This window comes from Nonomuraea sp. NPDC003201 (genome assembly GCF_053590415.1).
Window position 1 is genome coordinate 1 of sequence record NZ_JBSFTC010000056.1, and the last position, 49,821, is coordinate 49,821.

The 49,821-nt window shown below is 71.0% G+C and carries 43 protein-coding genes and 2 pseudogenes; 19 read left to right on the plus strand and 26 right to left on the minus strand.

What is annotated here, in order from left to right; all coding sequences use genetic code 11:
- Both ACWDX9_RS21445 and ACWDX9_RS21450 read right to left on the minus strand, forming a co-directional pair.
- Window positions 1-222: imidazolonepropionase-like domain-containing protein (locus ACWDX9_RS21445; RefSeq protein ID WP_449956552.1), on the minus strand; the 222-nt coding region annotated here is incomplete at its 3' end.
- A 109-nt stretch (window positions 223-331) separates the two neighbouring features.
- Complete coding sequence (locus ACWDX9_RS21450) at window positions 332-1,489, minus strand: PucR family transcriptional regulator (protein ID WP_449956555.1); 1,158 nt, start codon at window positions 1,487-1,489, stop codon at window positions 332-334.
- Between the two features lie 106 nt (window positions 1,490-1,595).
- Between ACWDX9_RS21450 and ACWDX9_RS21455 the strand changes: the two genes are divergently transcribed.
- Both ACWDX9_RS21455 and ACWDX9_RS21460 read left to right on the plus strand, forming a co-directional pair.
- Entirely contained in the window at window positions 1,596-3,698 is a 2,103-nt protein-coding gene (locus ACWDX9_RS21455) for a M6 family metalloprotease domain-containing protein (protein WP_449956558.1), read from the plus strand.
- Between the two features lie 117 nt (window positions 3,699-3,815).
- On the plus strand, window positions 3,816-6,296 hold the full coding sequence (locus ACWDX9_RS21460; RefSeq protein WP_449956561.1) for an ATP-binding protein: 2,481 nt from the start codon (window positions 3,816-3,818) through the stop codon (window positions 6,294-6,296).
- Window positions 6,297-6,299: 3 nt separating this feature from the next.
- Here ACWDX9_RS21460 and ACWDX9_RS21465 read toward each other — a convergent pair whose 3' ends face one another.
- Complete coding sequence (locus tag ACWDX9_RS21465; RefSeq protein ID WP_449956564.1) at window positions 6,300-7,172, minus strand: hypothetical protein; 873 nt, start codon at window positions 7,170-7,172, stop codon at window positions 6,300-6,302.
- A gap of 73 nt (window positions 7,173-7,245) precedes the next feature.
- Here ACWDX9_RS21465 and ACWDX9_RS21470 point away from each other — a divergent pair, with 73 nt between their 5' ends.
- Complete coding sequence (locus ACWDX9_RS21470; protein WP_355194224.1) at window positions 7,246-8,028, plus strand: tyrosine-protein phosphatase; 783 nt, start codon at window positions 7,246-7,248, stop codon at window positions 8,026-8,028.
- A gap of 13 nt (window positions 8,029-8,041) precedes the next feature.
- On the opposite strand, the gene ACWDX9_RS21475 is transcribed toward ACWDX9_RS21470, so the two are convergent.
- Both ACWDX9_RS21475 and ACWDX9_RS21480 read right to left on the minus strand, forming a co-directional pair.
- Entirely contained in the window at window positions 8,042-9,082 is a 1,041-nt protein-coding gene (locus ACWDX9_RS21475) for a Gfo/Idh/MocA family oxidoreductase (RefSeq protein ID WP_449956567.1), read from the minus strand.
- 259 nt (window positions 9,083-9,341) lie between these two features.
- Window positions 9,342-10,241, minus strand: a complete 900-nt coding sequence (locus tag ACWDX9_RS21480) for a proteasome assembly chaperone family protein (RefSeq protein WP_355194230.1) — start codon at window positions 10,239-10,241, stop codon at window positions 9,342-9,344.
- A 633-nt stretch (window positions 10,242-10,874) separates the two neighbouring features.
- On the opposite strand from ACWDX9_RS21480, the gene ACWDX9_RS21485 reads away from it, so the two are divergent.
- A complete protein-coding gene (locus ACWDX9_RS21485) occupies window positions 10,875-11,795 on the plus strand; it encodes a terpene synthase family protein (protein WP_449956571.1) in 921 nt (306 codons plus the stop codon).
- An 8-nt stretch (window positions 11,796-11,803) separates the two neighbouring features.
- Here ACWDX9_RS21485 and ACWDX9_RS21490 read toward each other — a convergent pair whose 3' ends face one another.
- Window positions 11,804-13,909: an ATP-binding protein gene (locus tag ACWDX9_RS21490; protein WP_449956574.1), complete on the minus strand. Its 2,106-nt coding sequence runs from the start codon at window positions 13,907-13,909 to the stop codon at window positions 11,804-11,806.
- An 823-nt stretch (window positions 13,910-14,732) separates the two neighbouring features.
- Here ACWDX9_RS21490 and ACWDX9_RS21495 point away from each other — a divergent pair.
- From ACWDX9_RS21495 to ACWDX9_RS21505, 3 genes and pseudogenes are all read left to right on the plus strand, one after another.
- Window positions 14,733-14,879: pseudogene (locus ACWDX9_RS21495) on the plus strand (helix-turn-helix domain-containing protein); the annotation flags it as partial.
- Between the two features lie 186 nt (window positions 14,880-15,065).
- Window positions 15,066-16,970 (plus strand): WD40 repeat domain-containing protein, encoded by a 1,905-nt coding sequence (locus tag ACWDX9_RS21500; RefSeq protein WP_449956662.1) that lies wholly within the window; start codon window positions 15,066-15,068, stop codon window positions 16,968-16,970.
- Between the two features lie 306 nt (window positions 16,971-17,276).
- On the plus strand, window positions 17,277-19,037 hold the full coding sequence (locus ACWDX9_RS21505; protein WP_449956577.1) for a hypothetical protein: 1,761 nt from the start codon (window positions 17,277-17,279) through the stop codon (window positions 19,035-19,037).
- A gap of 133 nt (window positions 19,038-19,170) precedes the next feature.
- On the opposite strand, the gene ACWDX9_RS21510 is transcribed toward ACWDX9_RS21505, so the two are convergent.
- From ACWDX9_RS21510 to ACWDX9_RS21530, 5 genes are all read right to left on the minus strand, one after another.
- Entirely contained in the window at window positions 19,171-19,527 is a 357-nt protein-coding gene (locus ACWDX9_RS21510; protein ID WP_449956580.1) for a DoxX family protein, read from the minus strand.
- 29 nt (window positions 19,528-19,556) lie between these two features.
- A complete protein-coding gene (locus ACWDX9_RS21515; RefSeq protein WP_449956582.1) occupies window positions 19,557-20,354 on the minus strand; it encodes an ABC transporter permease in 798 nt (265 codons plus the stop codon).
- Window positions 20,351-21,121 (minus strand): ABC transporter permease, encoded by a 771-nt coding sequence (locus tag ACWDX9_RS21520; RefSeq protein ID WP_449956585.1) that lies wholly within the window; start codon window positions 21,119-21,121, stop codon window positions 20,351-20,353. The genes ACWDX9_RS21515 and ACWDX9_RS21520 overlap by 4 nt, the downstream gene beginning before the upstream one ends.
- Window positions 21,111-22,028, minus strand: coding sequence for an ATP-binding cassette domain-containing protein (locus tag ACWDX9_RS21525; RefSeq protein ID WP_449956588.1), 918 nt, complete (start codon window positions 22,026-22,028; stop codon window positions 21,111-21,113). The genes ACWDX9_RS21520 and ACWDX9_RS21525 overlap by 11 nt, the downstream gene beginning before the upstream one ends.
- 64 nt (window positions 22,029-22,092) lie before the next feature.
- Window positions 22,093-22,383, minus strand: a complete 291-nt coding sequence (locus tag ACWDX9_RS21530; RefSeq protein ID WP_449956591.1) for an antibiotic biosynthesis monooxygenase — start codon at window positions 22,381-22,383, stop codon at window positions 22,093-22,095.
- Window positions 22,384-22,443: 60 nt separating this feature from the next.
- Here ACWDX9_RS21530 and ACWDX9_RS21535 point away from each other — a divergent pair, with 60 nt between their 5' ends.
- The gene (locus ACWDX9_RS21535; RefSeq protein WP_449956594.1) at window positions 22,444-23,088 is read left to right on the plus strand and encodes a TetR/AcrR family transcriptional regulator; all 645 of its coding nucleotides are present in this window, start codon (window positions 22,444-22,446) and stop codon (window positions 23,086-23,088) included.
- 165 nt (window positions 23,089-23,253) lie between these two features.
- Here ACWDX9_RS21535 and ACWDX9_RS21540 read toward each other — a convergent pair whose 3' ends face one another.
- Together ACWDX9_RS21540 and ACWDX9_RS21545 are read right to left on the minus strand one after the other, a co-directional pair.
- Complete coding sequence (locus ACWDX9_RS21540; protein WP_449956597.1) at window positions 23,254-24,615, minus strand: MFS transporter; 1,362 nt, start codon at window positions 24,613-24,615, stop codon at window positions 23,254-23,256.
- Between the two features lie 70 nt (window positions 24,616-24,685).
- A complete protein-coding gene (locus ACWDX9_RS21545) occupies window positions 24,686-25,528 on the minus strand; it encodes an NAD(P)H-binding protein (protein ID WP_449956600.1) in 843 nt (280 codons plus the stop codon).
- Between the two features lie 105 nt (window positions 25,529-25,633).
- Here ACWDX9_RS21545 and ACWDX9_RS21550 point away from each other — a divergent pair, with 105 nt between their 5' ends.
- The 3 genes from ACWDX9_RS21550 to ACWDX9_RS21560 all read left to right on the plus strand — a co-directional run bounded on the left by ACWDX9_RS21550 (window position 25,634) and on the right by ACWDX9_RS21560 (window position 27,193).
- Complete coding sequence (locus ACWDX9_RS21550; protein WP_449956603.1) at window positions 25,634-26,107, plus strand: MarR family winged helix-turn-helix transcriptional regulator; 474 nt, start codon at window positions 25,634-25,636, stop codon at window positions 26,105-26,107.
- Between the two features lie 79 nt (window positions 26,108-26,186).
- Window positions 26,187-26,720 carry a chloramphenicol phosphotransferase CPT gene (gene cpt, locus ACWDX9_RS21555; RefSeq protein WP_449956606.1) on the plus strand — a complete coding sequence of 178 codons (534 nt, stop codon included), beginning with the start codon at window positions 26,187-26,189 and terminating at the stop codon, window positions 26,718-26,720.
- An 8-nt stretch (window positions 26,721-26,728) separates the two neighbouring features.
- The gene (locus ACWDX9_RS21560; protein WP_449956609.1) at window positions 26,729-27,193 is read left to right on the plus strand and encodes an N-acetyltransferase family protein; all 465 of its coding nucleotides are present in this window, start codon (window positions 26,729-26,731) and stop codon (window positions 27,191-27,193) included.
- Here the strand turns inward: ACWDX9_RS21560 and ACWDX9_RS21565 are convergent.
- Window positions 27,190-27,342 (minus strand): hypothetical protein, encoded by a 153-nt coding sequence (locus ACWDX9_RS21565; protein WP_449956612.1) that lies wholly within the window; start codon window positions 27,340-27,342, stop codon window positions 27,190-27,192. The two genes, ACWDX9_RS21560 and ACWDX9_RS21565, sit on opposite strands and share 4 nt — an antisense overlap.
- 229 nt (window positions 27,343-27,571) lie before the next feature.
- On the opposite strand from ACWDX9_RS21565, the gene ACWDX9_RS21570 reads away from it, so the two are divergent.
- Complete coding sequence (locus ACWDX9_RS21570; protein ID WP_449956615.1) at window positions 27,572-28,381, plus strand: MIP/aquaporin family protein; 810 nt, start codon at window positions 27,572-27,574, stop codon at window positions 28,379-28,381.
- Window positions 28,382-28,406: 25 nt separating this feature from the next.
- On the plus strand, window positions 28,407-29,915 hold the full coding sequence (gene glpK, locus ACWDX9_RS21575) for a glycerol kinase GlpK (RefSeq protein WP_449956618.1): 1,509 nt from the start codon (window positions 28,407-28,409) through the stop codon (window positions 29,913-29,915).
- Here glpK and ACWDX9_RS21580 read toward each other — a convergent pair.
- From ACWDX9_RS21580 to ACWDX9_RS21590, 3 genes are read right to left on the minus strand one after another with little or no spacing between them, the layout of a single operon-like run.
- Window positions 29,912-30,763 (minus strand): ABC transporter permease, encoded by an 852-nt coding sequence (locus tag ACWDX9_RS21580; protein WP_449956621.1) that lies wholly within the window; start codon window positions 30,761-30,763, stop codon window positions 29,912-29,914. The two genes, glpK and ACWDX9_RS21580, sit on opposite strands and share 4 nt — an antisense overlap.
- Window positions 30,760-33,354, minus strand: coding sequence for an alpha/beta fold hydrolase (locus tag ACWDX9_RS21585; RefSeq protein ID WP_449956624.1), 2,595 nt, complete (start codon window positions 33,352-33,354; stop codon window positions 30,760-30,762). Before ACWDX9_RS21585 ends, ACWDX9_RS21580 begins: the two co-directional genes overlap by 4 nt.
- 60 nt (window positions 33,355-33,414) lie before the next feature.
- On the minus strand, window positions 33,415-33,822 hold the full coding sequence (locus ACWDX9_RS21590; protein WP_364252899.1) for a PaaI family thioesterase: 408 nt from the start codon (window positions 33,820-33,822) through the stop codon (window positions 33,415-33,417).
- Between the two features lie 112 nt (window positions 33,823-33,934).
- Here ACWDX9_RS21590 and ACWDX9_RS21595 point away from each other — a divergent pair, with 112 nt between their 5' ends.
- Both ACWDX9_RS21595 and ACWDX9_RS21600 read left to right on the plus strand, forming a co-directional pair.
- Window positions 33,935-35,218, plus strand: a complete 1,284-nt coding sequence (locus tag ACWDX9_RS21595; RefSeq protein WP_449956628.1) for a cytochrome P450 — start codon at window positions 33,935-33,937, stop codon at window positions 35,216-35,218.
- Window positions 35,219-35,279: 61 nt separating this feature from the next.
- The gene (locus tag ACWDX9_RS21600) at window positions 35,280-37,109 is read left to right on the plus strand and encodes a class I SAM-dependent methyltransferase (protein WP_449956631.1); all 1,830 of its coding nucleotides are present in this window, start codon (window positions 35,280-35,282) and stop codon (window positions 37,107-37,109) included.
- Here the strand turns inward: ACWDX9_RS21600 and ACWDX9_RS21605 are convergent.
- Window positions 37,067-38,098 carry a copper resistance D family protein gene (locus ACWDX9_RS21605; protein WP_449956634.1) on the minus strand — a complete coding sequence of 344 codons (1,032 nt, stop codon included), beginning with the start codon at window positions 38,096-38,098 and terminating at the stop codon, window positions 37,067-37,069. The genes ACWDX9_RS21600 and ACWDX9_RS21605 overlap by 43 nt on opposite strands.
- Window positions 38,095-38,724 carry a copper resistance CopC family protein gene (locus ACWDX9_RS21610; protein WP_449956637.1) on the minus strand — a complete coding sequence of 210 codons (630 nt, stop codon included), beginning with the start codon at window positions 38,722-38,724 and terminating at the stop codon, window positions 38,095-38,097. The genes ACWDX9_RS21605 and ACWDX9_RS21610 overlap by 4 nt, the downstream gene beginning before the upstream one ends.
- A gap of 51 nt (window positions 38,725-38,775) precedes the next feature.
- Here ACWDX9_RS21610 and ACWDX9_RS21615 point away from each other — a divergent pair, with 51 nt between their 5' ends.
- On the plus strand, window positions 38,776-39,540 hold the full coding sequence (locus tag ACWDX9_RS21615) for a class I SAM-dependent methyltransferase (protein ID WP_449956640.1): 765 nt from the start codon (window positions 38,776-38,778) through the stop codon (window positions 39,538-39,540).
- On the opposite strand, the gene ACWDX9_RS21620 is transcribed toward ACWDX9_RS21615, so the two are convergent.
- The 3 genes from ACWDX9_RS21620 to ACWDX9_RS21630 form a co-directional block, all read right to left on the minus strand.
- Window positions 39,537-40,496 carry an AurF N-oxygenase family protein gene (locus ACWDX9_RS21620; RefSeq protein ID WP_449956643.1) on the minus strand — a complete coding sequence of 320 codons (960 nt, stop codon included), beginning with the start codon at window positions 40,494-40,496 and terminating at the stop codon, window positions 39,537-39,539. The two genes, ACWDX9_RS21615 and ACWDX9_RS21620, sit on opposite strands and share 4 nt — an antisense overlap.
- A 63-nt stretch (window positions 40,497-40,559) precedes the next feature.
- A complete protein-coding gene (locus tag ACWDX9_RS21625; RefSeq protein ID WP_350722968.1) occupies window positions 40,560-41,159 on the minus strand; it encodes a TetR/AcrR family transcriptional regulator in 600 nt (199 codons plus the stop codon).
- An 82-nt stretch (window positions 41,160-41,241) separates the two neighbouring features.
- Window positions 41,242-42,579 (minus strand): sensor histidine kinase, encoded by a 1,338-nt coding sequence (locus tag ACWDX9_RS21630; RefSeq protein ID WP_449956647.1) that lies wholly within the window; start codon window positions 42,577-42,579, stop codon window positions 41,242-41,244.
- Window positions 42,580-42,738: 159 nt separating this feature from the next.
- Between ACWDX9_RS21630 and ACWDX9_RS21635 the strand changes: the two genes are divergently transcribed.
- From ACWDX9_RS21635 to ACWDX9_RS21645, 3 genes are all read left to right on the plus strand, one after another.
- On the plus strand, window positions 42,739-43,905 hold the full coding sequence (locus ACWDX9_RS21635; RefSeq protein WP_449956650.1) for an acyl-CoA dehydrogenase family protein: 1,167 nt from the start codon (window positions 42,739-42,741) through the stop codon (window positions 43,903-43,905).
- The gene (locus ACWDX9_RS21640) at window positions 43,902-44,918 is read left to right on the plus strand and encodes an acyl-CoA dehydrogenase family protein (RefSeq protein WP_449956652.1); all 1,017 of its coding nucleotides are present in this window, start codon (window positions 43,902-43,904) and stop codon (window positions 44,916-44,918) included. Before ACWDX9_RS21635 ends, ACWDX9_RS21640 begins: the two co-directional genes overlap by 4 nt.
- A gap of 65 nt (window positions 44,919-44,983) precedes the next feature.
- Window positions 44,984-46,471 carry an AMP-binding protein gene (locus ACWDX9_RS21645; RefSeq protein ID WP_449956655.1) on the plus strand — a complete coding sequence of 496 codons (1,488 nt, stop codon included), beginning with the start codon at window positions 44,984-44,986 and terminating at the stop codon, window positions 46,469-46,471.
- Here ACWDX9_RS21645 and ACWDX9_RS21650 read toward each other — a convergent pair.
- The 4 genes and pseudogenes from ACWDX9_RS21650 to ACWDX9_RS21665 all read right to left on the minus strand — a co-directional run.
- Complete coding sequence (locus tag ACWDX9_RS21650; RefSeq protein ID WP_449956657.1) at window positions 46,453-47,574, minus strand: C45 family autoproteolytic acyltransferase/hydolase; 1,122 nt, start codon at window positions 47,572-47,574, stop codon at window positions 46,453-46,455. The genes ACWDX9_RS21645 and ACWDX9_RS21650 overlap by 19 nt on opposite strands.
- 35 nt (window positions 47,575-47,609) lie before the next feature.
- Entirely contained in the window at window positions 47,610-48,578 is a 969-nt protein-coding gene (locus ACWDX9_RS21655) for a helix-turn-helix transcriptional regulator (RefSeq protein WP_449956659.1), read from the minus strand.
- Between the two features lie 18 nt (window positions 48,579-48,596).
- Complete coding sequence (locus ACWDX9_RS21660; protein WP_449956665.1) at window positions 48,597-49,490, minus strand: NADP-dependent oxidoreductase; 894 nt, start codon at window positions 49,488-49,490, stop codon at window positions 48,597-48,599.
- Window positions 49,491-49,550: 60 nt separating this feature from the next.
- Window positions 49,551-49,793: pseudogene (locus ACWDX9_RS21665) on the minus strand (hypothetical protein); the annotation flags it as partial.
- Between the last annotated feature and the right edge of the window lie 28 nt (window positions 49,794-49,821).

A 49,821-nucleotide genomic window follows, 5' to 3' on the forward strand; every position in this document is an offset into this window, starting at 1 on the left:
GGCGGCCGGCCCGGAGGCGGACCCCGCGGCGCGGGCGTCGACCAGCCCGGCCACGATCATGCCGGTCCACCGCAGCTCCTCGGCGGCGGGGAAGGACGTGGTCACCGAGGCCCGCGTGCCCACCTCGACCACCCGGTCGCCCTTGAGTGCCACGGCCCCGTCGCGAATGGGATCGGCGCAGACGGGCAGGACGAGCGGGCCGGAATGGACCACGACGGGCATGGGCGCGCGCCTGTTCAGGACCGGACCGGCACGTTTCGCAGACGGCATCGGCACTCCCGTCGGATCATCCCTGTCAGGGCATTAAACGTGAGCCCTTTCAGGTTCGCAATTAGGACAAATTATGCGATTCTCTCGGTAAATATCGACCGGAGAGGCGGGCGAGTTTCAGGCTCAGGTGCAGCGCGAGCCGCTCGCCCCCGTCCTTCAGGTCGGTACGGGCCAGCTCCTCCACCCGCTGCAGCCGGTAGTACAGGGACGTCCGGTGCAGCCGCAGCGCCCGAGAGGTGGCGACCGCGCTCCCGGCCAGGTCCAGGTAGGTCTCCAGGGTCTCCAGCAGCGGCAGGTACTGGGCGTCGGCCAGCAGTCCTTCCAGCCCCGGGTGCAGCTCCTGGTCGGGCAGCTGGGTGAGCATCCGGTAGACGCCGAGCCGCGCCCACTCGGCCGTACGCCCGAGCCCGGGCACCCGCGAGGTCACCTCCGCCGCGTGCCTGGCCTCCCGGTACGACTCCGCCGCCTCCGCCAGCGCCGGCCTGGTCCGCCCCACCCCGACCACCACCGGCACCGGCATGGCCGCGTGCAGCTCGTCGGGGGAGACCGGCGGCCCGGCGGTCAGCAGCACGGCGTGGTCGTAGCGGACCAGGTGCAGCGGATGGTGACCGTTCAGCCGCCGCCGCAACGCCAGCAGCCCCTGCTCCAGCCCCAGCCTGAGCGCCTCGTCCGGCTCGGCCCCGCGCGGCTTGGCCACCAGTACGGTCACCGGCTGCGCCTGCGGGAACGCGCCCGCCTCGATGAGCTGCCTGGCCGCGTCCCGCTCGCCCGCCAGCAGCCCGGTGACCGCCTCCAGCTCCCGGTGGGAGGCCAGCCCGCTGGCCAGGCTCTCGTGGAACAGGGCCAGCGCGAGCGCCGGGGCGGCGGCCACGGCCTCGGCGACCTCGGCGTCGGCCATGGCCGGCCCCGCGTCGACGAACCACAGGAAGCCGAGCAGCGCGTCCGCGTGCCGTACCGGGACGCACACCCGTGGCAGCAGGCCGAAGTGCGGCGCGCCCGGGGTGCGCACGGGCCCGGTCGCCTCGTGCACGCCGGCCGCCCGGAACCACTGCCGCACCTCGGGAGTGGTGCTGCGGCGCAGGATCGAGTCGCGGCGGATGTCGTCCATGGCGCCGTTCTGCTCGCTGTAGGCCACGACGCGCTGCACGCGGTCCTCGAGCAGCAGGGGGCGGCCGAGACGCGCGGCGAGCTCGTCCACGGTCCGCTGGAGATCCGCCACACCAACACCTTTACGTGGATATTTCAACAATTGTCGGAAAGACCACTACGGTTCTTCCCTACAACTGATCGGTGATCTCCGTCAATATCGTCTATACCGTCAATCCGTGATTGCCCCGAAGAAGCTGCTGAAGGGTTTGCTGGCGGCCATCGTGCTGATCCCGGTGAGCCTGATGGCGACCCCTGCTTCCGCAGCACCCCCCACCGAACCCGAGTATCCGTGGCGGCAGAACCACTGGCCGCAAACGCAGCCCTGGCAGCTCGACGAACCCGCCGACGCCCAGGCCCTGCGCTCCGGCCCAGCCGGCGGCATCAAGCCGATTGATCCGCAGAACTGGGAGAATCCCGACAACATGACGTGGGCGGACTACAAACGGCCGCCCGGCACCAAGTGGAACGACCCCGCCGTCAAGGGGTCGAAGCGCACGTTCAAGGGCGCGCTCGTGCTGCTCGACTACCCGAACCAGTCGTTCGTGGTGACGCAGCCCAAGGGCTCGACGATCTACGCGAACCCGAGCGCCGAGGCCCACGACGTCCCGCGCGACCAGGTGGCCAAGTTCTACCAGGACTTCCTCAACACCCCGAACGACCTCAACAAGGGTCACACCATCCACGAGTACTGGATGGAGGACTCGGGCGGCAGGTACGGGGTGGAGCTGACCGGGTTCGGGCCCTACACGCTGTCGGGCAAGGACCACGAGTACGCGATGGAGTTCCAGGGCGGCACCGGCTGCCCGGCGGGTGACACCTGCAACAAGAACCTGCGTACCGAGGGCAACGCCGCCTGGATCGCCTCCGTGGGCGAGGAGGTGGCCAAGCAGTTCGACTTCGTCTTCTACCTGAGCGCCGGTCAGGACGAGTCGGCCACCTGGCAGGAGTTCGGGATGATGAAGTTCCCGACCAAGGAGGACGTGCCGGACGAGTGGGGCCCGCCGGACCCCGCGCTGCCCAACTGGGTGGCCACCCGCTACGTCGACTGGACCTCGTGGCAGGCCGGCTCCAACTTCTGGCCGAACGCCCGCTTCGGCATCGACTCGGTCCAGGCCGAGAGCTCGGGCATGGCCGTCTACGCCCACGAGCTGAGCCACATCATGGGCATCGCCGACAACTACAACAACCCGTACGGCGTGCCGGCGCGCAGGGCGTACACGGGCGTCTGGGAGATGCTCAGCCGCGGCAGCTTCAACGGCCCCGGCGGCCCGCACTCCCGCTGGCTGATCCCGCCGACCGCCGGCGCGTCCATGGGCGCGCAGCACATGCTGCGCAACAAGATCAAGCTGGAGATGGTGGACGAGCAGAACGTCTTACGCCTCTCGCGTGAGGCGCTCGACGAGTCGGGCCTGGTCACCGCCCGGGTCGTGGCCCGCGCCGTCCAGCCGGGCAAGAACGAGCTGTCCGGCGTCAACATCTCCTTCGACACCGGCGACAAGAGCCCCGCCTGCGACGTCACGACGAACCCGCTGTGTGACGGCGGCGGCTACGAGAACTACACGGTCGAGGTCGTGGACCGCGTGGGCACCGACTCCTTCACGCCCGACTCCGGCGTCCTGCTGGCCAAGACCAAGAACCAGGACCGGTCCCCGTTCGAGTGGGTGATCGACGCGAACCCGCAGGACATCGGCATGACCGACTACGTGCTGCCCGACGGGACGAAGGTGCCGATCACGGTCGGCGACTACCGCCAGCTCGCCGACGCCCTCTTCCACGCCGGCACGGACTCCGGCAGCGAGTACGAGTACGTCGACCAGGCCAACCGCCTGCACTTCTACGTCACCGACGTCAAACGCGACCGCGACGGCGAGCTGTCCTACACGGTCGCCATCCGCTCGCTCGACGGCGCGGGCCCGCAGAAGCGCGGCGTCAAGCTGCTCCCCTCGGCCGGCCTGCCCACCGCCAAGAACATCTCCACCTGCAAGTTCCCGCTGTTCAACACCGGCAAGGCGGCCCCGGCGCAGGGGCAGCACCCGGAGGACGTCGGCGCCTACCTGAACTCCGACGTCTACCGGCTCAAGGCCGAGATCCAGGGCAAGGGCTGGACCGCCCAGCTCCCGAACGCGCTGGACTCCGTCGCGTTCGGCAAGCAGGACCTCGTCACCGTGAACGCCGTGCGCGGGACCGGCGGCGACCGCCTGGCCAGGGTCAAGCTCACCGCCACCTCGGAGAGCGACCCGAGCAAGACGGCCACGGCCACCTGTCATGTGATCGGCTAACAGATGAACGATGGGGTACGGCTGGCGCAAGCCGTACCCCATTGGCTTGAATTACCCCATAGGGGGTGTTCGTTGACAGGGGACCTACCTGACAAACCGCGTAAAAGACGCAGAAAGGTGCCATGGGCCGCGCCCATCTCCGCGGGCCTCGCGGCCGCCGCCGCGAGCGTGCTGACCGCCTCCGTGGACTGGGAGATCCCGCCGCTGGCCAAGATCGCCGTGACCGGCGCGGCGGCCGTCCTCGTCGGGCTGACCACCTGGGCCACCACAGAGACGCGCGAGCCCCGGCAGCAGGCGCTCCCCGCGCCCGGCCCGCACCCGCCCGACCAGTGGCCGCCGGTCCCCGAGCACTTCACCGGCCGCGCCGAGGCGCTGGCCGAGCTGCACGAGGTCTTCACCGAGCGCAGGAAGACCCCCGGCCTCTCACCGCCCCTCGTGGTCTCCCTGTACGGCCGGGGCGGCGTCGGCAAGTCGGCGCTGATGACCAGGTTCGCGCACGAGACGGCCGGCTGGTTCCCCGACGGCAGGCTCTACGCCGACCTGCGCGGCGGCGTGGACGCACCGGTGCGCCCCGACGAGGTGCTGATCGGGTTCCTGCGCGCGCTGGACGTGCGCCTGACCACCGACCCCGGCGGCCTGGACGAGTTACGCAAGCTCTGGCTGACCTGGACCAAGGGCCGCAGGATCCTCATCGGCCTCGACAACGCCCACGACGCCGAACAGGTCAAGGCGCTGATCCCGGCCGAGCCCGGCTGCGCGGTGCTGGTCACCTCGCGCGCGCCGCTGTTCCTGAACGGCACCCATGACACGCGGCTGGGCGTGTTCAGCGAGGCGCACGGAGTGGAGCTGCTGGCCAGGCTGGCCGGCGGCGACCGGGTCGTCGACGACCTGGAGGCCGCCAAGGAGGTCGTGCGGCTGTGCGACTACCTGCCGCTGGCGATCAACATCTGCGGTGCCCGGCTGGCCACCCGCGAGCAGTGGAGCATGCGCGAGATGTCCGCCCGGCTGGCCGACACGCGCCGCCGTCTCGACCAGCTCGAAGTGGCCCCGACGGTGGACAAGAGCGTGCGCGCCTCCGTGCAGCTCAGCTACGACGACTGCACGGGCATGCAGCGCCGCCTGCTGCGCCTGCTCAGCGCGCTCACCGCGCCCGACGTGCCCGGCTGGGTGGCCGGCGAGCTGCTCGACAGCTCCGGGCTCGACGGCGCCGACCAGCTCGAAGCCCTCATCGACGCCCAGCTCGCCGAGTGCTCGGGCACCGACCAGACCGGCACGATGCGTTACCGGCTGCACGACCTGGTCAGGGTGTTCGCCGCGGAGCTGGCCGAGCAGGACGAGGCCGAGCGGCGCAGGGCGGCCGTCGAGCGCGTGCTCTACGGCTACCGCCGCCGCGCCGAGGAGGCCGCGCAGAACCGCTGGCCGCAGGACTGGAGCAAGGGTGGACGCCGCTCCGACGCCGACGGGCAGGTCCGGGCCGGCGACTGGCTCAACGCCGAGCGGCTGACGCTGCTCGCCATGATCCACCTGGCCCGCCAGCTCCGGCTGTGGGAGCTGACCTGGGGGCTGGCCAGGGCGTTCTGCTCCCTGTGCCACTCGCTGCGCGCGTACTGGGCCGACTGGGTGGCCGTCGCCGAGCTCGGCTGCGAGGCCGCCGCGCAGGTCGGCGACCGGCGCGCGCTGGCCATCGCGCTGCTCGACAGCGCCTCCGTGCACGGCGGCCTGGGCCTGCGGGAGCGGGCGCTGGAGGAGGCCAGGCGGGCGCTGGAGACGTTCGAGGAGCTGGGGGAGACCTGGTGGGCGGCCAGGGCCATGCGCACGATCGGCATGACGCTGTTCAGCGACGGCCACCTGGACCGGGCGCAGGACTATCTCATCGGGGCCATCACCGCGTTCAAGGGCGAGGACGACCTGTGGTGGATGGCCCGCACCCAGCGCAACCTCGCCGAGATGCGCATGTCGGAACGCCGTCCCGACGAGGCCAGGGAGCTGCTGGAAGACGCCCTGGAGATCTTCAAGCGGGACGGCAACCGCTACTCCGAGGCCCAGACCCTGCGCGTCTACGGCGAGGTGCTGGCCGCGCAGGCGCGCGCCGAGCACCGCGCGGGCGACCTCCGGCCGGCGGCCAACCTGTTCACCAGGGCCGGGTTCAGCCTCGACCGGGCCTCCGAGATGTTCAAGCAGCGCGGGGAGCTGTGGGAGGAGGCCCGCTGCCTGCGGGCCGCGGGGGAGGTCGGCGACCCCGACAACGGGCTGCGCGAGCTGGACTTCGTCCGGCGGGCCGAGAAGATCCTGGCCGCGCTGGGCGACTCGTGGGGGGTGGCCAGGACCGCCGTGTCGGCCGGGCGGGCCCTGGCGCGGCTGGGCCGGATCGAGGAGTCGGAGCGGGAGCTGCGGCGGGCGGTGCGGGGGTTCGAGGAGCTCGAGGACCGGTGGTGGATGGCCAGGAGCCTGCGCTACCTGGGGGAGGCGCACCTCGACGCGGGCGGCCGCGGGGCCGCGGTGGAGCCGCTGGAGCAGGCCAGGGACATCTACCGCAGCCTCGGCAACGAGGCCGGCATGCGCCGTACCCTGGAGCTCCTCAGACGCGCCGGCCCCTGACCCTCAGGTCAGGGGCGTCCTGATCAGCTCGCCCGCCGCGAGCCTGGCCTGGGCGATGCTCTCCTCGAACAGCTTGCGCACGTGCGCCGCCTGGTCGGCCAGCTCCCTGATGCGCTCGTGGGCCAGCTCGTCCCGCACGGTGTCGGCGATCAGCTGCTGGTACTCGGGGGTCTTGGCGGCCAGCGCCTCGAGCCGCCGGTGCGCGTGGTAGACCTTGTCCGCCTTGACCACCTGCTTGGCGTACTTCTCCAGGTGGCGGACCCGGTGCGACAGCGACGTCCAGGCGGCGTCCAGCGCGGTGGTGTAGGGCTTGAACGCGTCCTCCATGCCGGGCGGCAGCTCGCGCGGGACGATCTTGCCGTGCTCGGCGTGCATGGACGACAGCTTCCGCAGCCGCTGGGCGATCTGCCAGACCTCCTCGGGCAGTGAGACCCGGTTGTCGATGGTGTCGATCAGGCCGTCCCGGTGGACGCGGGAGGCCATGATCGCCTCGACCGCGTTCTGCGCCCTGCGCAGCAGCCTCTGGCAGGGGTAGTCCAGGTCCTCGGGGAGGATGAAGCGGTTGGCGTGGACCTGGGCGGCGCGGATCCGCCGCCGGGTCGATCGATAGGTGCCGTCCAACGCCATCCACCTGAACAGGACCAGCAGCCCGAGCCCCACACCGGGGACCAGCAGGGCCGGCGTGTCGGTCGCCACGGCGACCACCATCAGGAGGGCCGGGATCACGAAGAGGAGGGCAGGGTTCTTCGTGGTGTCCACGCGCACACCGGATCGAGCCAGGCGGAGGATGTGCGGGCTGGACCGCAGCTCGACCGAGATCTCCGGGTGCAGCGTTGGATCGATCACCAGCCGGGGCGGCAGAGCTCGTGGATCCATACGTTCATGCTGCGTTATGAACCTCGGATTCGCTCATATTTGGCGGACATATAGGGTCGCAATAATGGATGAGATGACGAGGTGGATAGACCTGGAAGGCGCGGTCAACGCGCGTGACCTGGGCGGATTGCCGACTCGCGACGGCGGCCGCATCCGGCGCGGGCGGATCTTCCGCGCCGACAACCTGCAGGGCCTCACGCCGGGTGACGTGGCGGTGCTGGTGGGTGAGCTGAAACTGCGGCACGTCGTGGATCTGCGCTCGAACGCCGAGGTCGCGATGGAGGGCCCGGGGCCGCTGACCCTGGTGCCCGAGGTGCGCCACCACCACTTGACGCTGTTCGCGGAGGGCGGCACGCACACCGACGTCGAGGCCGACACCATCGACGGCGACCGGGTGCTGCCCTGGGCCGAGCGCGGGCTGGACGAGGAACTGCGGGTGACCGGCTTCTACTTCGGCTACCTGCGCGACCGCCCGGACGCGGTGGTGGCGGCGCTGCGCGCGATGTCGCTGGACGACGGGGCGGCGCTGGTGCACTGCGCGGCGGGCAAGGACCGCACCGGAGTGCTGTCGGCGCTGGCGCTGGACGTGGCGGGGGCGACCCGCGAGGCGATCGTCGAGGACTACGTGGCGACGGGGGAGCGGCTGGAGCTGATCCTCAAGCGGCTGCGGAGCAGTGCGACGTACCGGGGCGATCTGGACTCGCGGCCGGCGGACGACCACATGCCGCGGGCCCGGTACATCGAGCAGTTCTTCCAGGTGCTGGACGAGCGGTTCGGCGGTGCGATGGGCTGGCTGACCCGGCACGGCTGGACCGACGCCGACACGACCGCCCTCCACACCCGCCTCCGCGACTGAGCGGGTGGGTGGGTCAGCCCAGGTGGGTGACGATGCGCTGGGTGGCCGACAGGCGGGCGGCCTCGATGACGGTCAGCGTGTCGATCACGCTCTCCGGGTCCACGGGTGGTGGCGCCCCCTCGCGCAGCGTCGCCACCACCCCGCGATAGAAGTCCAGGTACGCCCCCGGCTCCGTCCGCTCGGCACGATGGGCCTCCTCCGTGCCGAGCAGCCCCCAGCTCCCCTCGTCATCCTCCCCGAACTCCGGCGAACCGGGCGACATCCCCGCCCGCAGCCGCTCCTCCTGCACGTCCATCCCGTACTTCACGAACCCGGCCGCCGAGCCCAGCACCCGGAACCGAGGCCCCCGCCAGGCCGCCACCGAGCTCATCCACAGATGCGACCGGGCCCCGCCCGCGTGCGTCAGCGCGATGAACGTGTCGTCGTCGGAGGCCACCCCCTCGCGCCGCACGTCGCTCTCGCAGTAGACCTCGCGCGCCGGGCCGAGCAGCTGCAGGGCCTGGTCCACCAGGTGGCTGCCCAGGTCGTAGAGGAGCCCGCCGATCTCCTCCGCGCCCCCGCTCTCCCGCCAGCCGCCCTTCGGCATCGGCCGCCACCGCTCGAACCTCGACTCGAAGCGCAGCACGTCACCCAGCCGCCCCTCCTCGACCAGCCTGCGGACGGTGCGGAAGTCGCCGTCCCAGCGCCGGTTCTGGAACACGGTCAGCATGAGCCCGCGCTCCTTGGCCAGCCGCACCACCTCCCGGCCCTCCGCAGCGGTCCTGGCCAGGGGTTTGTCCACGACGACGGGCAGGCCGGCGGTGAGCGCGGAGGCGGCGGTGGCCACGTGGGTCCTGTTGGGGGAGGCGACCACGACGAGATCGCACCGGCCCCACAGCTCCTCCACGTCGGGCACCGGGACCGCGCCGTACTTCTCGGCCACCTCGGCCTGGCGGGCGGGGTTGCCGGTCACGACGGCGGCCAGGGACAGGCCGGGGGTGGCGTGGATGAGAGGGGCGTGGAAATACGCTCCGGCGGTGCCGTAGCCGACCAGTCCGACCCGGATGTCAGTCATTTCCTCAGGCTATCCGGCACGCCCGTCAAGACCCCTCAGGCGGTGCCCGGCCACGGCCCTGGTTCCGGGGTCATGAAGGCATCGCTGTTTCCGGGGGTATGAAGGCGCCTGGTTCCGGGGTCACGGAGGCGCCACCCAGACGGCCCACGGGGCGGCGTGACGGCGGCCCGCCACGCACACCTGGTGAGCGTCACCCTGGACAGGCCCCGGCCACGTGCGGCGGGTGGGGCCGGCTCGGGCCACCGTAAAATATGGGGTTTTACTCGTCGTCGCGCTCGGCGAGGAAGCGTTCGAACTGGGCGGCCAGTTCGTCGCCCGTGGGCATCGGGGTCGTCTCGGCCATCAGGTTCTCGCGCTCGGCGCCGCCCGCGAACGCGTCGTACTGCTGCTCCAGCCCCGTGATCGCGGTGGAGAGCTCGGTGGAGGCCTGGATCTGCTCCTCGATCTCCGTCGTCGTACGGCGGGCCGCGTCGCGCAGCCCGTCCAGCGGGAACACCAGCCCCGTGCCCCGCGTCACCGCCTCCAGGCCGGTGACGGCGGCGGTCGGGTACTCGGCCTGCGAGAGGTAGTGCGGTACGTGGATCGCGTACCCCAGCGCGTCGTGCCCCTGCGCCCCCAGCCGGAACTCCAGCAGCGCCGCCACGCTCCCCGGCACCTGGACCCGTCCGAACGCGCTCGTCTGGGAGTTGATCAACTCGGGCCGGCTGGCGTGCATCGTGAGGCCGAGCGGGCGGGTGTGGGGGACCGCCATGGGGATGCCGTGGAGCGTCACGATCTTGCTCACCTTCAAGCGCTCCACCAGGTCCGACACGGCCTTGGTGAACAGCTCCCACTCCCGGTCGGGCTCGGGCCCGCTCATCACCAGGAACTGCGTTCCCGTCGCGTCCTTGGCGACATGAACGGCCAATTCCGGGCTCTCGCACTCCACCCATCGGTCAGTGTCGAAGGTCATGATGGGCCGGCGAGACCGGTAGTCGAGCAGCCGGTCCACGTCGAACGTCGCCACGACCCGGTGCTCCAGCTCGGCCAGCAGGTGGCCCAGTGCGAGGCGTCCGGCGGAGCCCGCGTCGACAAAGCCGTCGAAGTGGTACAGCAACACCGGATCGGGCAGCTCGGGCGCGTCGTCTGCGAGCTCGTAGAGATCCTTCGGGTCGAACACGGTTGGACAGCCTTTCCCTAGGTACTCTTCACCAGAACCTACGGCGAGTCGGAACGATTCCGCGCACGGCACCCTATCGAGGGTCAATAGGACACATCGCCACGGACCCGAAGATCGGGGGTTCGCAACCGGGATGTTCGCCCTGGCCAGGACGGGTGCCGCCGGGATGCCGAGGGTATAGGGCGAGGTCGGGGCGCCGGTCGATGTGACCGACGGCAAAGGTGACACTTTGCTGGTGCTCGCGGCTCATTACGGTCACGCCGGGACGGTTTCGCCTGCGCGTAACAGCGGGGCGCCGATTCCCGCCGGGTCCGCGACCTCAATCTGACGCCGCTCACCACGAAAAGGTGTCTGTCGTGGTCAGAGCGTTACCGAAGGAGAGCGACGATCGCCGCACGGGTCCGCCGCCGGCGTTGCGTGCGACGCGAATGTGGTAAATGACCAGTTTATCCAATGGTTCACGCAAAGCGATTCATAGTATGAAATAAGCACTAAAGGCCTCGAAGTTGCCGACTGTGGCCTTTCGTTCACCGCCTCGTCATGCTGGATGACGTGGCTACTTCTGCGCAAACATTTGGTAGGCGACCACTCCACATCCCTCCGTTGCCATGTCCGTTCCCGAGCGAGATCCACGTGCACGCCGCGGAGGTCGACGCGGAGAGTCACGCATGGCTGGCCGCCACGAACATGCTCACCGGCGCCGAGGCGATCGAGCACTTCCGGCGCTCCAAAATCGGACTGCTCGCGGCCCGGACCAACCCGACCGTGCCGCGTGACAGCCTCCGGTTGATCAACGACTGGTACAACTGGCTCTTCGCGTTCGACGACGCGTTCTGCGAGGGCGAGCTGATGGGACACCGGGCCTCTGCTCTGGCCCGCGCCCTGCCGCCGCTCCTCGAGATCCTCGACGGACGCAGGAAGCCGGACTTCGACGACCCGTTCGGCCTCGCCCTCAACGAGCTCCTGCACCGGATCTCCGAAGCCGCCACCCCCGCCCAGGTGGACCGGTGGCGGATCACGGTGAAGGAGTACCTGTTCGCCCAGATCTGGGAGGCGGCCAACCGCGAGGTCGACCTGATCCCCACCCCTGACGACTACGTGCTGATGCGCCGCATCACGGGGGCCACGTACACCTGCCTAGCGCTCATCGACGCCGGTGGCGGTTACCGGCTCGAGGCGGAGGAATGGCATCATCCCGACGTCCGCGCGCTCTCCGACCTGGCGTGCGACCTCATCGGCTGGGACAACGACCTGCTCTCGTACGCCAAGGAACGGGGGAACGACAAGGCCCGGCACAACCTCGTCACCGTGCTGGCCACGCACAAGTCCCTCTCCCTCCAGGACGCGTTGCGCGAGGTCGCGGAGATGCACAACAACGCGATCGCCGCGTTCGTCGAGCGGCGCGCGATGCTGGAGCACTGGGCGTCACTGCCGGTCCGCAAGTACGTACGGGGGCTCGAACACTGGGTGCGGGGGCACATCGAGTTCTCCCTCGGCAGCGCACGTTACGTGCACGCCTGGCCCGACGGCACCCGCTGGCCCCAGGCGGTCTGAGGCCGGCGCTACTCAGAGGCGTCCGGCTCGCCACCGAGCGCGAGTTCGGACGCCTCGTCCAGGTCGAGCCTGGCGCCCTCCTCGAACGTGTTCTTGTAGGCCTGCTCGCCCATCCGCCGCACACACTCGCGTACGCACACGTTGTGGTCGTCGGTCAGGAACGGCGCGCCCATCTGCGGCAGACCGGCCGACTTCCAGTTCTGCTGCAACGCGCCGAGCAGCTTGGCGGCCAGCGCCAGCTCGTCGTGCAGGACGAAGATGCGCGCGCAGGTCTCCAGCGCCAGCAGGGTGCCGAGCGTGTCGTGGAAGTGCCGCTTGATCCGCAGCCCCTCCCTGGCGCTCTGCAGCGCCTCCACCGCCCTGCCGGTCGCGAGCCTGGTGAAGGCCAGCGCCCACTGCGCGTACGAGCTGACCCAGAGCTCGCCGCGCTCCCTGCACACCTGCAGGCAGTCCAGCAGCAGCGACTCCGCCTCGTAGAACTCACCCTGCGACGACAGCACCAGCGACAGCTCGACGATGGCGGGCAGCAGGCCGGGGTTGAGCTCCTTGTTGTCGGTGTTGAACTCGATCGCCACGCCCAGCAGCGCGCTGGCCTTCTGCAGGTCGCCCTGGAGCAGCGCGGCCGTGCCCTGCATCTTGGAGGCCAGGATCACGGACCTGGAGTCGCCGACCCTGACGGCCTCGGTGCTGCACTGCTCGGCCGCCTTCAGCGCGCCCGCGCTGTCACCCTGGGCGCTGCGCACGTACGAGAGCACCCACAGCGCCTTGCAGCGCTCCTTGCTCGCGGTGGGGTTGGCCTGGAGCGCCTTCTCCAGGTAGAGCCGCCCCTCACGGACGAATCCACAGCAGATCCACATGAACCACAACGACGACAGCAGCGTCAGCGCCAGCACCGACTTGCCCGGCGACTTGAGCGCGTGGTCGAGCGCCACCCGTACGTTGTCGTGCTCCTGCCGCATGCGGACGAACCAGTAGATCTGCCGCGGCCCGGACCAGGCGTCCTCGCTGCGCTGGGCCAGGCTCAGGTAGTACTCCAGGTGCCGCTGCTGCATCTGCTCCTTCTGGCCGAGCTTGTCGAGCCACTCCTCGCCGTACTCCGCGAGGGTGTCGATGAGCTTGTAGCGGACCCCGGCGTGGTTGCTCCTGATCAGCAGGATGGACTTCTCGACCAGCCCCGTGACCAGATCGGTGATGTCCTCGGACGGCAGCCGCCCGTCGGAGCAGACGAACCTGGCCGCGTCCAGCTCGAAGTCCTTCGCGAACACCGACAGCCGCGCCCACAGCAGCCGCTCCGCGGGCTCGCACAGCTCGTGGCTCCACCCGATGGCCGCCCGCAGCGTCTGGTGCCGCGGCAGCGCCGTCCGGCTCGCGCCCGCCAGCAGGCTGAACCGGTCGGCCAGCAGCCCGAGGATCTGCTCCACCGACAGCGCCCGCAGCCGTACGGCCGCCAGCTCGATCGCGAGCGGGATCCCGTCGAGCCTGCGGCACAGCTCGGCCACGGCGCCGATGTTGTCCTCGTCGAGCACGAAGTCGGGCACGCTCGCCCCGGCGCGTTCGGCGAAGAGCTGCACGGACTCGTTCGTGAACAGGCTCTCGCCCGGATCCTCGAACGGCACCTGCAGCGGCGGCACGGGAACCACGTGCTCGTACGGCAGGTTCAGCGACTGGCGGCTGGTGGCCAGCACCTTCAGATTGGGCGCCGCCTCCAGCAACTCGTGCACCAGATCGGCGCACCCGTGCACCAGGTGTTCGCAGGTGTCGATGATGAGCAGCATGTCGCGCTCGCCCACCCACTCCGACAGCGACTCGGACTCGGCCCGCGAGGACTGGTCGGCGATGCCCAGCGCGGAGGCGATGGTGTGCTTGACCATGCCCGCGTCCTGCAACCGCCCGAGATCCGCGAACCACACGCCGTCCGGATACTGCGACCGGACGAGATGCGCGAGCCTCAGCACCGTACGGGACTTGCCCACGCCCCCGATGCCCGTCACGGTCACCAGGCGCGACTCGCCGAGGTGCCGTTTGAGGTTGGCGAGGAGCCGCGTCCTGCCGATGAAGCTGGTGAGCTCCGCCGGTAGATTGCCGTCTCGCTGCCAGCCTGTCGGGGTTGCCATGAGCAGCCTCACGGGGGGATAGGCGACACCTGCTCTCGCATCGTACCGCCGCCGCCCCCGCCTGTCCCTGGACCTGCGGACACGTCGGGCGCTTTGTATGCCCGAGTAGCATGTCCGGCGTGAACGATTTTCTACCGGAGCAGACAGCGGACGACACGGACGAGGGCTGGGGCGACTGGCCCGAGACCGACCCGGACGCCTTCTACCTGGACAACAAGCCTCCACACTGGGCCTAGAAGCAAGGCCTTCCACAAGGGGGCGCTTCGCGCTCGGAGTTCCAGGCTGCGCCTCCCAAGAGGGCTCCGCCCCCTTTCGATCCCCTCAACCCCCGCTCGCTGCGCTCGCCAGCGCCCACCCGTCGCCTGGTTGCCGGGTTGGCCTGCTGGAGCCCGCCCCGAAACAAGGGCCCTCGCTCCCCTCGGACCGTCCCTCCAGAGGCGCGCCTGGCGGCGCCATCGAGCCCACCCACTGACCGGCGAAGCGGTGGGCCATCTGATGCCCGTCCAGGACCGGGTGCCTTCCGGGTCGCGTTGCCCGATCGCGCATGGCGCAATTGACGGCCGGTTGCATACCCAAGCCTGGAGAAGCGGAAGTAGAACCTGAGGCGGACGAGTGGTTCGACGCACTCGGCCAGGACGACCAGGAGACGGCCGTCTTCCTACTGGATCGCCCAGGCAGGCGCATTATCCTGCTGACAGTGTTCAGCCGAGATCGAACGGGCCGTGCGGGCCTTGAAGCGATGCGTCGCCGAGGCCCACACCGCAGATGAGGGGTGAGCGGCATGGCTGAGCGCAAGGCCTGGTCCGACAAGCGCGCTGAGATCATGAGCCGCCCTGGCGCCGGAGCCGCCTACGAGGCCGCCCGTATTCGATTCGAACTCGGTGAGACCGTACGGCGCCGCCGCGAGGAACTTGGGCTCACCCAGGCCGAACTCGCTGAGCGAGCAGGACTCAAGCAACCGGCGGTGGCTCGCTTCCTGTCGGTGTCGTACCCCGGCTGTACTGTGCCTGCCATGTCAGAGCGTGAGACGTCCGTGGGGTCAGCGCCGTTTGGCGACGCGAAGGAGTGGGGCCTGCGATGGGCTTGGCGGTCGACCGGGGAGTTGGCGTCCATGCCGCCCCTCGGGCAGCGACCGCCTGCCGCTGATGGAAGCTCGGTGTTCGCGGTCGCCACCGCAGTCCTCGACGGTCGGCCCGTCGTCGTCTCCGCCTCCGGGGACGGCTCGCTCCGGCTGTGGGACCTCGCCACCCAGCAGCAGATCGGCAGCCCACTCACCGGGCATACGGCCGCGGTGTACGGACTTGCCACCGCAGTCCTCGACGGTCGGCCGGTCGCCGTCTCCGCCGGCAACGACAAGTCGGCACGGGTGTGGGATCTCACCACGGGCCGGCAGATCGGCAGGCCGTTCACGGCGCACGCGGCGATCGTGCGGGGGGTCACGACGACCACGCTCCACGGTCGGCCGGTGGCGGTCACCGGCGGCTTCGACGGGGCGGTGCGGGTGTGGGACCTGGCCACCGGCGAACAACTCGGCGAACCGTTCACCGGTCACCCGTACATGGCGACGCATGTGGCCACGGCCGAGCTCGACGGCAGGACGGTGGTGGTGTCGAGCGGCTCCCTCGGGGAGGTTCGGGTATCGGATCTGGTAACCGGTGAACAGCTCGGTGAACCGTTCACCACTCACAAGGACACCGTGTCCACCCTGACCACCACCACGCTCCACGGCCGGCCGGTGGCCGTCACCGGAGGCCACTACGACGGCACGGTGCGGGTGTGGGACCTGTCCACCCACCAGATGATCGGAGAACCCTGGGTGGGTCACGAGCGGGGAGTCGACGATGTCGCCTTCACCACGCTCGACGGCCGGTCGGTGGCGCTCACCGCCGGCACCGACCGCACCGTGCGGCTCTGGGACCTCACCACCGGGCAGCAGCTACACGTCTTCACCGGGCACAACGACTTCGTGTGGTCGGCCGACCTGGCCGTGCTCGACGGTCGGCCGGTCGCCGTCACGGGCAGCAGCGACGGCACGGTGCGGCTCTGGGACCTGCGGTTCGGGCTGGAGGCCGCGGAGTCCCCCGTCGGCTACCGCCGGCAGGTGCGGGCGGTGACCACCGCCGTGGTCGACGGACAGCCCGTGGTGGTCACCGGCGGCGACGACCACAGCGTCCGCCTGTGGGACCTGACCTTGGGCAAGCCGTTCGGGCAACCGCTCATGGGGCACGACGGACCGGTGCGGGCGCTGGCCACGGCCGTCGTCGACGACCGCGCCGTTGCCGTCACCGGCGGCGACGACTGCACCGTCCGGATCTGGGACCTGGCCGCGGGCAAGCAACTCGGCGCTCCGCTGAGCGGCCACACCGCCGCCGTCGGCTCGGTCGCGGTCGCCACCACTTCGGCCACCGGGCAGCCCCTGGCCGTGACCGCCGGCACCGACAGGACCGTGCGGGTGTGGAACGTCGCCACCGGCGAGCAGATCGGCGCGCCCGGCGTCAGCCACCGCCGCTGGGTCCGCGCCGTCGACACCGCGGTGGTCGACGGCACACCCGTCTCCGTGGCCGGGTCCTTCCACGGCGGCCTCCGGGTACGGGAGCTGGCCGCCAACCGGGAGATCAGCACTTCTTCCCTTCGACGCCACGGCCCGCCCGTGCAGCGGCTCGTCACCACCGTGGTCGGCGGTCAGCCGGTCGCCCTCACCGCGAGCGATGTGAACTGGTACCGGGAAGAGGACCTGCCGGTGAGGTTGTGGGAGGTGGCCACCGGCCGGCACCTCGGCGATCTGCCTGCCGTCAACGTGCAGGCACTCGCGGCGGCGTCGGTGTGCGGTCATCCCGTTGCCGTCACCGCCAGGGGCCCTGTGGTGGAGGTGTGGGACCTCACCACTCACCGGCGGATCGGTCGCCGCCTTCACCTCCCCGACGCCGTGACAGCCGTCGCCGTGGACGAGGCCGGGCACATCGTCGTCTGCTTCCGCAGCGGCATCGCCGTGTTCGGGGGCGAGTACGAGACGCGTACCGAACCCGAACTGCACTACGTCGCACTCGACGACCAGCCGTGACTCGCACAGCGCGGCGACACAGCAGGGCAGCCCGCCCGATGAGCTTCGTGAGCCGCCCGGCCCGTTGCGGCGTCATCGAGCCCACCCGCCGACCGGCGAAGCGATGGGACATCGATGCCCGCCCCGGACCGGGTGCTTCCGGGCCGCGTCGGCCGATCGCGCATGGCGCGGTGTTCGCCAGTAACGGCTCGATCAGCTCCTCCTGCGCGCCGGTCAGGCCCGCGGGGTAGCGATCAGCGGCCATCCGGCCACCTGACGCCACAAGCGCTCATCAACCTCTGGCAGGCGCGGTGGGAGCGCAAGCCCTTGTTGGGTCCGCATGTCAGTGGCGATCTCTATCATGCTGCCCCAGAGATCATCCGTGCCGATTGGGGTCCCACCATGGAGCGTCCGTTCGTGAGGATTGTCGATGGCCCGTTCGCCGGCCTCGATGCGGAGCTCGTCTCTGTGGACGGTCAAAGGTTGACCGCGCGTGTGACGATCTTCGGTCGGGAAACAGCGGTCGAACTCCATCGGGACCAGGTGGAGCATCCCGAGGACATACCCGCGCTGTGGTACGGCGAGGTGGAGGACGACGGGCAGGTCCTTGCCGGGCTGCGGGAGCAGATAGCGGCGCAGTACGACGACCTCAGGTATGGGAGAAGGTTCGAGTTCTTTCTCGAGCGTGCCGACCTTCCCGAGGAGGACCTGGCCCAGGAGTGGGACGCTTACAACGCGTTGTGCACCGAGCTTGACGCCGATGTGCAACGGCGCAAGGCGGTGGCGTTGCAGGCGTTCGATCAGGAGATCGCTCCGCTACCGGCCGGTGAGGCGAGAAGGCGAGTGGCTGCCGACCCCGGCCGCTGGCTGCCGGCTGCGGCCGCCCGGGAAGAGCGCCGGTCGCGGTATCCGGGCATCGACCGCTCCAATACCGAAGAACGGTTGCGGGCGGCGATATTCGGGGAGCCCGATCCGCCGCTGACGCTGTGGGAACGGGCCGACCGTCGGCGGGCCGCATCGCGTTCCGCCGCCGAGCTGCGGGACCACGCGGTGTGGAAGGCGGCGAACCGACCGCACGAGCAGGTGAGGTCGGCCGCTGAGGCCCAGGTCGAGCGCGAACGCGCCGCGATCGAGGAACGCCTTGCCCGCGACTGGGGATTCCAGCTGCCCGACTCGATCTTCCGGTTTCGGGCCTTCCTGCTGTCCTTGGGCCCGGCCGGAAAGCAGGCCCTCGACGACCTGGAACTGTGCCCGTTCGGGATCATGGACCTGTTCGACGATCCCGAACGCGGTTCCCGGGCCGGCATCGATGTGCGAGTACACGGCCGCTACTACCGCGACCCGCCCGAGTTCCTCACGTTCATGCACGGCGGCACCGACGGGCTGCATTTCGGGCTCTGGTACGACGACGGCCGCACCTGCACCGGAGTCGCCTCCTACTACAACAACGACGGTGGCGGCGTGGGCCTCCCGTCGCGTACCCCTCTCGAGGCCGTCCGGTACACGCTCGAATGGGGATGGCGCCACCTCGGAGATCAGGATGATGAGCCGGCCGATCCCATGGACCCCGAGGTGGTCGCACGACGGCACCGGTTGCGGCTCCTGCGCGAGATCCTGATGACCTTCGAGACCGGCGACCGCGACGAACAGGGCGAGGACTACCACAACGCCTACGGACACTCCCCAGAACTGCTCGAGCACGGAGATCCGGATCGAATCGAAACCCTGGACGGCGGCGGCGCGCTCGTCGACGGTGACACCGCGATCAAGCGCGGCCGACAGAGGCCATGGGACGACTACGACTTCTGCACAGCCCTGCACAAGGAGCTGACCGACGACCCGGCCGTCCGGGAAGCCCGCCTCACCGAGGCACGGCGCCGCTGCGCCGCCGGACACCCCGCCGACGCTCTCACCCTCGGCCGTGACCTGCACTGGATCAGCGCAGGAGACCCCGAACTCGAACACCATGCGAACGAGCTGCTCACCATGGCCTACCGCGCTCTGGGACGCGACAACCTCGCCGCGATAGCCCAAGCCCACCACCGCCACCGCGATCTCCCCCAGGTGCACGTCCTCGAAGAGACCTGACGCGCTCACCACCATCGCACTGCGGACCTGGACAGCGGAGCGACGCTACGAAGCCGGTTGATCTTGAGCATCGTGGGCGAACAGCGCCGAAGCCCCGGCGAAAGACGTTCACGATCTCGAGTGGGATGGACGGTCAGAAGCGGCCCCAGGCGATCAAGGCGGTCAGCGCGAGCAGGACGACGTTGACGGCGACGGCCGCAGGTTCTTTGCGGCGAACGTGGGTGGCGGCGGCGCCGAGCATGGTGATGGCCAGGCCGGCGGCAGCCAGCGGGGTGAGGATCGGGGCGATGCCGGTGGCGGCGGGCAGGATCAGGCCGAGGGCGCCGAGAAGTTCGGCCACGCCGATCAGGCGGAGCTGGGTGGGAGTGAAGTCCTCCACCCAGGGCAGCATGGGGCGCAGCCTCTCCTTGGGCAGGGTGCAATGCATGACCCCCGCCAGGCCGAAGACGGCGGCCAGGACGGCCTGCAGTACCCACAAGAACACGTTCACGTCAGTTGCTCCTTTCGCAGGTTCTCGGCCTAGTAGCGGCCGAGGGTGCCGCGGCGTCGGGCGAGGTGCTCGAGCCGGTTGAACAGGACCACCCCGGCGACGGTGATGAGCAGCGGCTGGGCCAGCAGCCATCCAAGACCCCAGCCGGTCGGGAGGGTGGTCAGGGAATGACCGCCGAGCAGGATGTCCCGCATCGCCTCGATGCCGGGCGCGATGGGAACCGCGAGCCGGCTGAGGAAGGCGACCGGGTCGGGCATGGCGGCCAGGGGGACGAGGGTGCCGCCGGCGATGGCGTAGACGGCCACGGACAGCTGGGTGATGATCTCGATACGTTTGAACACCAGGGTCAGCCCGCACAGGATGAGGGCCAGGCCGCAGGTGCCCAGCGCGATGGCGGCCAGCGGCACGATCACCTGTGCGTCGAAGGGCAGTCGCCCGCCCTGGAGGGTGATGGTGACCGCGCCGGTGGCCAGGACGGCCAGTGCGGTGGGCAGGGCGGAGATCACGGCGGCGACCTGGCGGCCGAGGATGAGCGCGGCCGAGGGCAGCGGGGTCAGGTAGGTCTGTTCCAGCACGCCGGACTGGATGTCGCCCAGGTAGCTCCAGAACAGGCGGTTGACCTGCTCGTGGATGAAGGTCAGCGCCACCATGCCGAGCAGGACCGGTGGCAGGAGGTCCGCGCGCAGCTGCCCACGTCCCATGAACAGCACGATGAGCAGGTAGAACAGCGGGAAAGTGGCCATCTGGATGAGGACTTCGCGCCATCCGGCGACGAGGTTCAGCAGGCCCTTGCGTACTTCCGCGGCGAATCCGCGAGCGAAGATCATGCCGTCTCCTGGAGGGCACGGCGGTGGTTGCGGACGAACAGCAGCCCGCCGGCGGCGGTGAGCGCGACCGTATGGGCGAGCAGCCAGGGCAGGGTGCCTCCGTTCCACACGTCGGCCAGGGTCCGCTCCTGGAACAGCGTCCGGACGAGAGCCTCGATGCCCAGCGTGGTGGGCAGGACCCTGGCCAGGACCGCCAGCCAGTCCGGATAGAAGGCCAGCGGCAGGAACGACCCGTTGAGCAGCAGCACCAGTGCGGTGAACAGCGACTGCAGCGCCCCGATCATCGGGGAGACCAGTGCGAGGGCCGCCAGCAGGAACGTGAAGGCCAGCACGTTCGCTCCGAGCAGCAGGGCCGGCACCAGCGCCGCCCAGCGCATCGGGATCGCGATCCCGGTCACCAGCATGGGGACGAGCGCGGCGACCGCGGCCACGGCCAGGCCGAACACCGAGGCGGTGAGCAGCCGGCCGAGCATCGGCAGCCAGGGCGGCGCCGGGGTCATCTGCGCCTGGGCGAAGGTGCCGGCGCGTTTCTCCTCGATGAGGTCGGCCACCATCACCAAAGCGGCGTACTGCAGGAACCAGTAGGCGCCGATCGCGACCAGGGTCTGTGGCAGGAGCTCCTGGCGCAGCTCGCCCTGGCCGAGCACGAACTGCAGGCCGAGGTACATGGTGGTGCTGATCAGCAGGGTGATGACGTGGCCGATCGGGTGGGCCAGCTGTACGCGCAGGCCCTTGCCGATCTCCGCGCGCAGGACGTCAAGCAGCATGGGACGCCTCGTTCACCAGCGCGAGGAACACATCCTCCAGGTCGGGCTGGACCTGGGTCAGCGACTCCAGGACGGCACCCTGGCCGCGCAGGCGCTCGACCACGTCGTACACCTCGTGCGGGTGGCTCACCCGCACGCTGATCGTGGTGACGCCGTCTCGGGTGACGGCGTCGAACCCGGGTGGCGCCGCGCCTTCGACGCGGATCTCGTATCTGTCCCGTTCGCGGAAGCTCGCCAGCAGCTGGTACGTGGGCAGGTCGGCGATGAGCCGGCCGTTGCGCATGACGGCCACCCGGTCGCACAGTTCCTGGGCCACGTCGAGCTGGTGCGTGGTGATCAGGATGGTGGTGCCGAGCTCGCGGGCCTGCTCGGTGATCCAGTTCTTGACGGTGCGGGTGGCCTCGACGTCGAGGCCGACGGTCGGCTCGTCGAGCAGCACGATCGGCGGGCCGGCGATGAGAGCGACGGCGATCGCGACCTTCTGCTGCATGCCGCGCGAGAAGCCGCCGACCTTGTCGTCGCGGCGCTCCCACAGCTCCAGCTCGGTCAGCAGGTCACGGGCGCGCTCGGCGACCTGGGCCTTGCGCAGGCCTTTGAGCCGGCCGAAGTACATGAGGTTCTGCCAGGCCGACAGGCTCCAGTAGACGTTGCGCGAGCCTTCCAGCACGGCGCCGAACTGTGCCATCGCGGCCGAACGCTGCCGGGCCACGTCGAAGCCGCCCAGCCGGACCCGGCCGGAGGTGGGGGTCAGCAGGCCGGCCAGCATCTTGATGGTGGTGGTCTTGCCGGCGCCGTTGGGGCCCAGGAAGCCGAAGACCGACCCGGCGGGGATGTGCAGGGACACCTCGTCGACCGCTCTGACCTGCGCCGAGCCGTAGACCTTGGTCAACGCGTCGATTTCGATCATGTCATCTCCTTGGTTCGAGGAACCCCGGCCCCGGGCTGCGGGGCCGGAGGGGTGGGGCCGGCGGTCAGAGCTCGGCCAGAACCTCGATGTCCTCCGCCATGACGTCGCGGGCGACCGCGAACGCCGCGACGGCAGCGGGGGTGCCGGGCGCGGCCTGGCGGGCGGCCTGGAGGCTGGCGGCCGAATCCCAGCGCCAGACGCCGACCCACGTCTCGTCGTTCAGCCGGCCGAGGCGCGCTTCGGTGAGGCCGGGCTGAGTGGCTCTGATGGCGGTGACCAGGGCGGCGTGCCGGGCCTGGACCTGCTCGGCGTCCGCGGGATCGGCCTGGAAGCGGGTGACGCTGATGATCGTCATGGCTGTACCTGCTCTCTAGAGTTGACTTCTAGTTACTGAATCTAGAGATAGACTCTAGCCATGAGCGATGTCAAGCGGACGAACAAGCGGGCTGAGAAGGCGAAGGAGACGCGCCGGCGCATCCTCGCGGCGGCGTTGGAGCTGTTCGTGCAGGACGGATACGGCGCGACAAACCTGCAGGACGTCGCCGAGAAGGCCGGGGTCGCGGTGCAGACGATCTACTTCGTCTTCGGCAACAAGCGCGCCCTGCTCAAGGAGCTGGTCGACGTCACGATCGCGGGCGATGACGAGCCGGTGGCCACGATGGACCGGCCGTGGTACGTGGCGGCGCTGGCCGCCGGCACCGCCCAGGACATGCTGCGCGCCTACGTCGCCGGCACGACCTCGGTCCTGGAACGCGTCGCGCCGATCGGCCGGGTCCTGGAGGCGGCGGTCGCGAGCGACCCCGAGGTTGCCTCGCTGTGGTCGCATGACGTCGATCCCCGGCATGTCGTCCAGCAGGGCGCGGCCAGGGCACTTGTCGGCAAACCCGGGGCGCGGGCCGAGGTGTCGGTGGAGGAGGCCGCCGACCTGCTGTACGGCCTGCTCAGCCCCGAGCTGTACCTGCTGTTCGTGCGCGAGCGCGGCTGGACGCGCGAGCGCTGGGAACGGTGGGTCGGCGAGACCCTGCGCGCCCAGCTCTGCACCATGGGCGGGAACGGGTGATCGTCCGTCCCGTCGCTCACGTCCTCGGCGGGTGTCTTCCGGTTCGACCGGATCGGCGAGGCGGCCGTGCGGCGCTCAGGCGGCCCGCTCCAGGACGGCCGCGGGGACGATTGGCCGCCGCGGGCGCCGCCGTCCTGTGGGTAGGGCGGTGTGCCCCGTGCCGGGTCAGTGGTGGGGTTGGGCGTGGTGTGGCAGCAGCCGTACCAGGACGCAGGAGGCCAGCAGAAGGGCCGCCACCACGCCGAGGCTGACCGTCGGGCCGGCGTGGAAGTAGACGGTGGTGAGGGCGGCGGCGCCGAGGCTGTTGGCCAGTTGCTGGGTGGCCGACAGCGAGCCGCTGGCGCTGCCGGACTCGGCCGGGTCGACGTCGCCGAGGGTGATCTGGTAGACGGTGCCGAAGCAGGTGCCCAGACCCAGGCCGATCACGAACACCGGCAGGATGAGCGCGATGCCGGTGAGGAGCGTCAGGACGCCGGTCAGGGTGAGCAGCAGGCCGATGAGGATGAGCCTGCGGCCCAGCCGGGCGATGAGCCGGTACGTGGTGATCGAGGCGACCACGATGCCGGCGGCGACGGGCGCCAGACCGAGGGAGGCTCCGGTGGGGGTGCGGCCGAGGTCGTTCTGCAGGTGAAGGGAGAGCACCAGCAGCAGGCCGGCGACGGCGGCGTTGAAGGCCAGGCCGAGGATCAGCCCGGAGGTGAAGCCGCGGTTGGTCAGCAGCGAGGGTTTGATGAGCGGCTGAGGCGCGGTGAGCTGGCGGCGGCAGAACAGGGCGAAGGACACCAGCCCGGCGGCCAGGCAGATGACCGGTGGCAGGCCCCAGCCGTGACTGGAGCCGTCGATCAGGCCGTAGAGCAGGGTGAGCATGGTGACGGCGAGCAGGGCCGAGCCGGGTCCGTCGACGGTGACGGCACGGTCGCCGGGATCCGGGGGCAGCAGCCGTACGGCACAGCCGATCGCCAGGCCGCCGAGGGCGATGTTGATGAGGAACATGGCACGCCAGCCGAGGCCGAGCAGGTCGGCGTCGATGAGGAAGCCGGCGAGGATGGGGCCGCCGATGGCGGACAGGCCCAGGGCGGGGGCGAAGACGCTGAAGGCCGTGCCGATCTGGTCGCGGGGGAAGACGGCGCCGAGGATGCCGAAGCCCTGCGGGATGAGCAGGGCGCCGAACGCTCCTTGGAGCAGCCGGAACGCCACCATGGAGGTCGGGTCGAAGGCCAGGCCGCAGGCGATGGAGGCCAGGGTGAAGCCGGTGATGCCGATCAGGAACAGGCGGCGCCGGCCGTACTTGTCGCCGAGCCGTCCGCCGACCACCAGCAGCACGCCCATGGCCAGGGCGTAGGCGGCGCCGAGCCACTGGATGAGCGCCTGTCCGCCGTTCAGGTCGGCGGCGATGGCGGGGGCGGCGATGTTGGTGATGGTCGAATCCAGCAGGTCGAGGATGGCGGCGAACAGCACGACGGCGAGGACGGCCCAGCGCCGGCGCGCGGAGGTGAATGCGGGCGCGGGGGCCACAGGGGTGCGCATGAGGACTTCCTATGAGGGTGAAGGGGGATGAGCCCCGGCCCGAGCAGGGCGGGGCGTGGACAGATGGCGCTCATCGGGCGTCGAAGGCGGCGACGTTCTCCGCGGCCCACTGGGCGAAGGTGCGGGCGGGAGTGCCGAGGAGCGTCTGGGTGGTCTCGGCGATCGGGGCGGGACCGTCGGTGGCGGCGGCCCACAGGTCCAGCAGCGAGCCGGCGTAGGGGGCGGACATCCACCGGGTCATCTGCTGCTCGGCCTCGGCGCGGGTGATCTCCAGAAGGGGGATGTCGCGGCCGATCGCGCCGGACAGGATGACCAGTTGCTCGCGGAAGGTGAGCGACTGCGGCCCGGTGAGGGTGACCTGACGGCCGGTGAGCGCGTCGCCGGTCAGGGCGGCCACGGCGAGGTCGGCGAGGTCGTCGGAGTGGATGGGCGCTATGTGCGCGTCGGGGTAGGCGAGCTGGATCGGCTGGTGCTGGCCGATGAGGTAGGACCAGCCGAGGGCGTTGCTGGCGAAGGCGTCCGGGCGCAGGAAGGTGCAGGTCAGGCCGGAGGCGGTCAGGGCGCGTTCGACCTGGAGGCTGTGGGAGGCCAGCGGGTCGGTCTCGGCGCCGGGGGCCGTGACGGAGGAGGACGACAGCAGTACGACGTGCTCGACGCCGGCGGCCTGGGCGGTCTTGACGAAGGCGTCGATGCCGGCGGGCTCCGGGTAGAGGAAGACCTGGCGGACGCCGTCCAGCGCGGCGGGGAAGGCGCCGGGCTGGTCGAGCTTGAGCTCGGCGATCTCGACGCCGGTCGGGGCGGTCAGGCCGGTGGGGTCGGCGCTGGCGGCGCGGGCGGGCAGGCCCGCGGCGACCAGGCGGTGGATGACGGCCTGGCCGACCTTGCCGCGGGCGCCGGTGATGAGGATGGTCATGGTGACTCCTGAGATTGTTGGTGCGTGAAGACACATGCATGCTGGCATGCACATAAATTCGTGTCAACACATGTCTTGCTGGTTGCACAGAGATACGATGAGGGCATGGATGAGACAGCGACAGCCGAGGACCTGCTCAACGCCGTGGGACCGGCCTTCTCCAAGTTGCGCCGCACCTCGCTGCTGGAGGTCGAGAACGCCATCTCGGCCAAGGACCTGAGCAGGACGCTCGTGCTGAACCTGGTCCTGGAGCACACCACCGGTCAGGACAAGGAGGTGACCGTCGGCGCGATAGCGGAGCTGCTGGCGGTGGACCCCTCGGTCGCCAGCCGCATGGTGAGCGACAACATCAAGGCGGGCTACCTGATCCGCACCGCTTCCCAGCAGGACGGCCGGCGCACCGTGCTGGAGCTGAGTCCGGCGGGGGTGGAGCTCATGGAGCGCTTCCGCCGCCACCAGCGCGAGGCGTTCGAGTACATCACCGCCGAGTGGAACGAGGCCGACCGGCTCGAGTTCGCCCGGCTGATGCTCAAGTACGTCGATTCCCTGGCCCAGCTCCGCGACCGCACGAGCAGGTAGGCATCAGGGCCCGGGTCTGGACGGCCCTCCGCCCGAAAATGCCTTTGGGCCTGGTGGGGAGCGCCCCTATCGTGGGCCGGTGACTACTCAGGTGATCGTGTTGAACGGCGGCTCCAGTTCGGGCAAGTCCGGGATCGTCCGGTGTCTGCAGGCGGTCCTGCCGGATCCGTGGCTCGCCCTCGGGGTCGACTCGCTGCTGGAGGCGATGCCGGCGTCCATGCAGGGATCGGACGCGGGCATCGAGTTCGCTCCGGACGGCGGGGTCAGTGTCGGGCCGCAGTTCCGGATGCTGGACGCGGCGTGGGCCGAAGGGGTCGCCGCGATGGTCCGTGCGGGCGCCCGGGTCATCATCGATGACGTCTTCCTCGGTGGAGCCGCCTCCCAGGAGCGGTGGCAGAAGGTTCTGGCCGGGCTGGACGTGCTGTGGGTCGGCGTCAAGTGCGAGAGCGCGGTCGCCGCGGGCCGGGAGATCGCCCGGGGAGACCGGGTCCGGGGGATGGCGGAGCTGCAGGCGGAGGTGGTCCACCAGGGTGTGACCTACGACCTGGAGGTGGACACCACGCGTACCGAATCCCTGGAGTGCGCGCGGACCATCGCCGCGCGGGTCAGGTGACAGAGCCCATGGCGTCCCCCGCGTACGAGCTGCGCCCCGCCACCCCCGCCGACTACGACCCCATAGCCGCCCTCGTCGACGAGTGGTGGGGCCGGCCGGTGCTGCCCTCCCTGCCCAGGCTCTTCCTCGACCACTTCCACCGCACGAGCCTGATCGCGGAGGGTCCGGCGGGCATGGCGGGGTTCCTGATCGGCTTCATCTCCCCGTCCGAGCCCGACGAGGCGTACATCCACTTCGTCGGCGTCTCCCCGGAGGCCAGGACGGGCGGCGTGGCCCGCGCCATGTACGAACGCTTCTTCGACCTGGCCCGCCGCCACGACCGCCGCGTCGTGAAGGCCATCACCTCGCCCGTCAACCAGACGTCCATGGCGTTCCACCGGCGCATGGGGTTCGAGGTCAGCGAGCCCGTCCCCGGCTACAACGGCCCGGGAACCGCCCTGGTGACCTTCAGCCGAAGCGTCCCTGATCATTAGGCGCGGCCCGCGTCGGACACCTCGACCGACAACCGGAACCGGCCGTCGCGCACTTCGGCGGTTGACGTGCCGGACGCGGCGCGGGCGCGTTCGGCCGGCGCCAGCCGGACGGCGTGCTCGGACCGCCAGAACTCGCCCACCCTGTCCACCGCCCGTCCTCGCCTGCCGGCCGACCGGAGTAGACGCCGTGGCCGAGGGGCGGCACCGGCGATCAGCCCGCGTCCATCGGACAGACGAACAGCTGCGAATGTCACCGCGCGGCGATGAACTCCGCCGGTGGCCCTCCGAAGTCACTTTGCGTGACGAATAGCGTGCGCACCGTATGCATGTCCCGAAATCGGGAATGGCACACGACGATCTCATGCGCAAGGAGGAGCGGTGGCCGGACGTCGCGACCGGATAGGGCTGACCGGTGAGCTGATCGCCGAGTTCGCCGGCACGATGGTGCTCATTCTGTTCGGCGTCGGCGTGGTCGCCCAGGTGGTCGCGGGCAAGCTCGGCGACCACGACAGCATCGCCTGGGCGTGGGGCATCGGCGTCACGCTGGGCGTCTACGTCGCGGGCCGGACCACGGGCGCGCACCTCAACCCGGCGGTCACGCTGGCGTTCGCGGTCTTCCGCAGCTTCGCCTGGGGCAAGGTCCTGCCGTACGCGCTGGCGCAGACGGCCGGGGCCTTCATCGCGGCGCTCATCGTGCGCTGGAACTACACCGAGGTGCTGGCCATGGTGGACCCCGGGCACACGATCAAGACCCAGGGCGTCTTCTCGACCCTGCCCGGCAACGGGGTGCTCCCGGTGGACATGTGGGGCGGGTTCCGCGACCAGATCATCGGCACCGCCATCCTGCTCTTCGTCATCTTCGCCGTGTCCGACGTCGCCAACATGGCCCCCAGCGCGAACCTCGGGCCCGTCGTCGTCGGCCTGCTCATCGTGGGGATCGGCATGTCCTTCGGCACCGACGCCGGCTACGCGATCAACCCCGCGCGCGACTTCGGGCCGCGCCTGGCGAGCTACCTCACCGGCTACTCCACCGCCTGGCGAGATCAGTACGGCGATCTGTACTTCTGGGTGCCGATCGTCGCCCCGCTGATCGGCGGTCTGATCGGCGCCGGCCTCTACCAGGCGGGCATCGCCCGGTTCCTGCCGCCGAGCGAGGAGCGCGGGATCGTGCAGCCGGTGGAGATCTGACGGGAATCTTGCAGAGGAGAAAGACATGCCCGAGTTCGTGGGAGCCGTCGACCAGGGCACCACCAGCACCCGATTCATGGTCTTCGATCATGACGGCGCCGAGGTCGCCAAATACCAGCTCGAACACGAGCAGCTCCTGCCGAAGGCGGGCTGGGTCGAGCACAACCCGATAGAGATCTGGACCGTGACGGCGGCCGTGATCCAGACGACGATCCAGCGTGCCGGGCTGCACGCCAAGGACCTGGCGGCCCTGGGCGTCACGAACCAGCGCGAGACCACGGTCGTCTGGAACCGGCGGACCGGCCGCCCGTACTACAACGCGATCGTGTGGCAGGACACCCGTACCGACCGGATCGCCGCCGCGCTGGAGCGGGACGGGCGGGGGGAGGTCATCCGCGACAGGACGGGCCTGCGGCCGGAGGCGTACTTCTCCGGCGGCAAGATCCAGTGGATCCTGGAGAACGTGGAGGGCGTCCGCGCGGACGCCGAGCGGGGCGAGGCCGTCTTCGGCAACACCGACACCTGGACCCTGTGGAACCTCACCGGCGGCGTCAAGGGCGGCGTGCACATCACCGACGTGACCAACGCCAGCCGGACGATGCTGATGGACCTGGAGACGCTCGACTGGGATGACGAGCTGCTGTCGTTCTTCGGGATCCCGCGCCGGATGCTGCCCGAGATCCGGCCGTCGGCCGACCCCGCGATGTACGGGACCACGCTCCCGTACGGGCCGCTCGGCGGGGAGGTGCCGATCAGCGCGATCCTGGGGGACCAGCAGGCGGCCACCGTCGGCCAGGCCTGCTTCGCGCCCGGCGAGGCCAAGAACACCTACGGCACCGGCAACTTCCTGCTGCTCAACACCGGCACCGACCGCGTGCGCTCGCGCAGCGGGCTGCTCACCACGCCGGCCTACAAGTTCGGGGACCAGCCGGCCGTGTTCGCGCTGGAGGGGTCCATCGCGGTGACCGGCTCGGCCGTCCAGTGGCTGCGCGACCAGCTCCACGTCATCACCTCCGCGGAGCAGAGCGAGGCCCTGGCCCGGCAGGTGGAGGACTCCGGGGGGATGTACTTCGTGCCGGCGTTCTCCGGGCTGTTCGCACCGTACTGGCGCGCCGACGCCCGCGGCGTGATCGTCGGCCTGTCGCGCTTCAACACCGACGCCCACCTCGCCAGGGCCGCTCTGGAGGCGATCTGCTACCAGAGCCGCGACGTCGTCGAGGCGATGCAGCAGGACTCCGGGGTGGTCCTCGACGTGCTCAAGGTGGACGGCGGCATCACCATGAACGACCTGTGCATGCAGCTCCAGTCCGACATCCTCGGCGTCCCGGTCAGCCGCCCGGTCGTGTCGGAGACCACCGCGCTCGGGGCCGCGTACGCCGCCGGGCTCGCCTCCGGATACTGGAAGGACATCTCGGAGCTGCGGGCGCACTGGGCGGAGGACCGCCGCTGGGAGCCCCGGTGGAGCGAGGAGCGGCGGGAGGAGGCGTACGCGGGCTGGAAGAAGGCCGTGACCAGGTCGTTCGACTGGGTCTAGCTCACGACGTCCTTGCGCCGGAAGCGCCGGAACGCGAGCGCGATCAGGAGGGCCGCGTACGTGACCGACACCGACGCCCCCTTCGCCATGCCGCTCCAGTCCAGCTCCGGCATCAGCGCGTCGAGCCAGGCGTTGTTCCAGAACGTGGGCAGGAACTCGCGCAGCGAGCCCAGCGCCTCCACCGCCTGCAGGATGTTGCAGACGATCCAGAGCCCGACCGCCCCGCCGACCGCGCCGAGCGGGGAGTCGGTCATGGTGGAGACGAGGAACGCGAGCGCGGCCACCACCAGCTGGCTGACCAGCGCGTACCCGATCACGATGCCGAAGCGCGGCAGCACGTCCAGGGCCGGGATCGTCTCACCCGTGCCGGGCACCTGGATGTCGTTCCAGCCGAACGCCAGCGTGCCCGCGAGCAGCGCCATCAGCGGCAGGCAGATCACCGCCGCCGCCGAGTAGCCCAGCGCCACGATCAGCTTCTGGCGCAGCAGCCGGTCGCGGGGGACCGGCGCGGCCAGCAGGTAGCGCAGCGACGACCAGCTGGCCTCGCTGGCGACAGTGTCGCCGCAGAACAGCGCGACCGCCACCACCAGCAGGAAGCTGGCCGACACCGACAGGGCGAAGGCGGCGAAGTTCAGGCCGCTCGCCGTCGCCAGGTCGGAGATGCGCAGCGACGACTGCCCCTGCCCGCTCGGCTGCGGCCCGAACTGGAACGCGATCACCAGGATCCACGGCAGCGCCAGCAGCAGCCCGAACATGACCAGCGTGCGCCGCCGCTTGAACTGCCTGACGATCTCCACGCGCAGCGGCAGCGTGCGACGGGGCGCGTAGCCCGGCGCGGCGACGGTCATGACTTGTCTCCGATGAGGTCGAGGAACACGTCTTCCAGGCGCGGCCCGTGCCCGTTGGAGGGGACGGTGGCCGACGTGAGCAGCAGCGACACCGGCCCGGTCGAGACCAGGCGGCCCCGGTGCATGACCACGACGTGGCTGCAGGTCTGCTCGACCTCGGCCAGCATGTGGCTGGAGACGATCACGGTACGGCCGTCCTGCGCGTAGCGCTTGAGCACCTCGCGCATCTCCCGGATCTGGGGCGGGTCGAGACCATTGGTGGGCTCGTCGAGCACCAGCAGGTCCGGAAGCCCGAGCATGGCCTGGGCGATGGCGAGCCGCTGGCGCATGCCCTGCGAGTACGTGCGGACGGCCCGGTCCAGGGCCTTGCCCAGGCCGGCGATCTCCAGCGCCTCGTCGAAGTGCGCGTCGGCGGCGGGCCGTCCGGTGGCGGCCCAGTACAGCTCGATGTTGTCCCGCCCGGACAGGTGCGGCAGGAACCCCGGCCCCTCGACGAACGACCCGAGCCTGGACAGCACGGGCGCCCCGGGAGTGACGCGGTCACCGAAGATCCGGATCTCGCCGCCGTCCGGCTGGATGAGGCCCATCATCATGCGCATCGTGGTCGTCTTGCCCGCGCCGTTCGGCCCGAGCAGGCCCAGGACCTGGCCCCGCTCGACGCGGAACGACAGCCCGTCCACGGCCGGCTCGCCGTTCCGGTACGCCTTGGTCAGCCCGCTGATCTCCAGCGGCACGTCCTTGTCGCCGACCCCGTCCAGCGGCCCGCCGCTCTCCAGGACGGCGGGTGCGGTCCGGCGGCGGGACGGGACGCGCCCCGTCGCCAGCAGCACGGCGGCGACCACCACGGCGGCCAGCGGCATCGCCCACACCCACCACGCCACCCCGGTCGGCGGAGCGGCGAGCGTGCGCACCGTCGGCACGGCGAGCGCGGGGGAGGCCAGGGACACCTGGTACGAGGCGGGCTCGGCGGCGGTCGCGAAGCCCATGTCCGTCGTGGTCAGGACCAGCCGGAGCCGGTGGCCCACGGCGAAGCGGTAGTCCACGGCGGGCAGGGTGACGGAGACCTCCGCGCTGCCCGAGCCCTCCGGGATCGTCACCCGGACCGGCGCCACCAGCCCGGCGGGCAGGGCGGGCGGCTGGGTGCCGTCGGCCACGTCGTACAGCTTGGCGAACAGCGTCGCCTCCCCCTTGCCCGACACCTTGACCCTGACCGTGGAACTGCCGGTGAGCTGGAGCGGGGCGGTGAGCGGACGGGACTCGAACGCGGCGCTCTGGCCCGGCATGTCGATGGACACGCCGGTGGTGCCGGTCTGGCCGCCCAGCAGGCCGCCGATGCCGGGCACCGTCGAGATGGAGGCGGGCGCGCCGCCGGGCGGGTTGACGATGTTCTGGGCGGGGCCGTTCAGCTGGACCGTGGTGGTGTCGGTGCCGGTCAGGCCGGGGTAGGAGGCGGCCTCCGGGTGCAGGCGGATGCGCTGGCGGGTGCCGGGGTCGCGGCCGCCGTCACGCGTCACCGTGAACGCGCTCACCGCCGGGGCGGACTTGTCGCCCTTCAGGTAGCGGGCGAACCAGGCCGTGGACTGCTCGAACACCCAGTCCGCCTCGCCGTTGCCGCCGTCGTGCCCGCCGTCGAACCAGGCCAGGCTCACCGGCGTGCCGGCGGCGGCGATCGCCTTGGCGTTGGCGTCGGCGTGGCCGAGCGGGAAGAGCGAGTCGCGCTGGCCCTGGATGAGCAGGGTCGGCGCCTTGATCTGACCGGCCACGGTGACCGGGCTCGACTTGCGCAGCAGGGCGACCGCCTCCGGCGTGGCCTTGCCGTCCTTGGCGACCTGCTGGTAGACGTCGCAGATCGCGGGCAGGAACCTGCCGCACCGCGCCTGCTCGGGCGTCAGCGGGCCGGCGGCGGCCTGCCGCTCGCCCCGCCCCGCGAAGCTGTCCAGCGAGACGCCCTGGCCGAAGAAGATGCCGGCCCACATGCGCTTGAAGACCCCGTGCTCGGCGTCCTGGCCGATGGCGGCGGGACCGGCGCCCTGCGCGGCGGCGTTGGGGAAGAGCGCGTCGGCCAGGTCGGCCCAGGTGATCTGGGGGACGATGGCGTCCACCCGGTGGTCGTAGGCGGCCGTCATCAGGGAGATGGCGCCGCCGTACGAGCCGCCCGCGATGCCCACGCGCGGGTCGTTCGCCGCGTCGAGCTGGACCTCCGGGCGCTTGGCCAGCCAGTCGATCAGCTGCTTGACGTCCTTGACCTCGTAGTCGGGCGAGTTGAGCGCGATCTCGCCGGTCGAGCGCCCGAACCCGCGCGCCGACCAGGTCAGCACGGCGTAGCCCTGCTGGGCGATCCGGACCGCCTGGTCCCGCACGCTCTGCTTGCTGCCGCCGAAGCCGTGCCCGATCAGTACGGCTGGAGCCTTCCCGCCGTCGGGCGGCGGGAAGAAGGTCGTATCGAGCTCCACCCGTTGGTCGTCGCCGGGTCCATCGACGACACTGATTGTCTGGTCCTGGCCCCGCACCCCAGGAGCCGACGGCCACACGAGCCACGTCGTCACCCCGATGAGGGCGAGCGCCGCTACCAGCGCGGCCACACGCTTCATGACCGTGAGCCTACTTTCCGCACCTGAGAGATCCCTGAGATCAAGGCCTGAGCTGCGGGATCAGGCCAGGATGGCGTAGACGGTCGTCGCGTGGGCGGCGGTCTCGGCGCTGCCCTCGGCCGTGAGGGTGACGTCGGAGAAGGCCAGCGTGCGGCCCAGTTTCGTGATGCGGACGTCGATCAGGACGTCCTTGCCCAGCACCGGCCGCTGGAACGTCGTCGACTGCTGCACCGTGGTCATCGGCACGAACCCGCCGCGCGCCGAGGAGATGGCGATGACGGTGGCGGTGTCGGCGGCCGCCATCATCGCCTGGCCGCACAGCCCGCCGCCCTCACGGGCCAGGTCGTCGGACCACGGGAGCCGTACGACGGCGTGGCGCTCGCCCACCTCCTCCACGCGCAACCCGAGCCGCTGGATCCAGGGGGCGAAGTATTCCTGGAGGATCGCCTCTGCGTCTGCTGGAGTCACGCGCTCATGATGCCCGCCGGAGCGCCGCGCCGCTCCTGGCTCGATCGCTTGCGTCGTGTCAGGGTGCCGGTATAGGGCGGAGCCACGACGGACGAGCGCGGGGGTGGGCGGCATGGCGGGTGCGAGCGGGCGGCCGGTGGTCGAGGTGTTCATGCCGGCCACGTACGAGTCGGCCGTCCCGTACGACCTGTTCGCCGCGTTGCGGGAGGAGTCCCCGGTCTGCCGGATCCCGGAGCCCGCCGTCGGCCCGTGGCGGGAGGGCCCCGGCTACTGGGGGGTGTTCAGGCACGCCGACGTCAAACACGTCCTGCGCAGCCCCGAGGACTTCTCCTCGCGGCTCGGAGCCACCCAGCTCCGCGACCCCGACACCCCGGGAGACCTGGCGTTCGTGCAGGTCCAGATGTTGAACATGGACCCGCCCGACCACTCCAGGCTGCGCAGGATCGTGGCGGCGGCCTTCACCCCGCGGGCCGTGCGTGCCCTGGAGCGCACGATCGCCGGGCGGGCCGCGGCGCTGCTCGCGCCGGGCGAGTGCGACTTCGTGGAGGTGGCCGCCGACCTGCCCGTGTGGACGCTGGCCCACGTCATGGGGGTTCCGGCGCAGGACAAGCGGCTGCTGTACGACTGGGCGTCGCGCGTGATCGGCTACCAGGACGCCGACTACGCGGGCCTGTCCACGGCCGACGTCGAGTCGCTCACCCCGATGGGCCGCCTGGCCGTCGCGTCCAGGCCGGAGCTCGCGCCCGGGGTGAACCCGCGCTCGAAGGCCGCGCTGACCGACATGTTCGCCTACGCGCACGCCCTGGCCGAGACCCCCGTGGACGGCGAGTCCGTCATGTCGGCCATGCGGAAGGGCGGCCTGACGGAGGCCGAGTTCGAGAACATGTTCTTCCTCTTCGCCGTCGCGGGCAACGAGACCCTGCGCAACGGCATCCCCGGAGGGCTGCTCACGCTCCTGCAGCACCCCGCGGAGCTGGCCCGCCTGCGCGCGGACCCGTCGCTGCTCGGCTCCGCCATCGAGGAGATGCTCCGCTTCTGGCCTCCCGTCATGCACTTTCGGCGGACGGCCGCGCGCGACCTCACCCTGGGCGGCCGGCGCATCCGCGCCGGGGACAAGGTGGTCGTCTACCACGCCTCCGCCAACCGCGACCCGTCCGTCTTCCTCGACCCCGACCGCTTCGACATCGCCCGCACCCCGAACGACCACGTCAGCTTCGGGTTCGGCCCCCACGTCTGCCTCGGCGCCCACCTGGCCCGCGCGCAGTTCCGCTCGGTGTTCACGGAGCTGCTGCGCGAGTGGGACGTCGAGCCGGCGGGCAGCCCGCGACGGCTGACGTCCAACTTCCAGAACGGGCTCAAGCACCTCCCGGTACGGCTGACGAGAAGGCGCCCCTGACCGGCCCCGGCCCACCGAAAACCAGCGGCGCCGCGATCAAGGGCTCGCCTACGCTGCCCCCATGGACTACGTGGACGTCAACCGGGCCAACCGGGACGGACGGGTCCCCATCCACCTCGCCAGCGACTTCTACGACGTCGAGGGATTCAAGGCGGGCCGGAGCCCGCTGCGGGCGTTCGAGCGGGACGAGGTCGGCGACGTGACCGGCCGCCGCCTGCTGCACCTGCAGTGCCACTTCGGCCTGGACACCCTGGCCTGGGCCAGGCTCGGCGCCGAGGTGACCGGCCTCGACTTCTCCGCGGCCGCCATCGAGCAGGCCAGGGCCATCGCCGCCGAATGCGGCATCCCGGCGGAGTTCGTCACCGCCGACGTCACCGCCGACGTCTACGACGCGGTCGAGGCGCTCGGCGGGGCCACGTACGACATCGTCTACACCGGCCTCGGCGCGCTGGTGTGGCTGGCCGACCTCACCGCCTGGGCGCGGACGGTCGGGCCTGCGGGTCGAGTTCATGCGCGAGCACGACCGCACGTACTTCCGCCGCTTCGGCACGCTGGTCGACGGCCAGGACGGCTTCCGGCTCCCGGAGGGCGCCCCCAGGATCCCGCTCCTGTACACCCTGCGGGCCTCGGCGGTAGCCTGACCTGCCAAGACATTGCCTGGCATTACCCCAGCAACAGCTCAACGCAGGGAACCGTAAGATTCACTCCCGTGAAGTCTCCAGCATCTCTCAAGAGGGCCGCCGAGTGGGCCCTGCCGTACTGGACCAGGGGCCAGGCGGGGCGTGAGACGCCGCAGGATCTGTTCAGGGTGCTCTATTTCGGCTGGCTGGTGGCGTTCACGCTCAAGCTGCTCGGCTCGGCGTGGGACGTTTCGTGGCACTTCAAGTGGCTGCGGGACGACCTCGCCCCGCCCCACCTGCTCAACTCCGCCGGCACGGCCATCGCCGTCGCGCTGACCATCATCCACGGATACACCGGCTACGGCGTGGACAAGGCGGCGCTGCGGCTGATCCAGTGGGGCACCGGGATCTTCCTGGTCGCGGTCCCGCTCGACCTGATCAACCACCGTGTCAACGGGCTCGACATCACCTCGTGGAGCCCGTCGCACATCATGCTCTACCTTGGAACGTTTTTCATGATCGCGGGCGTGCTCCGCGGCTGGTTCATGGGCGCGCCGCCGGGGCGGGAGCGGACCGTCGTGCTGGGCGCGTTCTTCGCGTTCTTCCTGGAGAACGTGCACTTCCCCGAGCAGCACCAGGAGTACGGCATCCTGTCGATCGGCGCCTGGGACAACCACGCGACCTACGCCGAGCAGATCCTGCTCCAGTTCGCGGCCGACCAGATGGGGCGGCCGGTGGACCGGGCGATGATGGTCGCGTTCTCGCTGCCCGTCCCCGACCTCCTCTATCCGGTCTACGCGGTGGTCGTCGGGCTGTCGGTGCTGGTCGTGGCCAGGCTGCTGATCGGCAGGTTCGGGGCCGCGACGCTGGTGGCGGGCGCGTACGTGGGGGTTCGCACGGTGCTCTGGCCGCTGCTGACGTTCACCGGGTTCCCGCCGTCGGCGGTGCCGTTCTTCCTGGTCGTCGCGGGGCTGGTGGTGGACCTCGCGTTCCTGGTGCGCATGCCGTACGTACGGGCCGTGCTCGGGAGCGTCGGCGTCACGGCCGCCGCCTACGGCGCGCTGGTGGCGCAGAGCGCGATCATGGGTGGCGTGTACAGCGCGATCAAGGGCCAGAAGGGGCTGCTCGGAGCGCCCCCACTGGCCACGTCGTCGGCCGTCTGGGCGGGGCTCGGCCTGCTGGTCGTCTGGCTGGCGGTCGAGTGGCTGGCCGCCAGGCGGCGCGGGTCTCAGCCGATCGAGGCCCGGGTGATCGCCACCGCCACGCCGTAGGCCAGGCCCATCACGCCCACCTCGGCCGCCGCCCAGCCCACCAGGGCGGTGGCCCGGCCTGCGCGGACGGCGGGCATCAGGCGGAAGCGGATGTGGGCGGCCAGCGGCACCAGCGCCGCCACCAGGACCGTCTTGATCACCACCAGCACGCCGTAGTGGCTGGTCAGCAGGGCGCCGGGCAGGGTCACGCCGGGGGTGAGCGCCATCGTGCCGAGCCCGTTGACCAGCCCTGACAGCCCGACCAGGAGCAGGCACACCGTGGCGATCCTGGAGAACCTGGGCAGGACCACGGCCAGCAGCTCCCGGTGCGGCGCCAGGAATATGGCCGTGGCCGCCAGCCCGCCCGCCCACGCCGCCGCGCCCATCACGTGGATCTCCATCGAGACCATGATGGGGTCGTGCCAGACCGAGTTGACGGCGTGCCCGGTGACGGGGATGGGCAGCAGCCCGAACAGCGCCACGATCACCCGCAGCTCGGCCGGCACCTTCTCGCCGAACCGCACCGCCATGAGCCCGATGCCGGCCGCCGTCAGCGCGCACGCCGCGCTGAACAGCAGCCCCTGACCGGTGCCGACGGTCTCGACGTAGCCGGCGATCATCCCGAACGTGGGCACGCTGCCGGGATTCAGCTCGGCCGTCTGGAACACGATGGTGAGCAGCGCGCAGATCGCCCACGCCCAGGCGGCCAGCACGGCCAGCGGCCGCACCCTGAGCATGACGGGCTCGGTCCGCTCGGGGGCGTCGAACCCGAGCAGCTTGGGCAGCAGGCTCAGCCCGACCACGGCGACGGCGGCCAGGTCGAGCAGCACCCGCACGACGGGCAGCCCGAAGGACACCAGCGGGCCGGGCATGGGGATGCCGGGGACGGCCTCCTGCGCGGTCAACGTGCTTGCCGCCACCGCGGCGACGACCGCGCAGACGCCGAACGCCCCGGCCACCAGCCGCCCGCCGACCCGCTGCCGGGGGAGGGGAGGCGCGGTGACGGTCATGCCCGGGCCTCTTCGCCGGCGGCATCGGGCCCGGCATTCGGCTGGGCCTCTCCGGCGGAGCCCGGGCCGGGCGCGGCCGGGCGGGGGCGGCGCAGCGCCACCGCCGTGCCGGCGGCGAGCAGCAGCAGCGCGCCCACGATCCACACCACCGCCATGCCCGCGCCGCCGTTGGCGGCAGCCTCGGCGGCCTGCGCGCTCGCGTCCTGCGGCGCCTGCCCGGTGGCGGCCTGACCCGTGTTCTGGGCCGGGCCACCGGTCCCGGTCCCGGCCGCGAGGGTGAAGGTGATCTTGCCGGTGACCGGGTGGCCGTCGGCCGACAGGATCCGGTAGCCCACCGTGTACGCGCCCCCGGACGGCAGCGGCTTGACGCGTACCGACACCCGCTCGGCGGCGACCTCCGCGGACCCGTCCGCCCACGAGGACCCGTCCGGGCCCGTCACGCCCACCTGCGCGTAGCCCTGCCGCACCGCCTGGTCGAACACCAGCGTCACCCGCGCCGGCGCGGCCGGCAACGTGGCACCGTCCTTGGGGTCGCTGCTGAGGAGCACGTTGTGCGCCTGCGCCGCGGGAGGGGCGATCCCGGCGGCGGCGAAGGCGAGCAGCAGGACCGTGAGTAGCCGCCTCAAAGATCAAAACCTTCCAGCAACGACGAAACGAACCCGTATATGGTCCCATCCATGACAGACCTGTTTGCCGGCACGGCCCCCTACTACGCCAAGTACCGGTCCGACCACGGGGATCAGGCGATCGAGCACCTGGCGAGGACGTTCGGCCCGGACAGCACCGTGCTCGACCTCGGCTGCGGTCCCGGCACGGTGGCGATCCCGCTGGCGCCCGCCGTGCGCGAGATCCTGGCCGTCGATCCCGACGAGGAGATGCTGGAGACGGGCAGAGGGCTGGCGGCGGAGGTGCGGAACATCCGGTGGCTGCCCGGCGACTCGACGAGGCTGCGTGAGCTCCCGGCGTTCGGTCACATCGTCATGGGCAGGTCGTTCCACTGGATGGACCGCCGCGCGGTGCTGGCCGATCTGGACGAGCTGCTGCCGCCCGGCGGGGTCGTGGCCCTCGTCGGCCCGGGCCGCGAGCCCCAGGAGGAGCCCTGGGAGGCGACGATGCGCCGGGTGCGCGAGGAGTTCGACGCGAACACGTTCACGGCCACCGGCTCCTTCCAGGCCAGCGGCGAGCACCCCCACGACGTGCTGGTCACCACGCCGTTCAGCGACCTGGAGTCCGCCACGTACGAGCACCGCCTGGCCTACGACGTGGACGCCGTGATCGGCCTGCAGCTGTCCTACTCCTACAGCTCCCCGGCCCGCCTCGGCGACCGGCTGGAGCCGTTCAAGGAGGCGGCCAGGAAGGCTCTGCTCGACCTCGACCCCTCGGGGACATGGGTGCACACCGAGGTCACCGAGGTGCTGATCGCCCGGCGGCCGACCGGCTAGATGCCCATCGCCCGCCAGATCCGCCGGGTGACCGGGTTGATCAGGCCGATCTCCGTGCACAGCTCCCGCGTCCTGCCCACCGAGTCGCGGATCTCCTGCTTGGCGGCGGGGTTGCGCAGGTAGATGTCGGCGACCACGTGGGCCGGGATGCGGAAGCGCCGGATCATCGGCACCGGGGGCGCCAGCATGATCCGGGCCATCACACCCAGGATCACGGGGGAGATGACCCCGAGCAGGAGCCGCCGGTACGCGGGCATCCGGGGCACCCGGTTGCGCAGGTAGTGCCGGGCGAAGGAGATGTGCCTGGCCTCCTCGGCGATGTGGATCCGCATGATCGTCTCTTCCAGCGGATGATGCGCCCGCTCGTCCTTCAGCACCTTGCGCTGCACGTGGTCGATCGGGTCCTCGCCGCCGAGCACGAACACGAAGAACAGCTCCGTCGAGATCAGCGGGATCCACGGCGCCACCTGCGCGATCAGCGACAGCGGCCCGGGCATCCCGCGGATCGGTAAGCCGGTGCGGTTCACGAACTCCTGGAACATCATCCCGTGATGTCCCTCTTCGATGGTCTCGTGGTAGACGTACCGGAACTCCGGTGACCCGTTCGGCAGCCGGTAGGCGTAGTTGAGCAGCCCGCGCTTGAGCAGGTTCTCGAACTGCAGCCCGACCTTCATCGCGGTGGCCACCCGCCACAGCCCGATCGCCGCCCGCACCTCGGGCGGGCGGCTGCGGTACCACGGGTGGCCGCCCAGTTTGTCGACCTCCGGCAGCTCCCAGCGGGGATCCGCCGGGTCCACGGCGAACTCCGGGTCATCCCACGGGATGTCCCGGTACGGCTCCCAGTGCTTGTCGACCGACGCCTTCGAGAGCCGTTCGATGACCGCTCGGTAGGCGCTCCTGCTGGCGACCTGCTCGTCGCGTTCGCGGGCGGCGGCAGAGCTCGGTGCGGATGCCATCACGTGCTCCTCTCCTCGCCGCTAATTGTACGGAGCATCCAATAGCGTCGGAAGAGGGGAGGGTCACAGGGTTTCCGCAGAGAGCCCGAGCTCGGCCGCGGCGGCCGTACGGATCAGCGTGTTCACCTTGCGCCTGGTCAGCACCTTGGGGTGCGCGTGCGTCTGGATCGCGAGCCCGTCCACGAGCGCGAGAATCCGCCACGTGGAAGCGTCGGGGTCGTCGCACTTGAACTCGCCGCACGACACGCCCGCCTCGATGATCGCGCGCATGACCAGCCGGCCCCGGGAGTCGAGGCGGCGCGAGATCTCCTCCAGTTCCGGGTTGCGCATCGCCTCGGACCACGCGTCGATCCACAGCCGCCATCCCTCGGTCGGGATCGCCGGGGAGGAGAGCCTGAGCAGGGTGCGCAGCCGTTCGAGCGGCGTGCCCTTGGACTCCTCGATGTGTTCGAGCGAGTGGAGATGCTGGCGGGCGGCGTAGGTGAAAGCCTGCGCGAACAGCCGATCCTTGGTCTCGAAGTGGTAGAACAGCAGCGCCTGGCTCACCCCGGCGGCCCTGGCGATGTCAATGGTCCGGGTATGCCCGAACCCGCGCTCCGCGATGACCTCGCAGGCCGTCTTCAGTAAATCCTCGCGCCGTAATCGGCTGAACCCTGAAGTCACAGCGAGTAACTCACCTCCGATGCATAGTAATCGTGTGCGCCCAGAGATCCATCAAGGGGCGGAAAATTTCTCATACCCACATTCACTCCTTTCGTATCGGCAATCGCAGCACGAAGCGTGCGCCGATGTCGGAGTCCTCGATCGTGAGGGTGCCGTTGTGGGCCTGGGCGATCTCGCGGGCGATGGGCAGGCCCAGCCCGGTGCCGCCGGCGTCGCGGCTGCGCGAGGCGTCCAGCCGGGTGAACCGCCTGAAGACCACCTCGCGCTGGTCCGGCGCGATGCCCGCGCCGTCGTCGAGCACTTCGAGCAGGGCCTGCTGGTTCCGGCGCAGGGTCACGATGATCGTGCTCTCGGCGTGCCGTTCGGCGTTGTCCAGCAGGTTCGTCAGGAGGCGGGCCAGCTTGAGCCGGTTGCCCGTGACGACCACGCCGGGCTGCAGCGCGGTGACGATCTTCTTCGACCGCGGCCTGGTGGTCTCGGCGGCGACCAGCTCGGCCAGGTCGACGGACTCGAGCCGCGACGGGGCGCCCGCTTCGAGCTTGGCCAGCGTCAGCAGGTCGGCGACGATGTTCTGCAGCCGGTCGAGGCTGACCATCAGCTTGCCGCCGGTCTCGCACCAGTCGGTCTCCTCGGGTGCGAGCATCGCCGCCTCGAGCTCGGCGCGCATGGCGGTGATCGGGCTGCGCAGGTCGTGCGAGGCGTCGGAGGCGAACCGGCGCTGCTGCTCCATGGCGGCCTCCAGCCGCGCGAGCATGAAGTTGGCGGCATCCGCGAGCGCCTTGATCTCCTCGGCCTTCTCCGGCACGGGCACGCGCATGATCTCGTCGCCGTAGTTGATGTCGGTCAGCCGCCGGGTGATCTGGTTCACCGGCGCGAGCGTCCTGGCCACCACCTTGGACACGCCGAACCAGGTGATCGCGACCAGCGCCACGGTCATCACGGCCAGCAGGGAGATCACGAACGGGTGGATGTACCAGGGCACCATGGCGTCGTAGGCGTAGACGAACCAGTCGCCGGCCTCGTCGTAGACCCGGACGGCGGCCGTGATGTGGCACTCGTCGCCGAGCTGGGGCAGCTCGCACAGCAGGTCGGTGCGGCTGGGGCTGTTCGGGTCGGGCACCACGGCGGTCAGGCGCGGCTTGCCCTTCAGGTTCGGCGTCGAGGCCACCACGCGACCGGTCGGGTCGATGACCTGGATGCCCTTCAGATCGAAGTGGGCCAGGGAGTGCCGGTGATTGCGCTGGATGTCGTGGCCCACGTGCAGCGCGGCGGTGGTCACCTCCCTCGTGCGGATGTCGACGGCGGTGTTGTGCCCCACCCACAGGAAGAACGAGCCCGCCACCAGGCACAGCAGTGCCATGGCGACGCTGGCGAACAGCGCCAGGCGCGCGCGAATGGACCGGCCGAGCCGTTCGATCACACCCAATCCCCCCGTGATCAGATGATCACAGTACGTGCCCCTGCATCCAATTAACGGAGATTCAGTGACAAATCACGCTAAAAGACCCGCAGAACAGTGCTCTATGCGGCATCCGGTCGCCTGACTAGAGTAAGTGGGCACTGATGCCAAGGAGTCGATGTGAACCTTGCTGACTATCGGCGGTCCGCCAGGACCTGGCTGCAGGAAAATGTCCCGGCGGACGACCGGCCCGGGGGAGACCCGATCGCCCGGGCCAAGGAATTCATGGCCAAGCTCCACGACGCCGGCTACTCCGGCATCACGTGGCCGGAGCAGTGGGGCGGCCAGGGGCTGACGCAGGCGGAGGAGCGCGCGTTCGCCGCCGAGGCCCGCGGTTTCACCCTCCCCACGTACGTCTTCTCGATCGGCCTCGGCATGACCGGGCCCACGCTGGTCGACCGGGGCACCGACGCCCAGCGCGAGCGGTTCGTCCGGCCGCTGCTGCGCGGCGAGGAGATCTGGTGCCAGCTCTTCTCCGAGCCGGGCGCGGGCAGCGACGTGGCCGGCCTGCAGACGAGGGCCGAGCGCGACGGCGACCACTGGATCGTCAACGGCCAGAAGGTGTGGACCTCGGTCGCCCACCACGCCGACTGGGGCCTGCTGCTGGCCCGCACCGACGTGGACGTGCCCAAGCACAAGGGGCTGACCATGTTCGTGGTGGACATGCACCACCCCGGGGTCACGGTCAGGCCGCTGAAGGACATGACCGGCAGGTCCAACTTCAACGAGATCTTCTTCGACGACGTCCCCATCCCCGACGAGCACCGCGTCGGCGAGGTCAACGACGGCTGGAGCGTGGCCGTCACGACCCTGCTGCACGAGCGGCTGTCGATCTCGGCGGGCGTGGGCATGAGCGGCCAGAAGGAGGACCCGACCTCGCTGGAGGCGCTGCGCCGGGTGGTCGACACCGGCGACCCGCTGGTCCGCGACGACCTGGTCGAGCTGCACATCCGCAGCCGCGCCCTGGCGCTGTTCAACCAGCGGCTGGCCCAGGAGACCGAGGCGGGGATCTTCCCCGGCGCCCGGGGCAGCGCCGCCAAGCTGCTGCTGGCCGAGCTGACCATGTTCCAGGCCGACCTGGCCACGCGGCTCGCCGGCCCTGAGGCCGTCCTGGGCGACTCCCCGCTCGCGCAGGCGATCTCGATGGCCCCGGCCATGTCGCTGGGCGGCGGCACCAACGAGATCATGCGTAACATCGTGGGCGACCGCGTGCTCAACCTGCCGCCGGAGCCCCGGATGGACAAGACCGTGCCGTTCAAGGACCTGAAGGTGGGGACGCAGGGGTGAAGCTCGTACTCGATGAGGAGCAGCGGCAGCTGCGCGAGGCCGTACGCGCCTTCCTGGGCGCCGCCTCGCCGCTGTCCAAGGCGCGGCAGGGCTACGACCCGCAGGTGTACGTCAGGCTCAACGGCGAGCTGGGCCTGGCGGGCCTGATCATCGCCGAGGAGTACGGCGGCGCGGGCGCGGGCCTGGCCGAGCTGGCGGTCGCGCTGGAGGAGACGGGCGCGGCCCTGCTGCCCGGGCCGTTCCTGGCCACCGCGTTCGCCGCGATCGCCCTGACCCGCACCCCCGACAAGGAGCTGCTCGCCGCCATCGCGGAGGGCCGCACCACGGCCACGCTCGCCCAGGCCCCCGTCGACCTCGACGGCGGGGCCGTGCGCGGCACGCTGGCGCAGGTGCTCAGCGGCATGGAGGCCGACGTGCTGGTGGCGCCCGCGCGCAGTGGCGACGGCGAGCTCCTGGTCGCCGTCGAGCTGGCCGGGCCCGGCGTCACCAGGACCCCGCTGGAGACGCTCGACCTGACGCGCGGCCAGGCGCGGGTGGTCCTGGAGGGCGCGCCCGCCCGCGTGCTGGGGCCGGCGCCGGAGGTCGGCGACCAGCTGTGCGTGGCGCTGGCGGCCGAGCAGCTCGGCGTGATGCGGGCGGCGCTGGACGCCATCGTGGCCTACGCCAAGATCCGCGTCACCTTCGGCCGGTACATCGGCTCCTACCAGGGCGTCAAGCACAAGCTGGCCGACATGCACTGCAAGCTCGAACAGGCCGAGTCCATCGTCAGGTACGCCGCCTGGGCCGCCGACGAGTCGCCGGAGGAGCTGCCGGGCGCCGCCGCCCTCGCCCAGGCCTACGTCGGCCGCGCCTGCTTCGAGGTGGCCCGCGACCACCTGCTGCTGTACGGCGGCATCGGTTTCACCTGGGAGCACGACGCGCATCTGTTCTACAAGCGGGCCAAGGCGGACGAGGTGCTGCTCGGCCCGCCCCGCATCCACCGCGCCCGTCTCGCGCACCTGCTGGAGCTGTGATGGATCCGCAGCGCAGCGAGGACATCCATCACAGCACTCCGAGCGCAGCTCGGCAATCAGACGCAGTGGACGTCAGTCAGTTGCCCGGCTTCTACGCCATCGCCGCCGCCGACCCGGACCGCCTCGCGATGATCGACTCCGACGGCACGAGGACGTCCTACGGCGAGCTGCTCGCCCGGGTCAACCAGGTGTCGCACGGCCTCAGGGCCCGCGGGCTCGGCACCGGCGACGTGGTGGCGGGCGTGCTGCCCAACGGCATCGACGCCGTCGTCATGGTCATGGCGACCGCGCAGATCGGGCTCTACTACGTGCCGATCAACTGGCATCTGACGGCGTCCGAGGTGGCGTACATCCTGGCCGACTGCGACGCCAAGGTCGTGGTCACCGGGCCCGACCACGCCGTACCCGGCGGGGAGATCGGCACGGCGGGGCTGGCCGAAGGGCAGCCTGCCGACGCGCCCGGCGAGCGGACGTCCGGGGCGGTCATGTGGTACACCTCCGGCACCACCGGCTTCCCCAAGGGCGTGCAGCGGCCGCTGCCGGGCGTCGCGCCCGAGCAGATGGTGCCCGCCTACCAGTGGTTCCTCGGCGAGGTGGTGGACCTCAGGCCGGGCGACGACGTCCATCTGGTGACCTCGCCGATGTACCACTCGGCGCCGTGCGCGCACACCCAGTTCGCGCTGCACCTCGGGCACGCCGTGGTCGTGGCCCCCAAGTTCGAGCCGGTGACGATCCTGGAGCTCATCGAGCGATACCGGGTCACCAACGCGATGATGGTGCCGACCATGTTCCACCGCATGCTGCAGCTGCCGGAGGAGGTCAGGGGCAAGTACGACGTGTCGAGCCTGCGCCAGGTCATCCACACCGCCGCCGCCTGCCCCGTCGCGGTCAAGCAGCAGATCATGGACTGGTGGGGGCCGGTGCTGTACGAGTACTACGGCTCCACCGAGTCGACGATCGCCTTCGCGGTCAAGCCGCACGACTGGCTGGCCAGGCCCGGCACGGTGGGGCGGCCGGTGCCCACGTTCGAGGCCAAGATCGTGGACGAGGACGGCGCCGAGCTGCCGGTCGGCGAGCCCGGCCTGATCTACGTCAAGTCGGCCATGGGCACGTTCGAGTACCGCAAGGACCCGGCGAAGACGGCCGCCAGCATGCTGGGGGAGTGGTACTCGCCGGGCGACATCGGCTACCTGGACGAGGACGGCTACCTGTTCCTGTGCGACCGGCGGACCGACCTGATCGTCTCCGGCGGGGTCAACATCTACCCCGCCGAGATCGAGGCCGCCCTGCTCGAGCACCCGGCGGTGGCGGACGTGGCCGTCATCGGGGTGCCGGACGAGGAGTGGGGCCACCACGTGGTGGCCCTCGTCCAGCCCGCCGAAGGGGTCACGCCCGGCCCCGGACTCACCGCCGAGCTGCTGGAGCACTGCGGGCCGCGCATCGCCAGGTTCAAGCACCCGAAGGAGATCGAATACCGCTCCCTGCTGCCGCGCACGCCCACGGGCAAGCTGTCGCGCTCCAAGGTGCGCGAGGACTACCTGTCGGAGGGGTGAAAGACCAGCTCCTCGCTGTAGCGCCGGCCGTCTCCCAGGTAGAAGCGGGCCGACAGGGTGCGGTCGGCGGTGTCGAAGACGGTCGTCCACAGCGTGCGGAACGGCAGGGCCGGGTCCTCGGCCTGCCGGACCGCGCGCAGGTGGTCGCGCAGCTCCCGCGGTGACACGGCGGCGCCCTTGCTGCGCTCGTACAGCGTGCGCAGCCGCTCGTAGGTCCGGAAGCTGCCCGGGGTGTCCTCGGGCAGGTTCATCGGGTCGGGGTGGCGGTGCAGCAGGTGGTTGGTGACGCAGAGCGGGCCGTCGCCGAGCTGGACGATGTGCTCGCCGCCGTCCCTGCCGCGCTCCCACACGAACGCCTGCCCGTGGGCGTCGGCCACCAGGTAGTGCAGGGAGGTGCCGTGGTCGTACTGCTTGGCGCCCAGGAGCGCCTGCTTGGCCTGCTCCACGTTCTCGCAGGTGTCGACCAGGAACCTGGGCAGCTGCACGCTCCCCACCCCGACCTGCGGCGCGACGTGCTCCGGCGGCGCGGCGTGCTCGAAGTCGGCCACCAGCAGCACGACCGCCAGGCCGGCCGAGTTGATGCCGTCCATGCAGCCGTCGAGGTCCGACATGGTGATCACGGTGGAGGCGAGCCCCTCGTCGGGCACCGTCGTGATCACGTAGGGCCGCGAGGCCATCGGCAGCTCGCCCGGCCTGGGCGCGGTGCCCATCACCTCGCTGCTGGTCATGGGGAAGAAGTCGTAGTTGCGGCCCACCCGGCCGTGGCCGTCCGCGGCGGCCGACGGCGGGATCCACAGGGCCGAGCAGCCGGTGCCCTCCGGGACGTAGTTCAGCCCGTCGAGGGCCAGATCGTCCTGGTCGGGGTCGAGGCCGAGGACCGCCGCCGCGCCGTCCATGCGGGCGTGGTGCTGCGGCCAGTGCCGCTCGAACCACGTCCTGCGGGCCCGGTTCACCGCCGGGTCGGCCGGCGTGGGGGCCCAGCCCAGCCGGCGGGCCTCCTCGGTGAGCGCCCTGCCGATCTCGAACTGGCTGCCTTTGAGCGTGAGGTGGTGTACGAGCTGGAAATCGTCCTTGCCGCCCGCCACCCGCGTCATGTTCTTCATGCCGCCGAGCCTGGGGCCGGCCGCTGACCGGAGCCCTACCGTTCGCTGACCGCCCGCCGGTAGCGCTCGGAGAGCCTCAGCACGGCCTCGGCCAGCTCGGGCGGGTCGAGCACCTCGAAGTCCACGCCCATCAACCCGATCCACCTGGCCATGCTGTCCGGGTCGTCGCCGCCCAGCCTGACCAGGCAGGTGGCCTCGTCCACCGGCTCCACCTCCAGCCCCGCCGGCAGGTGGGCCAGCCGGTCGGCCGGGGCGTGCGCCAGCACCGTGGCCCGGTGGCGCCACGTCGCCGTGTTGAGGCCCTTCTCCACGTACGCCGCCACGTCGCCGCCCTCCGGCGGCTCGCGCGGGGTGAACCTGGGCCCGGCCGGAGTGCGCGGGCGCACCCGGTCCACCCGGAACGTGCGCCAGCCCTGCCGCTCGACGTCGTACCCCACGAGGTACCAGCGGCCGCGCCGGTGCGCCAGGCGGAGCGGCTCCACGTTCCGCACGGCCGTCGCCCCGTCGTGGCCGGTGTAGTCGAAGCGCAGCCGCTCGTGGTCGCGGGCCGCGTTCGCGATCGTGGTCAGCACCTCGGGGGGTACGGCGGGCACGTCGCCCGGTATTTGCCCCGGTACCTGCACGGTGTAGGTGTTGAGCGCGTTCACCCGGCGGCGCAGCCGGGACGGGAGCACCTGCTCCAGCTTGGCCAGGGCGCGCACGGAGGCCTCCTCGATGCCCTCGACGCCGCCCCCGGCCGCCCGGCCGAGCCCGACCGCCACCGCGACGGCCTCCTCGTCGTCGAGCAGCAGCGGCGGGAGCGAGGCCCCGGCGCCCAGCCGGTAGCCGCCCGCGACCCCGGGCGTGGCGTGCACGGGGTAGCCCAGCGTGCGCAGGCGCTCGACGTCGTTGCGGATCGTCCTGGTGGAGACCCCGAGCCGGGACGACAACTCGGGGCCGGTCCAGTCCCGGCGGGCTTGGAGCAGGGACAGGAGCTTCAGCAGGCGGGCCGAGGTTTCCAGCATGGAGACCAGTGTGCCGCGCTATCGCGGCAAGGTCCCTTCCGTGTTCACCACGATCTTGCCCAGGAAGTGGCCGTCCTCGCTGAGCCGGTGCGCGTCGGCGATCCGCTCCAGGGGGAACGCCTCCGCGATGGGGATCCGGACGTTCTGGTGGTCCACCGGCCCCTTCGCGCGGCCGGACGAGAAGCGCACGCCGAGCTCGGCCGCGCCGGCCCGGTCGGCGATGGTGATCACGTTGGCGGGGTCGCCGGCCAGCTTCACCGACAGCTCCAGCTCGCCTCTGCCCGAGGCGTCCAGCACCCGGTCGACGGGGCCGGGCAGGCGCTCCTCCAGGCCCTCGCCGTACGTGACCGGATGGACGCCGAGGCCGCGCAGGAAGGCGTGGTGGCGCTCGCCGGCCGTCCCGACGACCCGGGCGCCCGCGGCGAGGGCGAGCTGCGCGGCCGCCAGCCCGACGCCGCCCGCGACCGCGTGGATCAGCAGCGTCTGGCCCTTTTCCAGGCCCAGCCCGCCCAGCGCCCGCCGGGCCGTCTCGACGGCGACGGGCAGCGCGGCGGCCTCCTCGTACGTCAGATCGTCCGGCTTGGCCGCCAGCAGGCTCGCGGCCGCGATCGCGTGCGTGGCGGCGGCACCTCCCTCGACCTGCCCGAACACCGGGTCGCCCAGCCGCCACCCGGTCACCCCTGGGCCGAGGGCGTCGATCGTCCCGGCCAGTTCGAGCCCGGTGCCCTGAGGCTCGCCGAGGGGCGCGCCCATGAGGCCGCGGCGGATTTTCCAGTCGATGGGGTTGACCCCGGCCGCCCGGACCGCGATCCGCACCTGTCCCGGGCCGGGCTGGGGGAGCGGGATCTCCTCCAGCGCCAGCACCTCCGGACCGCCGTGGGCGCGGTAGCGGGCGGCCTGGGCGGTGACCAGCAGGACGGCCTTGCCGACCAGTTCGCGGCTCCCCAGGGCGGCGTGGGCCTCGTGCGCGCGCTCCAGCGGCACGGCCAGCCCCACGACGGTCGTCAGGATGTCGTGCTCCAGGGCCCGCCCGGCCAGCCGCCGGAACTCGTCCGGCCCGAACTGGACCTGCTCCATGCCCACCACCCGCGCGGCCCCGGGCTCGATCCGGGCGGTCGAGCCGCTGGGTACGCCGTAGGCGAAGAACGTGCCGCCGGGCTCGACCAGCTCGTACGCGGCGCCGCCGACCTCCCCGCCGACCCCGTCGAACACCACGTCGAAGGGCCCGCCGAGCTCGTCGTAG

Bases quoted from the DNA above. Each gene is read 5' to 3' on its own strand.
- ACWDX9_RS21465 (WP_449956564.1), bottom strand. From the start codon at position 7,172: ATGGATCCACGAGCTCTGCCGCCCCGGCTGGTGATCGATCCAACGCTG.
- ACWDX9_RS21470 (WP_355194224.1), top strand. From the start codon at position 7,246: ATGACGAGGTGGATAGACCTGGAAGGCGCGGTCAACGCGCGTGACCTG.
- ACWDX9_RS21475 (WP_449956567.1), bottom strand. From the start codon at position 9,082: ATGACTGACATCCGGGTCGGACTGGTCGGCTACGGCACCGCCGGAGCG.
- ACWDX9_RS21490 (WP_449956574.1), bottom strand. From the start codon at position 13,909: ATGGCAACCCCGACAGGCTGGCAGCGAGACGGCAATCTACCGGCGGAG.
- ACWDX9_RS21515 (WP_449956582.1), bottom strand. From the start codon at position 20,354: ATGATCTTCGCTCGCGGATTCGCCGCGGAAGTACGCAAGGGCCTGCTG.
- ACWDX9_RS21520 (WP_449956585.1), bottom strand. From the start codon at position 21,121: ATGCTGCTTGACGTCCTGCGCGCGGAGATCGGCAAGGGCCTGCGCGTA.
- ACWDX9_RS21525 (WP_449956588.1), bottom strand. From the start codon at position 22,028: ATGATCGAAATCGACGCGTTGACCAAGGTCTACGGCTCGGCGCAGGTC.
- ACWDX9_RS21530 (WP_449956591.1), bottom strand. From the start codon at position 22,383: ATGACGATCATCAGCGTCACCCGCTTCCAGGCCGATCCCGCGGACGCC.
- ACWDX9_RS21535 (WP_449956594.1), top strand. From the start codon at position 22,444: ATGAGCGATGTCAAGCGGACGAACAAGCGGGCTGAGAAGGCGAAGGAG.
- ACWDX9_RS21540 (WP_449956597.1), bottom strand. From the start codon at position 24,615: ATGCGCACCCCTGTGGCCCCCGCGCCCGCATTCACCTCCGCGCGCCGG.
- ACWDX9_RS21545 (WP_449956600.1), bottom strand. From the start codon at position 25,528: ATGACCATCCTCATCACCGGCGCCCGCGGCAAGGTCGGCCAGGCCGTC.
- ACWDX9_RS21550 (WP_449956603.1), top strand. From the start codon at position 25,634: ATGGATGAGACAGCGACAGCCGAGGACCTGCTCAACGCCGTGGGACCG.
- ACWDX9_RS21560 (WP_449956609.1), top strand. From the start codon at position 26,729: ATGGCGTCCCCCGCGTACGAGCTGCGCCCCGCCACCCCCGCCGACTAC.
- glpK (WP_449956618.1), top strand. From the start codon at position 28,407: ATGCCCGAGTTCGTGGGAGCCGTCGACCAGGGCACCACCAGCACCCGA.
- ACWDX9_RS21580 (WP_449956621.1), bottom strand. From the start codon at position 30,763: ATGACCGTCGCCGCGCCGGGCTACGCGCCCCGTCGCACGCTGCCGCTG.
- ACWDX9_RS21585 (WP_449956624.1), bottom strand. From the start codon at position 33,354: ATGAAGCGTGTGGCCGCGCTGGTAGCGGCGCTCGCCCTCATCGGGGTG.
- ACWDX9_RS21595 (WP_449956628.1), top strand. From the start codon at position 33,935: ATGGCGGGTGCGAGCGGGCGGCCGGTGGTCGAGGTGTTCATGCCGGCC.
- ACWDX9_RS21600 (WP_449956631.1), top strand. From the start codon at position 35,280: ATGGACTACGTGGACGTCAACCGGGCCAACCGGGACGGACGGGTCCCC.
- ACWDX9_RS21605 (WP_449956634.1), bottom strand. From the start codon at position 38,098: ATGACCGTCACCGCGCCTCCCCTCCCCCGGCAGCGGGTCGGCGGGCGG.
- ACWDX9_RS21615 (WP_449956640.1), top strand. From the start codon at position 38,776: ATGACAGACCTGTTTGCCGGCACGGCCCCCTACTACGCCAAGTACCGG.
- ACWDX9_RS21620 (WP_449956643.1), bottom strand. From the start codon at position 40,496: ATGGCATCCGCACCGAGCTCTGCCGCCGCCCGCGAACGCGACGAGCAG.
- ACWDX9_RS21650 (WP_449956657.1), bottom strand. From the start codon at position 47,574: ATGAAGAACATGACGCGGGTGGCGGGCGGCAAGGACGATTTCCAGCTC.
- ACWDX9_RS21655 (WP_449956659.1), bottom strand. From the start codon at position 48,578: ATGCTGGAAACCTCGGCCCGCCTGCTGAAGCTCCTGTCCCTGCTCCAA.